50 protein-coding genes and 1 pseudogene (2 of these 51 running past the window's edge) are annotated in these 55,642 nt (G+C 67.8%); 32 read left to right on the top strand and 19 right to left on the bottom strand.

Annotated elements, in window-relative coordinates; all coding sequences use genetic code 11:
- From MRBLMD1_RS08990 to MRBLMD1_RS09040, 11 genes are all read left to right on the top strand, one after another.
- Positions 1–485: the 3' portion of a sigma-70 family RNA polymerase sigma factor gene (locus tag MRBLMD1_RS08990; RefSeq protein WP_364398929.1), read on the top strand. The gene continues 475 nt to the left of window position 1, outside the view; the window shows 485 of its 960 coding nt (coding positions 476–960); its start codon lies off the left edge, out of view; the stop codon is at positions 483–485.
- 129 nt (positions 486–614) lie between these two features.
- Positions 615–1,151, top strand: a complete 537-nt coding sequence (locus MRBLMD1_RS08995; protein WP_224024588.1) for a D-glycero-alpha-D-manno-heptose-1,7-bisphosphate 7-phosphatase — start codon at positions 615–617, stop codon at positions 1,149–1,151.
- Positions 1,151–2,239, top strand: a complete 1,089-nt coding sequence (locus MRBLMD1_RS09000; protein WP_159633790.1) for a glycosyltransferase family 9 protein — start codon at positions 1,151–1,153, stop codon at positions 2,237–2,239. The genes MRBLMD1_RS08995 and MRBLMD1_RS09000 overlap by 1 nt, the downstream gene beginning before the upstream one ends.
- Positions 2,236–3,270: a glycosyltransferase gene (locus tag MRBLMD1_RS09005; protein ID WP_364398932.1), complete on the top strand. Its 1,035-nt coding sequence runs from the start codon at positions 2,236–2,238 to the stop codon at positions 3,268–3,270. The genes MRBLMD1_RS09000 and MRBLMD1_RS09005 overlap by 4 nt, the downstream gene beginning before the upstream one ends.
- Entirely contained in the window at positions 3,267–4,532 is a 1,266-nt protein-coding gene (locus MRBLMD1_RS09010; protein WP_364398934.1) for a glycosyltransferase, read from the top strand. Before MRBLMD1_RS09005 ends, MRBLMD1_RS09010 begins: the two co-directional genes overlap by 4 nt.
- On the top strand, positions 4,529–5,239 hold the full coding sequence (locus MRBLMD1_RS09015; RefSeq protein WP_364398936.1) for a D-sedoheptulose-7-phosphate isomerase: 711 nt from the start codon (positions 4,529–4,531) through the stop codon (positions 5,237–5,239). The genes MRBLMD1_RS09010 and MRBLMD1_RS09015 overlap by 4 nt, the downstream gene beginning before the upstream one ends.
- A complete protein-coding gene (locus MRBLMD1_RS09020; RefSeq protein WP_364398938.1) occupies positions 5,236–6,630 on the top strand; it encodes a PfkB family carbohydrate kinase in 1,395 nt (464 codons plus the stop codon). The genes MRBLMD1_RS09015 and MRBLMD1_RS09020 overlap by 4 nt, the downstream gene beginning before the upstream one ends.
- A 44-nt stretch (positions 6,631–6,674) precedes the next feature.
- Positions 6,675–7,391, top strand: coding sequence for an SDR family oxidoreductase (locus MRBLMD1_RS09025; RefSeq protein ID WP_364398940.1), 717 nt, complete (start codon positions 6,675–6,677; stop codon positions 7,389–7,391).
- A gap of 93 nt (positions 7,392–7,484) precedes the next feature.
- Positions 7,485–8,933 carry an aldehyde dehydrogenase family protein gene (locus MRBLMD1_RS09030; protein ID WP_364398942.1) on the top strand — a complete coding sequence of 483 codons (1,449 nt, stop codon included), beginning with the start codon at positions 7,485–7,487 and terminating at the stop codon, positions 8,931–8,933.
- The gene (gene rfaE2 / locus MRBLMD1_RS09035; RefSeq protein WP_364398944.1) at positions 8,930–10,465 is read left to right on the top strand and encodes a D-glycero-beta-D-manno-heptose 1-phosphate adenylyltransferase; all 1,536 of its coding nucleotides are present in this window, start codon (positions 8,930–8,932) and stop codon (positions 10,463–10,465) included. The genes MRBLMD1_RS09030 and rfaE2 overlap by 4 nt, the downstream gene beginning before the upstream one ends.
- A gap of 60 nt (positions 10,466–10,525) precedes the next feature.
- The gene (locus MRBLMD1_RS09040; protein ID WP_364398946.1) at positions 10,526–11,434 is read left to right on the top strand and encodes a spermidine synthase; all 909 of its coding nucleotides are present in this window, start codon (positions 10,526–10,528) and stop codon (positions 11,432–11,434) included.
- 48 nt (positions 11,435–11,482) lie between these two features.
- Here the strand turns inward: MRBLMD1_RS09040 and MRBLMD1_RS09045 are convergent, their stop codons facing one another.
- Positions 11,483–12,379, bottom strand: coding sequence for a LysR family transcriptional regulator (locus MRBLMD1_RS09045; RefSeq protein ID WP_224024609.1), 897 nt, complete (start codon positions 12,377–12,379; stop codon positions 11,483–11,485).
- Between the two features lie 127 nt (positions 12,380–12,506).
- Between MRBLMD1_RS09045 and MRBLMD1_RS09050 the strand changes: the two genes are divergently transcribed.
- Complete coding sequence (locus MRBLMD1_RS09050; RefSeq protein ID WP_364398949.1) at positions 12,507–13,886, top strand: MFS transporter; 1,380 nt, start codon at positions 12,507–12,509, stop codon at positions 13,884–13,886.
- Positions 13,887–13,961: 75 nt separating this feature from the next.
- Positions 13,962–14,711: a 3-hydroxybutyrate dehydrogenase gene (locus MRBLMD1_RS09055; RefSeq protein ID WP_159633758.1), complete on the top strand. Its 750-nt coding sequence runs from the start codon at positions 13,962–13,964 to the stop codon at positions 14,709–14,711.
- 4 nt (positions 14,712–14,715) lie between these two features.
- On the opposite strand, the gene MRBLMD1_RS09060 is transcribed toward MRBLMD1_RS09055, so the two are convergent.
- Together MRBLMD1_RS09060 and MRBLMD1_RS09065 are read right to left on the bottom strand one after the other, a co-directional pair.
- Positions 14,716–14,979, bottom strand: a complete 264-nt coding sequence (locus MRBLMD1_RS09060; RefSeq protein WP_159633755.1) for a hypothetical protein — start codon at positions 14,977–14,979, stop codon at positions 14,716–14,718.
- Positions 14,980–15,146: 167 nt separating this feature from the next.
- A complete protein-coding gene (locus tag MRBLMD1_RS09065) occupies positions 15,147–15,521 on the bottom strand; it encodes a winged helix-turn-helix transcriptional regulator (protein ID WP_159633752.1) in 375 nt (124 codons plus the stop codon).
- A 121-nt stretch (positions 15,522–15,642) separates the two neighbouring features.
- Here MRBLMD1_RS09065 and MRBLMD1_RS09070 point away from each other — a divergent pair, with 121 nt between their 5' ends.
- On the top strand, positions 15,643–16,506 hold the full coding sequence (locus MRBLMD1_RS09070) for an SDR family oxidoreductase (RefSeq protein ID WP_364398952.1): 864 nt from the start codon (positions 15,643–15,645) through the stop codon (positions 16,504–16,506).
- A 122-nt stretch (positions 16,507–16,628) separates the two neighbouring features.
- Here MRBLMD1_RS09070 and MRBLMD1_RS09075 read toward each other — a convergent pair whose 3' ends face one another.
- From MRBLMD1_RS09075 to MRBLMD1_RS09085, 3 genes are all read right to left on the bottom strand, one after another.
- Positions 16,629–17,705 carry an ABC transporter substrate-binding protein gene (locus tag MRBLMD1_RS09075; RefSeq protein WP_364398954.1) on the bottom strand — a complete coding sequence of 359 codons (1,077 nt, stop codon included), beginning with the start codon at positions 17,703–17,705 and terminating at the stop codon, positions 16,629–16,631.
- 65 nt (positions 17,706–17,770) lie between these two features.
- Entirely contained in the window at positions 17,771–18,637 is an 867-nt protein-coding gene (locus MRBLMD1_RS09080) for an ABC transporter permease (RefSeq protein ID WP_201302472.1), read from the bottom strand.
- Positions 18,634–19,473 carry an ABC transporter ATP-binding protein gene (locus MRBLMD1_RS09085; RefSeq protein WP_364398956.1) on the bottom strand — a complete coding sequence of 280 codons (840 nt, stop codon included), beginning with the start codon at positions 19,471–19,473 and terminating at the stop codon, positions 18,634–18,636. The genes MRBLMD1_RS09080 and MRBLMD1_RS09085 overlap by 4 nt, the downstream gene beginning before the upstream one ends.
- A gap of 231 nt (positions 19,474–19,704) precedes the next feature.
- Here MRBLMD1_RS09085 and MRBLMD1_RS09090 point away from each other — a divergent pair, with 231 nt between their 5' ends.
- From MRBLMD1_RS09090 to MRBLMD1_RS09100, 3 genes are all read left to right on the top strand, one after another.
- The gene (locus tag MRBLMD1_RS09090) at positions 19,705–20,478 is read left to right on the top strand and encodes an IclR family transcriptional regulator (RefSeq protein WP_364398958.1); all 774 of its coding nucleotides are present in this window, start codon (positions 19,705–19,707) and stop codon (positions 20,476–20,478) included.
- A 139-nt stretch (positions 20,479–20,617) separates the two neighbouring features.
- Complete coding sequence (locus MRBLMD1_RS09095) at positions 20,618–21,943, top strand: CaiB/BaiF CoA transferase family protein (protein ID WP_364398960.1); 1,326 nt, start codon at positions 20,618–20,620, stop codon at positions 21,941–21,943.
- Positions 21,943–22,872 (top strand): hydroxymethylglutaryl-CoA lyase, encoded by a 930-nt coding sequence (locus MRBLMD1_RS09100; RefSeq protein WP_364398962.1) that lies wholly within the window; start codon positions 21,943–21,945, stop codon positions 22,870–22,872. Before MRBLMD1_RS09095 ends, MRBLMD1_RS09100 begins: the two co-directional genes overlap by 1 nt.
- Before the next feature lie 55 nt (positions 22,873–22,927).
- Here the strand turns inward: MRBLMD1_RS09100 and MRBLMD1_RS09105 are convergent, their stop codons facing one another.
- The gene (locus MRBLMD1_RS09105) at positions 22,928–24,436 is read right to left on the bottom strand and encodes an amino acid permease (protein ID WP_364398964.1); all 1,509 of its coding nucleotides are present in this window, start codon (positions 24,434–24,436) and stop codon (positions 22,928–22,930) included.
- A gap of 229 nt (positions 24,437–24,665) precedes the next feature.
- Between MRBLMD1_RS09105 and MRBLMD1_RS21990 the strand changes: the two are divergent.
- From MRBLMD1_RS21990 to MRBLMD1_RS09135, 5 genes and pseudogenes are all read left to right on the top strand, one after another.
- Positions 24,666–26,304, top strand: a pseudogene (locus MRBLMD1_RS21990) (DUF222 domain-containing protein).
- A 348-nt stretch (positions 26,305–26,652) separates the two neighbouring features.
- Positions 26,653–27,435, top strand: coding sequence for an IclR family transcriptional regulator (locus MRBLMD1_RS09120; protein WP_159635876.1), 783 nt, complete (start codon positions 26,653–26,655; stop codon positions 27,433–27,435).
- A gap of 157 nt (positions 27,436–27,592) precedes the next feature.
- Positions 27,593–29,290 (top strand): urocanate hydratase, encoded by a 1,698-nt coding sequence (gene hutU, locus MRBLMD1_RS09125; protein WP_307487692.1) that lies wholly within the window; start codon positions 27,593–27,595, stop codon positions 29,288–29,290.
- A 99-nt stretch (positions 29,291–29,389) separates the two neighbouring features.
- Entirely contained in the window at positions 29,390–30,982 is a 1,593-nt protein-coding gene (gene hutH / locus MRBLMD1_RS09130) for a histidine ammonia-lyase (protein WP_364398971.1), read from the top strand.
- A gap of 162 nt (positions 30,983–31,144) precedes the next feature.
- Entirely contained in the window at positions 31,145–31,390 is a 246-nt protein-coding gene (locus tag MRBLMD1_RS09135) for a hypothetical protein (RefSeq protein ID WP_159633722.1), read from the top strand.
- A 76-nt stretch (positions 31,391–31,466) separates the two neighbouring features.
- Here the strand turns inward: MRBLMD1_RS09135 and MRBLMD1_RS09140 are convergent, their stop codons facing one another.
- The gene (locus MRBLMD1_RS09140) at positions 31,467–31,724 is read right to left on the bottom strand and encodes a hypothetical protein (RefSeq protein WP_159633719.1); all 258 of its coding nucleotides are present in this window, start codon (positions 31,722–31,724) and stop codon (positions 31,467–31,469) included.
- A gap of 205 nt (positions 31,725–31,929) precedes the next feature.
- Between MRBLMD1_RS09140 and MRBLMD1_RS09145 the strand changes: the two genes are divergently transcribed.
- Positions 31,930–32,811, top strand: coding sequence for a fumarylacetoacetate hydrolase family protein (locus MRBLMD1_RS09145; protein ID WP_159633716.1), 882 nt, complete (start codon positions 31,930–31,932; stop codon positions 32,809–32,811).
- Here the strand turns inward: MRBLMD1_RS09145 and MRBLMD1_RS09150 are convergent.
- The 4 genes from MRBLMD1_RS09150 to MRBLMD1_RS09165 form a co-directional block, all read right to left on the bottom strand.
- Positions 32,808–33,200: a universal stress protein gene (locus tag MRBLMD1_RS09150; RefSeq protein ID WP_159633713.1), complete on the bottom strand. Its 393-nt coding sequence runs from the start codon at positions 33,198–33,200 to the stop codon at positions 32,808–32,810. The genes MRBLMD1_RS09145 and MRBLMD1_RS09150 overlap by 4 nt on opposite strands.
- Before the next feature lie 68 nt (positions 33,201–33,268).
- Positions 33,269–34,807: a tripartite tricarboxylate transporter permease gene (locus MRBLMD1_RS09155; protein WP_159633710.1), complete on the bottom strand. Its 1,539-nt coding sequence runs from the start codon at positions 34,805–34,807 to the stop codon at positions 33,269–33,271.
- Complete coding sequence (locus MRBLMD1_RS09160; protein WP_224024641.1) at positions 34,808–35,311, bottom strand: tripartite tricarboxylate transporter TctB family protein; 504 nt, start codon at positions 35,309–35,311, stop codon at positions 34,808–34,810.
- Positions 35,308–36,318, bottom strand: a complete 1,011-nt coding sequence (locus MRBLMD1_RS09165) for a Bug family tripartite tricarboxylate transporter substrate binding protein (RefSeq protein ID WP_307487702.1) — start codon at positions 36,316–36,318, stop codon at positions 35,308–35,310. Before MRBLMD1_RS09165 ends, MRBLMD1_RS09160 begins: the two co-directional genes overlap by 4 nt.
- Positions 36,319–36,629: 311 nt before the next feature.
- Here MRBLMD1_RS09165 and MRBLMD1_RS09170 point away from each other — a divergent pair, with 311 nt between their 5' ends.
- On the top strand, positions 36,630–38,210 hold the full coding sequence (locus tag MRBLMD1_RS09170) for a sensor histidine kinase (RefSeq protein ID WP_364399323.1): 1,581 nt from the start codon (positions 36,630–36,632) through the stop codon (positions 38,208–38,210).
- Positions 38,207–38,872, top strand: coding sequence for a response regulator (locus MRBLMD1_RS09175; protein ID WP_224024643.1), 666 nt, complete (start codon positions 38,207–38,209; stop codon positions 38,870–38,872). Before MRBLMD1_RS09170 ends, MRBLMD1_RS09175 begins: the two co-directional genes overlap by 4 nt.
- Before the next feature lie 54 nt (positions 38,873–38,926).
- On the opposite strand, the gene hutG is transcribed toward MRBLMD1_RS09175, so the two are convergent.
- The gene (gene hutG / locus MRBLMD1_RS09180) at positions 38,927–39,880 is read right to left on the bottom strand and encodes a formimidoylglutamase (RefSeq protein ID WP_364398976.1); all 954 of its coding nucleotides are present in this window, start codon (positions 39,878–39,880) and stop codon (positions 38,927–38,929) included.
- 196 nt (positions 39,881–40,076) lie between these two features.
- On the opposite strand from hutG, the gene MRBLMD1_RS09185 reads away from it, so the two are divergent.
- Positions 40,077–41,381 carry a cation:proton antiporter gene (locus tag MRBLMD1_RS09185; protein ID WP_364398978.1) on the top strand — a complete coding sequence of 435 codons (1,305 nt, stop codon included), beginning with the start codon at positions 40,077–40,079 and terminating at the stop codon, positions 41,379–41,381.
- 81 nt (positions 41,382–41,462) lie between these two features.
- Here MRBLMD1_RS09185 and MRBLMD1_RS09190 read toward each other — a convergent pair whose 3' ends face one another.
- Positions 41,463–42,905: an NCS2 family permease gene (locus MRBLMD1_RS09190; protein WP_159633691.1), complete on the bottom strand. Its 1,443-nt coding sequence runs from the start codon at positions 42,903–42,905 to the stop codon at positions 41,463–41,465.
- A gap of 111 nt (positions 42,906–43,016) precedes the next feature.
- Here MRBLMD1_RS09190 and MRBLMD1_RS09195 point away from each other — a divergent pair, with 111 nt between their 5' ends.
- The gene (locus MRBLMD1_RS09195; RefSeq protein ID WP_307487710.1) at positions 43,017–43,670 is read left to right on the top strand and encodes a copper resistance CopC family protein; all 654 of its coding nucleotides are present in this window, start codon (positions 43,017–43,019) and stop codon (positions 43,668–43,670) included.
- Between the two features lie 55 nt (positions 43,671–43,725).
- Here MRBLMD1_RS09195 and MRBLMD1_RS09200 read toward each other — a convergent pair whose 3' ends face one another.
- Positions 43,726–44,361 carry an NAD(P)-binding protein gene (locus MRBLMD1_RS09200; protein WP_364399325.1) on the bottom strand — a complete coding sequence of 212 codons (636 nt, stop codon included), beginning with the start codon at positions 44,359–44,361 and terminating at the stop codon, positions 43,726–43,728.
- A gap of 425 nt (positions 44,362–44,786) precedes the next feature.
- Here MRBLMD1_RS09200 and MRBLMD1_RS09205 point away from each other — a divergent pair, with 425 nt between their 5' ends.
- The 5 genes from MRBLMD1_RS09205 (at position 44,787) to MRBLMD1_RS09225 (ending at position 51,875) form a co-directional block, all read left to right on the top strand.
- Entirely contained in the window at positions 44,787–45,827 is a 1,041-nt protein-coding gene (locus tag MRBLMD1_RS09205; RefSeq protein WP_159633685.1) for a universal stress protein, read from the top strand.
- Positions 45,828–45,865: 38 nt separating this feature from the next.
- Positions 45,866–48,730 (top strand): PEP/pyruvate-binding domain-containing protein, encoded by a 2,865-nt coding sequence (locus MRBLMD1_RS09210; protein ID WP_414703677.1) that lies wholly within the window; start codon positions 45,866–45,868, stop codon positions 48,728–48,730.
- Positions 48,731–48,814: 84 nt separating this feature from the next.
- On the top strand, positions 48,815–49,966 hold the full coding sequence (locus MRBLMD1_RS09215; RefSeq protein ID WP_364398981.1) for a LolA family protein: 1,152 nt from the start codon (positions 48,815–48,817) through the stop codon (positions 49,964–49,966).
- Between the two features lie 45 nt (positions 49,967–50,011).
- Positions 50,012–51,001, top strand: a complete 990-nt coding sequence (locus tag MRBLMD1_RS09220; RefSeq protein WP_364398983.1) for an ABC transporter ATP-binding protein — start codon at positions 50,012–50,014, stop codon at positions 50,999–51,001.
- Positions 50,991–51,875 carry an ABC transporter permease gene (locus MRBLMD1_RS09225; protein WP_364398985.1) on the top strand — a complete coding sequence of 295 codons (885 nt, stop codon included), beginning with the start codon at positions 50,991–50,993 and terminating at the stop codon, positions 51,873–51,875. The genes MRBLMD1_RS09220 and MRBLMD1_RS09225 overlap by 11 nt, the downstream gene beginning before the upstream one ends.
- Before the next feature lie 46 nt (positions 51,876–51,921).
- On the opposite strand, the gene MRBLMD1_RS09230 is transcribed toward MRBLMD1_RS09225, so the two are convergent.
- From MRBLMD1_RS09230 to MRBLMD1_RS09245, 4 genes are all read right to left on the bottom strand, one after another.
- Positions 51,922–53,412: a C40 family peptidase gene (locus MRBLMD1_RS09230; RefSeq protein ID WP_364398987.1), complete on the bottom strand. Its 1,491-nt coding sequence runs from the start codon at positions 53,410–53,412 to the stop codon at positions 51,922–51,924.
- A 183-nt stretch (positions 53,413–53,595) separates the two neighbouring features.
- Positions 53,596–54,516, bottom strand: a complete 921-nt coding sequence (locus MRBLMD1_RS09235) for a cation diffusion facilitator family transporter (protein WP_275181015.1) — start codon at positions 54,514–54,516, stop codon at positions 53,596–53,598.
- A gap of 10 nt (positions 54,517–54,526) precedes the next feature.
- Complete coding sequence (locus MRBLMD1_RS09240) at positions 54,527–54,955, bottom strand: metallopeptidase family protein (protein ID WP_275181014.1); 429 nt, start codon at positions 54,953–54,955, stop codon at positions 54,527–54,529.
- A gap of 9 nt (positions 54,956–54,964) precedes the next feature.
- Positions 54,965–55,642, bottom strand: the 3' portion of a protein-coding gene (locus MRBLMD1_RS09245; RefSeq protein ID WP_364398990.1) for a DMT family transporter. It continues 294 nt past the right edge of the window; only the last 678 of its 972 coding nucleotides appear in the window; the start codon falls outside the window, past its right edge; it ends in the stop codon at positions 54,965–54,967.

The following is a 55,642-nucleotide window of genomic DNA, read 5'->3' on the forward strand; positions in this document are numbered from 1 at the left end:
AGGAGGCCATTTCGGCGTCCAGCAGCATGCACCCCGATTCCCTCGACGCCGTGAACCCGAACTCGGATGCACCCTCCATCGGCGAGGTGCTGGCATGCCCGGAAACTCCGCTGGAACGGCTTGAAGAGCTTGCCTGCCTCCGTGAGGCGATGCAGGACCTGGACGATTCCGACCGCGAACTTCTGTACCGGCGCTACTTCTGCGAGGAAACCCAGGTGCAGTTGGGAAAGCGGCTGGGAATGTCGCAGATGCAGGTCTCCCGCCGCCTGGCCAAGGTGCTGGTGGAACTGCAGCGCAGGCTGGAGGAAAGCACGCAATCCGGGAGCCCGGAGGCCACAGCCGGCAACGGAACGCCAGGCCGCGCCGTACGGCCAGGCCACCCGGCCGGCCCCGTTGCACCGTTCCACCGGACCGGGAGGGCCGGGCATGCCGGCGCTCCCGTCAAGCGCGTGGACCGGCGCCACGGCGGTACCGGGACCCGGTAGCAGCCCTGCTGCGCGGCACTGCACAAACCCTACATCTTGCCTGCTCAACTGCGTCTTCGTACGCCGCTGCCGCAGCCGGAAAGCCCGCGGCCTTGTTTAGGAGCAACAGCAGGAGGGAACTGGTTGGTTATGGGAAGCTCTGAAATGTCCAAGCTCCGGGCTGTCCTGTTCGACCGGGACGGGACCCTGGTGATCGATGTGCCTTACAACGGTGACCCCGGCAAGGTACGGCCCGTAGCAGGCGCCAAATCAGTGCTTGACGGCCTGCGGGCGGACGGAATTGCCACCGGGGTGATCAGCAACCAGTCGGGTATTGCCCGCGGCCTGATTACGGCCGACGACGTGGCAAAGGTCAATGCCCGGGTGGAAGAACTCCTGGGACCGTTCGATGTGTGGGAGGTCTGCCCCCACGCGGAGCATGACGGCTGCTCCTGCCGCAAACCCGCTCCGGGCATGGTCCACAGCGCCTGCCGCAAGCTGGGAATCCACGAATCGGAGGCAGCCCTCATCGGGGACATCGGTGCCGACGTCGGGGCAGCAGAGGCTGCCGGCGCCATCGGGGTCCTGGTCCCCACGCCCGTAACCCGTGCCGAGGAGGTGGCCGCGGCGCGGCTGGTCGCTTCCGATCTGGCGTCCGCCGTAAGCCTGCTGCAGGAGACGCCCTGATGGGGCGCGTCCTGGTGGCCCGGCTGGACAGCATGGGCGATGTCCTTCTGGCCGGCCCCGCGGTCCGCGCGGTGGCCAACGGCCGCGCCCAGCACGGCGGCAGCACCAACCATGTGGTGATGCTGTGCGGCCGGCAGGGTGAAGCGGCCGCTGCCATGCTTCCCGGCGTCGCCGAGGTCTACAGCTGGGACAGCCCCTGGATCATGAATCCGGCACCCCGGATGACCGGCCCGCACGCGGACCGGCTGATCGAATACGTCCGAAATTCCCGCATCACCGAAGCCGTTATCCTCACCTCCTTCCACCAATCACCCCTGCCGTTGGCCCTGTTGCTGCGCCTGGCGGGCGTGGAGCGCATCACCGGTGCCTCCACCGATTACGCCGGCTCGCTGCTTGACGTGCGCCTGAAACCGGGGGAGGACTTTCCCGAAGACCAGCCCGAAGCGGAACGGGCGCTGGGCATCGCCGAGGCCGCAGGCTTCCGGCTCCCTCCGGGCGATGACGGAAAGCTGCGCGTCAACTCCGTGACCGAAGTGGCAGCGCTCGTGGGTACGGAGCCCTATGTCGTGGTCCACCCCGGAGCGGCAGTTCCTGCCAGGGCGTGGCCTCCTCTGCACCATGCGGCCGCCGTCGAGCTCCTCCAGGGTGCCGGCTACCGCGTCGTGGTGACCGGCGGTCCCGGCGAGACGTCGCTGACGGCCACGGTGGCGGGCCCCTCCGCCCTGGACCTCGGCGGACGGACCGACCTTGCCACCATGGCAGGCGTCATGGCCGGCGCCGATGCCGTCATCAGTGGCAACACCGGCCCGGCCCACCTGGCAGCCGCGGTGGGCACACCCGTGGCGTGCCTGTTTTCACCCGTGGTCCCGGCCATCCGCTGGGCGCCCTACGGCGTGCCCCTGGAACTCCTTGGGGACCAGAACGCACCCTGCCGCATGTCCCGCGCCCGGGTATGCCCGGTTCCCGGCCATCCGTGCCTCGACTCTGTCTCGCCCGAGGAAGTCGTGGCGGCCGTGGAACGCCTGATCAGCGGAGTGAGCTCCTTCAGCACCCACGTCAGCACCCGTAGAAAGGCCCGCAACAGATGAGAATCCTGCTCTGGCATGTCCACGGTTCCTGGACGGACGCTTTTGTCCGCGGCCGTCACGAATACCTGCTTCCCGTCCTGCCCGAAGGCGGGGCCTGGGGACTGGGCCGCGCCGGCAGGGACTGGCCGGAATCAGTGCGGGAGGTGGACCTGGCGGCCCTCGACGGCGACGCCGTGGACGCCGTCGTCCTCCAACGGCCCGAAGAAATCGACGAAGTGGCCCGGGCCCTGGGCCGGATCCCCGGCGTCGACCTGCCGGCCGTGTTCGTGGAACACAACACGCCCAAAGGCAACTTCCCAAACATCAGCCATCCGCTCGCCGACCAGACCGTGATCCCGGTGGTCCACGTGACCCATTTCAACCGGTTGGCGTGGGACAACGGCGCCGCCCCCACCACGGTAATCGAGCACGGGATCCCGGACCCTGGACAGCTGTATACGGGCGAGCTGCCCGAGCTGGGCGTCGTGGTCAATGAGCCCGTGCGGCGCGGGCGGGTCACAGGGACGGACCTCCTGCCCGCCTTTGCCTCCGTGGCGCCCCTGCAGGTGTTCGGCATGAAGACCGACGGGCTCGCGGCAGCCACCGGAATCGGGGACGCCCGGCTGACGTCCCGCGGCGACCTCAAAACGCGGGACCTGCACCGCGAGCTTGCGCGCTGCCGGGTCTACGTCCACCCGATGCGCTGGACCTCGCTGGGGCTGTCCCTGTTGGAGGCCATGCACCTGGGAATGCCCGTGGTGGTGCTTGCCGCCACGGAAGCCCCCAGGGCAGTGCCGCAGGAAGCCGGCGTGGTCTCGGCAGACATGGATGAGCTGCTCCGGTGCGCCGGGCGCCTGGTCGCCAATCCGGATGAAGCCCGACGGCGGGGACTCGCCGCCCGGGAGGCGGCGCTGGAGCGTTATGGCCTGGGCAAGTTCCAGGACCGCTGGGATGAGCTCCTGGCGGACCTGCGCAGCCGGCCCCGGCACTCCGTCAACGAGCGGCCGGACGAGCGGATCCTCGTCCCGGCGCGGGAGAGGAAGACCCCATGAAAATCGCGATGATTTCCGAACACGCCAGTCCGTTGGCGGCACTGGGCGGGGTGGACGCCGGCGGCCAGAACGTTCACGTGGCCGCGCTGTCCGAGGCCCTTGCCAAGCGGGGCCACCACGTCACCGTCTATACCCGCAGGGACGCAACGGAGCTCCCCGAACGGGTCCGGGTAGGACGCGGCCTCGAGGTGGTCCACGTTGACGCCGGGCCCGCCCGCCACGTGCCCAAGGACGACCTGCTGCCCTACATGGGGGAACTCGCGGACGGGGTGGCCAGGGACTGGGGGCAGCGGCCGCCGGATGTGGTTCACGGCCACTTCTGGATGTCCGGCCTGGCTGCACTGGACGCCGCCAGGCGGTCCGAGACCGGATACCGCGTCCCCATGCTCCAGACCTTCCACGCCCTGGGTACCGTCAAACGCAGGCACCAGGGCGCCGAAGACACCAGCCCCGAGGAACGCCGCTGGCTGGAACCGGGAGTGGGACGTTCCGCGGACCGGATCATCGCCACCTGTTCCGACGAAGTCTTCGAGCTAAAGGCCATGGGCATCGCCACCGGAAAAATCTCGATCGCGCCCTGCGGCGTGGACCTGAACTTCTTTTCGCCGGAGGGGCAGGTGGCCGCAAGGAAGCGCCGCTACCGCATCCTGTCGGTAGGGCGGCTGGTGCGGCGCAAGGGCGTCGACCTGGTGATCCGCTCGCTCCCGTACCTCAAAGCGGCGGGATTCGAGGACGTCGAACTCCTGATCGTGGGCGGCGGCGGGGACTCCACCGTGATGCACAAGGACCCGGAAATCCGCCGCCTGCTGGACCTTGCCGCCGAGCTCGGGGTATCCGGACACGTGACGCTGCAGGGACAGGTGCCGCGGGCCGAAATGCCGGGCATCTTCCGCAGCGCCGACGCCGTGGTGTGCGCGCCCTGGTACGAGCCCTTCGGCATCGTGCCGCTGGAGGCCATGGCGTGCGGCGTTCCGGTGGTGGCTGCTGCAGTGGGCGGCCTGCGGGACACCGTGGTGGACCACGCCACCGGCCTGCACGTGCCACCCCGGGATCCCGAAGCCATTGCATCGGCCCTGTCGCTGCTCCTGGAAAACCCCACCCTCAGGGCAAAGCTGGGCCAGGCCGGAGAGCGGCGTGCCCGCACCCGCTACTCCTGGGACCGGGTGGCCGCGGAAACGGAAAAGGCCTACCAGCTTGCCGTGGCCGGGGCGCCGGCCAGCGCTTCAGCCGGAATCGTACCGATGGAAGGAGCCGCACTGTGACCGCTGAATCAACCCTGCGCGAAGCAGACCTGCGCACCCTGACCGCAGCCCCGGCACTGCCTGCGGTGCTCCCCGGCGCCACGTTCGTTGATCCCGCCAGCGCCGACGCGGTCCGCCTGCACCTGGACAACGTGCTTCCGGCGCTGGACTCGCTGCGCAGCCAGTCCGGCCGGCTCGCCGCCTGGGGCGTGGAGCTGGCACAGCGCCTGCTGCGCGGCCAAAGGCTCCTGGCTGCCGGCAACGGCGGATCTGCCGCCGAGGCGCAGCACCTGACCGCGGAACTGGTGGGCCGGTTCGACAGCGAACGCGTCCCCTTCTCCGCCATCTCCCTGCACGCCGAGTCGTCAGCTGTGACCGCCATCGCCAATGACTACGGCTACGACGACGTCTTTGCCCGGCAGATCCGCGCGCACGGCCGCTCCGGCGACGTGCTGATACTGCTGTCCACCAGTGGGAAGAGCCCCAACCTGCTGCGGGCCGCGGACGTGGCCGCCCGGCTCAACATGACCACCTGGGCGCTGACCGGCGCCGGTCCCAACCCGTTGGCGGACGCCTGCGATGAGGCAGTCATGATCGACGCCCTGAACGCCAACGCCCAGGAAGGGCACCTGATCGCCCTGCACGCCGTCTGCCGCGCCTTCGACCTCGAGGTTGCCCGGCACACGCCGGCCCCCTTCCCCGGGATGGCAAACGGGGGCAGGCCATGAGGATCGTCGTCGTGGGTGACGTCATGCTCGACGTCGACCTCTCCGGTGAAGCCACCAGGCTCAGCCCGGACGCACCCGTCCCCGTCGTGGACATTTCCGGCGTCCGCCGCCGTGCCGGCGGCGCAGGACTGGTGGCGCGCATGCTGGCCCAGGACGGCTGGCCCGTCACCCTGGTGACAGTGCTGGGGGATGACGACGCCGGCAGCCAGTTGCGCACGCAACTCGCTGGAGTGCAGCTCGTGGCAGGAACCAGCGGCTACCCGTCGCCGGTCAAGACCCGGGTGCGGGCAGGCTCCCATCCGGTGGTCCGCTTTGACCAGGGCTGCGAACGGACTCCCATCCCCGACGTCAGCCCGGCCATGCTGCGCGCAGTGGAAGAAGCCGGTATGGTCATCGTGGCCGACTATGGCAGGGGACTGGCGGCCAACCCGCAGCTGCGCGGGCTGCTGGGCCGCCTGGCCGGTTCGGTGCCCATCGTGTGGGACCCGCACCCCTCAGGCCCGGAACCGGTACCGGGGGTTGCCGTAGTGACACCGAACATTTCCGAAGCGACCAAGGCGGTCCAGGCCGCCGGCAACGTCCCCACCTCGGTGGAGGGTGTTGCGCAGGTCCTGCTGGAGCGGTGGCGCAGCCAGGCCGTCCTGGTGACCAAGGGCGAGGAAGGGGCGATCCTGCTGCAGCAGGGGGATGCCTCTTCCCGCGCCGTTCCCGCCCCAAGGGTGGAAGCCGGGGACCCCTGCGGAGCCGGCGACCGCCTGGCGGCCGGCCTGGCAGTGCACCTCCTGGCCGGCCGAGGGCTGCCCGAAGCGGCGGCCCTCGCCGTCCACGATGCCGCCGACTTCCTGGCGGCCGGAGGCGTGTCGGCGCTGCCCGATACCCAGGGGCAGGATGCGGACCCGGACCACCAACGTGGTGCACCGGGCCGCGGCCGGCGCACCACCGAACCGCTGCTGCTGGCCCGCTCCGTGCGCGAAAACGGTGGGAAGGTAGTGGCCACCGGCGGCTGCTTCGACCTGATCCACGCCGGCCACATCAGGTCCCTCGCCGCCGCCAGGGAACTGGGGGACTGCCTCATCGTGTGCCTCAACTCGGATGATTCGGTGCGGCGGCTCAAGGGCCCGCAGCGGCCCATCATCGGCCAGCACGACAGGGCCGAACTGCTCCTGGCGATGGAATGCGTGGACGCGGTGATGGTCTTCGACGAGGACACCCCCGAAGCCGCCCTGGACCGGCTCCGCCCCGACATCTGGGTCAAGGGCGGCGACTACAAGGGAGCCCGCCTGCCCGAGGCCGACCTGGTGGAAAGGTGGGGCGGCCGCTGCCTCACCGTTCCCTTCCACCCCGCCCGCTCCACCACAGGCCTGGCGGACGCACTCGCCAAGGTCAGCTGAACTTCTCTTCGCATTGTCTTGTTTTCCCCATTGAAAGGAACACCATGACCGCAGAATCAACCGCAACTGCCGCCACCACGCCCGGACGCGTCCTTGTCACCGGAGGTGCCTCCGGACTGGGGGCCGCCGTCGTCGAGGCCGTCCTTCGCTCCGGCGGGACGCCGGTGGTCCTGGACCGCGAAATCAGCACCGTCTCGGGGGTGAAGGCGTTCGAAGTGGACGTCGCGGACCGCGCGGCCGTGGAGCACGCGGTCCGGGAAGCCGCCGAAACCCTGGGAGGCTTGGACGCGGTGGTCACTGCTGCCGGGATCGACCGCTGCGGCAAGCTCGCCGACGTCGAAGCCACCGAGTGGGAAAAGGTCATCGGGGTCAACCTGATGGGCACCGTTTCCGTGGTGCGTGCGGCCCTGCCCTACCTCAAGGAAACCCACGGCCGCGTGGTCACCGTGGCATCCACCCTGGGCAAGCGCGCCGTGGCCGATGCCACCGCGTACTGCGCCTCCAAGTTCGGCGTGGTGGGGTTCAGCCATGCACTGGCCGCGGAAACCGGCGGCGAAATCGGCGTCACCACCATGATCCCGGGCGGCATGAAGACCCGGTTCTTCGATGACCGGACCGAGCAGTACAAGCCGCAGGACGATTCCCGGCTCAACGACCCCGCCAACACGGCGCAGGCCATCCTGTTCGCCTTGAACCAGCCCACCGGCTGCGAGGTCAGGGAAATGCTGATCTGCCACGAGGAAGAAGGCTCCTGGCCCTAAGCCGGGTACCGGCCGCCACCCGCGCCACAGCAGGACCACCAGCACCCACATGCCAGCAGCGACATACCCACACCGAAAGGCGGGAGGAACACCATGCCCACCACAGCCACTGAAACAACCGCAGGCAAGGAAACAGTCGGGGACGCCGGCATCACCATCCAGGACCCGCGGACCGGTGAAGTGCTATGGACGGTGCCCCAGGCGGGCCCGGATGCAGTGAATGATGCCGTGGACGTGGCCCGCAGGGCTGCGCCCGGATGGGCAGCGACAGCGCCGGCCGAGCGTGGTGCCGCCCTCCGCGCCGCCGCCAAGGCGCTTGATGCGGCCGCCCAGGAGCTTGCCGGGCTGAATGCCAGCGAAACCGGGCGGCCGGAAGCGGAGGCCCTGGCGGGCATCGCCGCCGCCGTGTCCACCCTGGAACAATATGCCGAACTGGGCCCGGTGCACCGCGGCCACAGCCTCCGCGGCAGCCGGCTCGCCTCCGACTACACCGTTGCCGAGCCGCGCGGCGTGGCCGTATTGCTGACCCCCTGGAATGATCCGGTGGCAGTGGCCTGCGGCCTGATCGGGGCCGCCTTGGTGACGGGCAACGCGGTCATCCACAAGCCCAGCGAGCGCTGCCCCCGGCTGGGCGAGGCGCTGGGCGAAGTCCTGGCACCGGCCTTCCCTGCCGGCGTCTTCCTGACCCTCTCCGGCGGCGCGGACGTGGGGGCAGCCCTGTCACAGGCGGAGGTGGACGTGATCGCCCACGTGGGTTCCAGCGCCTCCGGCGCCCGGATCGCAGAAGCGGGGGCCCGCACCGGCGCACACGTCATCCGGGAAAACGGCGGCAATGATCCCCTGCTGGTGGACCGCGACGTGGACCCGGCGTGGGCTGCGGAGCAGGCTGCCATCGGTGCGTTCGCCAACAGTGGGCAGATCTGCACTTCCGTGGAACGCATCTACGTCCATAAAGACATCGCTGCCGCGTTCTGCAGCGCCCTGGAGGCCGAGGCCGCACTGCGGAACAGCAACGGATCCGTGGCGCCGCTGGTGGACCTCCGGATGCGGGACGCCGTCCACGGTCACGTCGCCGAGGCCCTGGGCCAGGGCGCCCGCGCCGTTGAAGGCGGTTCGCTGCCGGACGGGCCCGGCTCGTTCTACCCGGCCACCGTGCTCCTCGGCTGCACCGAAGGAATGCAGGTCATGACCGAGGAGACGTTCGGACCGGTGGCCCCGGTCCAGGTGGTGGACACGTTCGACGACGGCCTGCGCCTGGCATGCAGCGGCAAGTACGGACTGGCCGCCACCGTCCTGAGCAGCAACATCGCGCACATCCAGCAGGCAGTGGCCGCGCTGCCGGTGGGAACAGTCAAGGTCAACGCGGTCTTCGGCGGCGCTCCAGGCGGCGCGGCCCAGCCCCGCGGCGAGAGCGGCGCCGGGTTCGGCTACGGACCCGAGCTGCTGGACGAATTCAGCCAGGTCAAGGTGGTCCATATCGCAGTGCCCCCGGCGCCGGAGCCTGGCGCCGGACCCGTCATCGATGAACAGGACCTGCCATGAGCACGTCCCCGGACTCCAGTGACCTCTCCACCCAGCGGGCATTGACCGACCGGCTGCCCGGCAGGCTGGCAGCGGAACAGCCATCGATCCTGGTGATCGGCGACGTCATGCTCGATGGCTGGTGGAGCGGCAGCATCGAACGGCTGTGCCGCGAAGCCCCCGCACCCGTGGTGGACATCCAAACCCGCGAATCGGTCCCCGGCGGGGCGGCCAATACCGCCATGAACCTGGCGGCCCTGGGGGCGAAGGTGGCGGTGGCCGGCATCATCGGCACGGACGACGCCGGTGAGGACCTGCGCGGGCAGCTTGCCGCGGCGGGCATCGACGTCCAGCACCTGCAGTCCCATCCGGACATGGTCACCACCACCAAGATCCGCATCAGCAGCGGCGGCCAGGTGATGCTGCGCCTCGACGACGCGGCCAGGGCTGTCCCGGCCGACGCCCTGGACGCGCTCGCCGCCTCGGTGCGTGCCGCCGTCGGACACCGGGACGCTGTCCTGGTGTGCGACTACGGGACCGGGGTGGTGGCGGACCCCGTCCGCACGGTCCTGGCCGATGTCCTGGGGACCGGCACTGCCGGAAAGGACCGGCCGCTGGTGGTGGTCGATGCCCACGACCCGCGGGCATGGGCCGCGCTGCAGCCTGACCTGGTGACCCCGAACGCACAGGAAACGGCGCGGCTGCTGGACCGGAAGCTCCCGGAGGGACAGGCGCGGGTGGAAGCCGTGGCTGCCGAGGCGGGGGCGCTGCTCCAGGGCACCGGCTCACGCGCCGTGGTGGTCACTTTGGACCGGGACGGAACCGTCCTGCTGACTCCCGACGGCGTCCGGCACCGGACGTGGGCGCGGCCGGCTGCGGAGAAACAGGCATCCGGAGCGGGCGACACGTTTGTCGCTGCCCTGACGCTGGCCCGCGCGGCCGGCCTGCCGCTGACCGCCAGCCTGGACCTGGCCCAGTCGGCGGCCGACGTGGTGGTCCACCAGCCGGGCACCTCAGTGTGCAGCACCGCCCAGCTCAGCCGGTACCTGGAAGCCTTCGCCGATACTGCCCTGAGCGCGGACGAACTGGAGCGGCAGATGGAGCTTCACCGCGCCCAGGGCCAGCGGATCGTGCTGACCAACGGGTGCTTCGACGTCCTGCACAGCGGCCATACCCGGTACCTCAACCAGGCCAAACAGCTGGGCGACATCCTGGTGGTGGCGCTGAACAGCGACGATTCCGTCCGCCGGCTCAAGGGGGCCGGCCGGCCCATCAACAACATGGCGGACCGGGCAGCGGTGGTGGCCGCGCTGAGCTGCGTGGACTACGTGACGGTGTTCGATACCCCCACGGCCGCGCCGCTGATCCGCAGGCTCCGGCCCGAGGTGTACGCCAAGGGCGGGGACTACACCCCCGAGATGCTGGCGGAAACCCCCGCGGTGGAGGAGTACGGCGGCCGCGTGGCCATCCTGGACTATGTGGCGGAACGGTCCACCACCGCCGTGGTGAACCGGATCCGGGACGGCCAGGGGGCTGCCAGCCCTGCCACCTAGGCCCCGCCAGCCAGGGCCTGTCACATAGGGTTGAAGCATGACTGAAGCGGATCACGGGTAATGGGCAAACGCGGAAAGTCAGGAGGCAGGGCCGGCCGCCCGGCAGCCGGTGTGGTCGAGGTGCCCAAAGGATCAGTGGTGAACGGTCCGGTGGAGGGCGTCTACTACATCGACACCGGCGATTGCGAGCTGATCGCCGACCAGGACAACTCCACCGGCTGGCTCCTGAAGATCAACGGCGTCATGAGCTCGCACATCGACCTCGCCGACCCCCTGTTCCTGGACTTCGAGTACATGCGGTGGATGGCGGCGCTCATCGAGTCCCGCTGGCCGCCGTCGGCCGCGCACAAACTGCGCGGGCTGCACCTGGGCGGCGGCGCCTGCTCCATGGCCCGCTACTTTTCCGCCGCCTACCCGGACGCACGCCAGGTGGTGGTGGAGCTGGACGGGAAGCTCGCCGAGTACGTGCGCGGCTGGTTCGACCTCCCCAAGGCGCCCCTGCTGCGGATCCGCGTGGGGGAGGCCCGCGCCGTCACGGAAACCCTCACTGCCCAGACCAGGGACTTCATCATCCGCGACGTCTTTGCCGGCGCATTCACCCCCCGTCCGCTGACCACCGCCGAATTCACCGCGCATGCCAAGCGGGTTCTGGCCCCCGGCGGGCTCTATGTCGCCAATTCCGGCGACGCACCGGACCTGAAAAACGCCCGGGAGGACGCCGCCACCATCGCGGCGGCCTTCAAACACACCGTGATCATCGCCGATCCCGCCATGCTGAAGGGCCGGCGGTACGGAAACATGGTGATGGCCGGCAGCGACGCGCCCTTCGGCGACGATCCGAAGCTGCGCCGCCGGCTCCTCGGCGGGGCAGTCCCGGCACACCTGTGGGACGACGCCCAGGTGCGGGCATTCGCGGCGGGAGCGCCGGTCCGCCACGACCCACCCCCACCGCCATCGATTGCTGAGTAACTGCCGTTTTCGGCGGTCAAAACGGCAATTACTCAGCAATCGACGGGCTTAACCCTTGCCCAACAGCGCGCCGCGGTGCTCGGCCATCCGTTCGCGGAGTGCCTGCACGACGGCGGCCACCGCGGGGCGGCGCAGCGAATCCGGGCGCAGGACCATCCAGTAGGGGAGCAGTTCGCCTATCTTGTCAGGCAGCAGGCGGACCAGGTCATCGTGGAGGTCGGCCATGAAGCACGGCAGGAACCCGACGCCCGCGCCGGCCCGGGTCGCCTCCACGTGGACGAACACGTTGGTGGAGGTCAGCCCGTCCTTCATGGCGGGAACCAGCCGCCTTGGCGCATCCAGGTCGTCCACCTGCAGCATTGAGTCCACGAAGTAGACCAGCGGGTGCCCGTTCAGTTCTGCCACGGTGGCCGGTGTCCCATGCTCCGCAAGGTAGGCGCGGGAGGCGTACATGCCCAGGCGGTATTCGCCCAGCCGGATGGCCTCCGCGCGGTGCACCTGCGGCTCGCCCACCACCACCTCGATGTCCAGCCCGGACCGCTGCTGCAGTGCCCGGCGGGTCATGGTGACTACCTCCACGCTCAGGCCCGGGTGGTCCCGGCGCAGCCGCGCCACGGCCGGGGCGGCAATGTAGGCGCTGAAGCCATCGGTCGCGGTCATGCGCACGACGCCGGCAACCGGGTCGGGTGCCTGGCCGGCCGGTCCCAGCGTGCCCAGCACCGCCTCCACCTGTTCGGCCGCCCGCACGGCCCGTTCGCCGAGCTCCGTCAGCTCCCAGCCACCCGCGGCGCGGGACAGCACCCGGCCGCCCAGCGACTTCTCCAGCGCGGCGATCCTGCGCGAGACCGTGGTGTGGTTCAAGCCCAGGGCCTGGGCCGCCGTCGTGAATCTGGCGGAGCGGGACACCGCCAGAAGGACCAGCAGGTCATCAGGGTTCGCATTCATATCTGCAATTGTGCACACGTTGACTGCCTCTTTGGCCATTGAAGTGCATCCTTTGTGCAGCAATACTCATCTGAGTCACTTGTGCTGGAGATCACAGCGCGTGTCAATGTGGACACTAGGAGAAACAATGAGCGTAGAGCAGCGCCCGGCCAACAACGCCGGGCATGCACCCGAAGGATCAGGACTGAAGAGGATTGTTGCCGCCTCCATGGTGGGCACCGTTGTGGAATGGTACGAGTTCTTCCTCTACGCCACCGCTGCCACCCTGGTCTTCGGCAAGTACTTCTTTCCGTCAACGGGCAACGACCTGGACGGAATCATCCAGGCCTTCCTCACCTACGCCGTCGGCTTCATCGCCCGTCCCCTGGGCGGCATCGTGTTCGGCCAGATCGGTGACAAGCTGGGCCGCAAACCCACCCTGCAGCTCACCATCGTGATCATCGGCATCTCCACGTTCCTGATGGGCTGCCTGCCCGGCTTCGCCGACATCGGATACCTGGCCCCCGCGCTGCTGGTGGCCCTGCGCTTCATCCAGGGCTTCGCCCTGGGCGGCGAGTGGGGCGGTGCCGTGCTCCTGGTGGCCGAACACAGCCCCAACAAGACGCGCGCCTTCTGGTCCAGCTGGCCCCAGGCCGCCGTCCCGGTGGGCAACCTCCTGGCCACCCTGGTGCTGTACATCATGTCCACCACCCTCAGCAGCGAGGCGTTCCTCGGCTGGGGCTGGCGCGTGGCGTTCTGGCTCTCCGCCGTGATCGTCTTCGTGGGCTACTACATCCGCACCAACGTCAGCGAGTCGCCTATCTTCCTCGAAGCCAAGGAGCTGGTGGAGAAGGAACAGGCCGTCAGCTACGGCGTCTTCGAGGTCCTGCGCAAGTACCCCAAGGGCATCTTCCAGGCCATGGGCCTGCGGTTCGCGGAAAACATCATGTACTACCTGGTGGTCAGCTTCGCGATTGTCTACCTCAAGAGCGTGCACAAGTACGACACTTCCTCGCTCCTGCTGGCGCTGCTGATCGCCCACGTCATCCACTTCGCCATCATTCCGCAGTACGGCCGGCTGGCGGACCGGATCGGCCGCAAGCCCGTCTACCTCGCGGGCGCCATCCTGGGTGCCACCTGGCCGTTCTTCGCCTTCCCGATGTTCGATACCCGGAACGCAGTGGTCATCGTCCTGGCCGTCACCATCGGTCTGTGCCTGCACGGCCTGATGTACGCGGGACAGCCGGCCATCATGGCCGAGATGTTCCCCACCCGCATGCGGTACTCGGGCGCATCCCTCGGCTCGCAGGTGACGTCCATCTTCGCCGGATCCCTGGCGCCGCTGCTGGCCACCCAGTGGCTGAAGGACACCGGTTCGTGGGTGCCCACCGCCATTTACCTGGTGGTGGCCTGTGCCATCACCACCGTGGCCGTGCTAAGCCTGAAGGAAACCAGGGGCATTGCCCTGGAGGATGTGGACAAGGAAGACGCGGCCCGCGAAGGTCTGCTGACCGCTGCACGGCGTTGACCTGGCTGGTGGGCTGACCGGGGCGTTTGACCGGTTGGGCGCACAAGTCGTTGGCTGTACACAAGGAGAACTGCAATGGACAACACATTGAATGGACGCAAGGCGCTGGTCACCGGCGGAGCCAGCGGAATCGGGGCCGCGTGCGTGCGCGCACTGGCGGCGCGGGGAGCCAAAGTGGTGGTGGCCGACGTCGACGCCGCCGCTGCTGCGGCCCTCGCCGATGAGGTGGGCGGGAGTGCCTGGGAAGTGGACCTGCTGGATGTCGACGCCCTGGCCGCACTGAGCCTGGACTGCGACATCCTGGTCAACAACGCCGGCATCCAGCGCATCAACCCCATCGAGGAGTTCGATCCCGCGGACTTCCGCCGGATCATCAGCCTGATGCTGGAGGCCCCGTTCCTGCTCATCCGGGCCGCGTTGCCGCACATGTACGCCAACAACTTCGGCCGCGTCATCAACCTGTCCTCGGTTCACGGCCTCCGCGCATCTCCGTTCAAAAGTGCGTATGTCTCCGCCAAGCACGGTCTCGAAGGACTCAGCAAGGTGACGGCGCTTGAAGGGGGCCCGCACGGTGTTACATCGAACTGCGTCAACCCCGGATACGTGCGCACGCCCCTGGTGGAGAAGCAGCTCGCGGACCAGGCCAAGATGCACGGCATCCCGGAGTCGGAGGTCCTCGCGAAGGTGTTGCTCACCGAAGCCGCCATCAAGCGCCTGGTGGAACCGGACGAGGTAGCCTCCCTGGTGGCCTGGCTGGCGTCCCCGGATGCCGGCATGGTCACTGGTGCCAGCTACACCATGGACGGCGGCTGGTCAGCCCGTTAGTACATCAGTCCAGGGGCTTGACCAGCCGGTGGTCAAAGAAGAAGACGCCGTACGGGGTCTTCACTCCCACTGACCGGCGGTCCTGCCACACGACGACCCCTTCGCGCCTGCCGCTGAAGGGGTCGTCGCCTATGACCGTGTCCCCTACCCGGTAAGGGCAGCGGGGGCTGAAAACCGTCAACGTCCGGCCCCATGCCCCCGAAAGGGCAGCCCCGAGGCTGACGGGCCGGCCCATGCCGGCAAGATCCTGTACGTAGTCCTTGGCCATGCGACCAACTCCTCCGAGCGGCAGCCCGCCGCCTGCTAACGGTGCTGGTTGGCGGAACGCTCCCAGCAGAGGATGGTCCTCCCATTCCGGCCGCCACCGTACGCCCACGCTATGCGCTATTCACACCAGCCACACCAGTAACAGGTACTCGAGTTTGGGTGCCGGTACTACTTGGCCTTCCCGGTCCCGTTGATGATCTCGTCGGCGTTGTCGAACGCCCAGGCCACCAGCGGCACCAGCAGCGCGCTCAACTCGTAGCCCCGCTCGGTGAGGCTGTAGTCAACCCGTGGAGGGATGACCGGCTGCGCGTCCCTGCTGACCAGGCCGTCGCGTTCCAGCGTCTTCAACGTCTGTGCCAGCATTTTCTCGCTGATGCCCTCGGCCCGCCGTCGTAAGTCACTCCACCGCTGCTCACCCTCGGACAGGGCCACCAGGATCAGGACACCCCATTTGCTGGTGACGTGGTCCAGTACGGTCCGGCTGGGGCACCCGGCCGCGAACACGCCGTCGGCAAATGCGGGAGGCAGGGGAGCTGCTTTCATGGGCCCAGCTTACCTGGAGGTCAGTACCTTACTTCAAAGTGCGTACTCTCTTTCGGGAAGTTATCTGCCGCCGGCCCGGTTGTGCCCACTGACAGAGCAAAAAATCCCGAAAGGAATCATTGTGAGCATCGTTGTTACAGGCGCCACCGGCCAGCTTGGCCGCCACGTTCTTGAAGCCCTCCTGGAACGCGGCGTGCCGGCCGGAGAAATCGTCGCAGCAGGCCGGTCCGTTGAAAAGCTCGCTGACTTCGCTGCCCGCGGGGTTCAAGTGAAGGCGATGGATTACGCCGACGCCGGTTCAGTTGCTGCTGCCCTGAAGGGTGCCAAGCGCGTGCTGCTGATCTCCGGCAGCGAAGTGGGACAGCGGGTTGACCAGCACCGCACCGTCATCGAAGCCGCCAGGGCCGAGGGCGTGGAACTGCTTGCCTATACCAGCATCGCCAACGCTGACACCACCGCCATGTTGCTGGCCAACGAGCACAAGGCCACCGAAGCCCTGCTGCGTGAATCGGGTGTCCCCTTCGTGCTGCTGCGCAACGGCTGGTACCTGGAAAACTACACCCAACAGCTTCCCGGGATCCTCGCGCAGGGAGCCGTCGCAGGAAGCGCCGGTGACGGCAAGGTCAGCGGTGCCTCACGGGCCGACTACGCCCACGCAGCCGCCGCGGTCCTGGTGGCCGACGACCAGGCCGGCAAAGTCTACGAACTGGGCGGCGACGACGCGTTCAGCATGGCCGACCTCGCATCGGAGATCAGCGCTGCCACCGGAAAGTCCATCAGCTACAACGACCTGCCCGCGGGGGAGTACGCAGGCCTGCTCGCATCCGTGGGCGTGCCGGAGGCTTTCGCTGAAATCCTTGCGGACTCCGACCTTGGCATTGCGCGCGGCGATCTCCTGGTCAGCACCGGCGACCTCCGCCGGCTGATCGGGCGCCCGACGACGTCCCTTGGCCAGGCGGTCAGGGCCGCCGCTGCTGCCGCTTAGGACGGCGGAACGCCAAAGGTGCCCGGCCCCATGAGGGGCCGGGCACCTTTTTTGTTGTGCTTGCCGGGGCGCGGCGTTATTCGCTGGTTAGTCGCCGCCCGCGGTCAGGACATAGCGTGGCATCACTTCACGAGGTCGTTGGTGTACGTATCGGCCAGCTTGATCTCCTTGTTTCCGACGTCCGGGTTGGCTACCTGCTGGGTCTTCAGGACTGCCTGGACGCCGTCGTCGGTGAATGTGCCGTCCTTGCTCAGGGTCTTCTTGAGGTCCTCGATCACCTTGGCATAGAGGTCCTTGTCTCCGCCGGCGAAGCTTTCCGGCATCTTGGCCGCGATTTCGGCGCCCGAATGCCCGTTGATGTACTCCAGGGTCCGCTTGATGGCCTTGGCCAGCTTGGCGGCGGTGTCCTTGTTCTGGTTCAGCCACTCGGTCTTGGCGTAAAGGCAGGCGGAAGGCCAGGAATCGGTGGCGAACACTTCCTTCAGGCCCTCCGACGTCCGGACATCCTCCAGCACTACGGGATTGTGGCCGATGCGCTTGGTGAGGACTGACACGTCCGGTTCGAGCATGACGGCTGCATCCACCTGGCCCTGCTCGACAGCGGCAACGGCGGAAGACCCGGCGCCGATGGCGGACACGGCTGCATCAGTTTGTTGCATGTTGTTCTTCGCCAGCAGGAACTTCACGAACATGTCCGTGGAGGAGCCCGGGGCGGTGACGCCGACGTTCTTGCCCTTCAGGTCGGCAATGGATTTGATCTGGCCTTCGTTCTTCGGGGCCACCAGCAGCGCAAGGCCCGAGGACTGGCCCATGTCCACGAACGCCTTGATCTGCTGGTTCTTGGCCTGCATCTGGATCGTGTGCTCGTAGTAGCCGCTGGTCACGTTGGTGCTGCCGCCAATCATGGCGGTCAGGGCCTTGGAGCCGCCTTGGAGGTCCTGAAGCTCAACGTCCACGCCCTCATCCTTGTAGTACCCAAGTTGCTGGGCCAGGGTGGTCGGCAGGTAGGTCAGGAGGGTCTGTCCGCCGACGCCGATGACCACCTTGCCGCCCCCGCCGCCGGCAGCGGCGGATCCGCTTTGTCCGGGAGGGGCGGCCGCGGGGGCGCCACAGGCGGAGAGTGCCAGGGCAACCGAGGCAACCAGGGTCAGTGGCCGGAGGAGGACCCGGCCACGGCGCCGGGTTGCTTTCTGTGTCATGAGTGTCCCTTTCAGGCGGGTTGTTGAGTTTCTGCGCCGGTAAAGCAGCTGTTGGCCGGTCGGGGTCAGGAAGACCGGACCGGGCGCCACCTGAGCAGGTGCCGTTCCAGGCGGTTGACGAGGAGGTCGATGATCAGCACGACGATCATGAGGATGAACATCCCCGCGAACACGCCCTTGGTATCGAATACGCCCTGCGCCTGCGCGATGGCGTATCCCACGCCGCCCGAAGCGCCCAGGTACTCACCCACCACTGCGCCGGTAATGGCGAAGCCGACGCTGATATGCAGGCTGGAGAAGATCCAGGTCAGTGCACTCGGAATGAAGACGTGGCGCAGGAGCTGCTTTTCGCTGGCCCCCAGCATCCTGGCGTTGTCCACCAGGACCCGGTCCACGCTCTTGACGCCTTCCAGGGTGTTGAAGAAGACGATGAAAAACACCAGGGTGAAGCCGAATGCGACCTTGGACCAGATGCCAAGGCCGAACCACAGCAGGAAGATCGGAGCCAGGACCACGCGGGGGAGCGCGTTGAACATCTGGAGGAAGGGGTCCAGCAACCGTTCAAGGAAGCGGACGCGGGCGAGGATGAAGCCCAGGAGGAGTCCGACGGCGGCCCCGACCAGGAAGGCGAGGATGGCTTCCTGCATGGTCACCCAGAGATGGGGGAACACGAACCCTGAGGACACCCAGAGCCACACGGTCTGGAAGATGTCCGAGGGAAGGGGGAAGAAGAATTCGTCAATCACCCCGGCCCGGCCCAGGACCTCCCACGCTCCCAGGACGAGAACCGTGAGGAGGAGTTGGATGCTCCGCATGGCCAGGGGCGACATTTCTCCCCGGCGGGCGGGGCGGCTGACCGGGCTGCGGTCATGGGTGCTGCCGGGTGAGCCGTTCCCGCGGGAACCCGGCCTCCGTGAACCAAGGATGGTCATGCTGCCTCACCTTCCTCCGCCATGGCGCTTTCGTAGGTCTTTGAGACTTCGATTTTCAGGCGGCCCCAGATCTCCCGGTGCAGGGCAACGAAGCGTGGGTCATCCCGGATGTCCAGCAGGTCGCGGGGGCGGGGAATGTCGATCTGGTAGCTTCCCACCACGGTGCTCCCGGGGCCTGCGCCCAGGATGACCACTTCGTCGGACAAGGCAATCGCTTCGTCGAGGTCGTGGGTAATGAAGACCACCGCCTTGCCGGATTCCTGCCAAAGCTGCAGGAGTTCGTTTTCCATGATTTGGCGCGTCTGGACGTCGAGCGCAGAGAAGGGTTCGTCCATGAGGAGGATGTCCGGGTTCACAATCCAGGCCTGTGCGATGGCGGTGCGCTTGCGCATGCCGCCGCTGAGCTGGTGCGGATAGCGGTCCGCAAAGTTCTTGAGGCCCACCTTTTCGAGCCAGCGCCGGGATTCCGAGTGGGCCTCGGCCTTGGAGACGCCGGCCATGGTCAGGCCCAGGCTGACGTTGTCGATGACGGTTTTCCACGGCAGCAGGGCGTCTTGCTGGAACATGTAGGACGCCCGGCGGTTCACTCCCGACACCGATTCGCCGAAGCTCTTGACCTCGCCAAAGCTGGGTGTCAGGAGGCCTGCAGCCATGTTCAGGATGGTGGACTTTCCTGATCCGGTCGGGCCAACGATCGAGACGAAGCGGCCGGGTTCAACCTTTAGGTCGATGTCGCGGACTGCGAAGTAGGTCTCGCCTCCGGAGGTTGGAAATTGTTTGGTGCACCCGGTGAGCTCCACGGCATATCCGGACGTGGCTGGCTGTGCAGCTGGCATCTTTGCCTCTTCCCGGCCAACTCCGGCCGCTTGTTTCCCCCTGCTGGTTCACGCTCTCGGAACGATGGTGGTGCATCGGTCCGCGTCCGGAGTCCCGTGTACGGACTCCGTTTGTACTACTCATCAGCAGGACTGGCCCGCCACATCGTGGGTTCTCCATCATGATGTGGACCTGATGCTAACAGTTACTTCGGTCACACTCAACGCCCCCATGGCTCATACACTTTCCCCATGAGCTCCAGCGAAACGTCGGCGACCCCCCTGTTGGTCCTGCGAAAGATCACTGCCATCCTCGATGCCTTTTCCCTCGTCCGGCCCGAATTGTCGCTGGCTGAGATCCGTTCCAGTACGGGGGTGCCGCACTCCACGGTGCAGCGCCTGGTGGCGAACATGGTGCAGGAAGGGATCCTGGACCGGCACGGGGACCGCTACCGGGTAGGGGTGCGGATGGCCCACTGGGCTGCGCCGGCAACCCAGGGCCTGGATTTCCTGGAACTGCTGACTCCCGTGCTGCGGAGGCTTCGTGACGAACTGGGTGAGACGGCCTGCATCTTCCGCGAATCCCAGGGAAAGCGCGTCTGCATTGCCTTGGCCGAGACCCGCCGCATGCTCCGGCGGGCGGTGAGCGTGGGTGAAATCATGCCGCTGCACGTGGGTGCGGCGGGCCGGGTCCTGCTGGCCTGGAACCCGGAAGTTGCGAATGAGGTGTACCGGTCGGGCCTGGCGTCCCTGACCGACCAGACCATTACCGATGCCGCGAGCCTGGAGGAATCGGTTGCGAAAGTCCGGGCAGATGGTTTCGCCATCACTACCGGTGAGCGCGTGTCCGGCGCCAGCGGAATCTCAGCTCCGATCTTCGGGCCGCAGGGTGAACTCTTCGGGGCCCTGACGGTGATGGGTCCCGCGCTGAGGATGCCCTTTGACGTCTGTGCGTCCTGGGTGGAACAGGTACTGGCGGCCGCTGAGGAGGGCACCCGGATGATCGGCGGCACCATCCCCCAGTAGGACCGGTTCTCAGATCCCTCTATCCACATTGTGAATTTGGGTCCACAATATGAGTTATCGCCAACAATGCATCGCGATCCACGGCAGGCCGGGCAACGCGGCCCGGGCACCGGCTGCCGGCAGAACAGGAGTCCCAAAGATGGTGGAAACTTCACAGAGCGCGCCCACTGGCGGCGTGCGCCGTGGTCAGCACACAGACTTCGGACCTGGCGCCCGGGAGTGGGCCGGCCCCGGCGCTGCACCTGCCCTCGGTGGCGTGGGAACGGCGGGCGGGCCGCTCGCCGGCGTGCGGGTCCTGGAGCTCGGCTCACTGATCGCGGGCCCGTTTGCAGGACGGCAGCTCGCAGACTTCGGTGCGGAGGTTATCAAGATCGAGTCCCCTGACCGTCCCGACCCCATGCGTGAATGGGGCCGGGCCCGGATCGACGGCCACACCCTGTGGTGGTCGGTGCAGTCCAGGGGGAAGAAATGCGTGACTCTGGACCTCAAGTCGGCCCGCGGACGTGATCTGTTCCTGGAGCTCTGCAGGGAAGCCGACGTCATCCTGGAGAACTTCCGCCCTGGAACACTCGAGAAACTCGGGCTCGCCCCCGAGGTGCTGTGGCAAAGCAACCCGGGCCTGGTCATCGCCAGGGTTTCCGGCTACGGCCAGACCGGACCGGATGCGAATAAGCCGGGCTACGCTTCCGTGGCCGAGGCCCGCGGCGGCCTGCGCCACCTCAATGGATATCCGGACCAGGCACCGCCACGGACGGGCATCTCGCTGGGGGACAGCCTGGCGTCGCTCTACGCACTGCAGGGAATCCTGCTTGCCCTGTACTGGCGGGACGCCAAGGGAGGAACCGGGCAGGTCGTTGACGTGTCCCTCGTTGAAGCATGCTTCTCCCTCCTGGAAAGTGCCGTGCCCGACTACGCGGCTGCAGGCATTGTGCCGGGCCCCAGCGGTTCCGGGCTGAAGGGGATAGCGCCGTCGAATATCTTCCGCTCCAGCGACGGAAAATGGGTGGTGATCGCTGCCAACCAGGACTCGGTGTTCGTGCGGCTGGCTGCCGCAATGGGCAGCCCGGAGCTGGCCTCCGACCCCCTCTACAGCAACCACGCATCCCGGGGCGTCAACCAGGAGGCGTTGGAACAACTGATCGCCGACTGGGCCGCCGGCTTCGACCACTCGGAACTGGTGGCGTGCCTTGATCGGCACGCTGTTCCCAACAGCACTGTGAGTACCATCGAGGACATCTTCGAAGACCCCCAGCTTCGGGCGCGCGGGATGCTGGTGGAAGTTGCCGACGAACAGTTGGGAACGGTGGTCCAGCCGGGCGTCATCCCCAAGCTGTCCCGGACCAGCGGCGGTATTGCATGGAACGGGCCGCTGGCGCCCGGCTCCCACAACAGCGACGTCTACGGGGGTCTGCTCAACATGAATGTCGAAGAACTGCAGCATGCCAAGGACGAGGGTGCCATCTGATGAACGGAATGACGGGAACCGGTACTCCCGGGGGAGCAGTCTCAATCGTGGACGTCAGTCCCCGGGACGGGCTGCAGAATGAAAAAGTTCCGGTCAGCACCCGCGACAAGCTGCGCCTTATCAACGATCTGATTGCCCTGGGCGCCAGGCGGATTGAGGCGGTGAGCTTCGTAAACCCCAAAAAGGTTCCGCAAATGGCCGATGCCGATGCCGTCATGGCGGGGGTGCCGCGGGACGCCGGTGCCAACTACATCGGCCTGGTGCTGAACACCCGGGGCGCGCACAGGGCCGTGGACGCGGGCGTGGACGAGATCAACTATGTCCTGCCGGTGACCGATGCCTTTGCAGCGGCCAACCAGAACACGACGGTCGCCGCCGCCCTTGATGCCCTGGAGGAAGTATCCGGAATCGCTGCCTCTGCCGGCATCCCTGTCACGGTCACGGCCGCCGTCGCCTTTGGCTGCCCGTACCAGGGCGACGTGCCCGGGGAACAAGCTCTTTCGGTCGTCCGCAGCGCACTGCAACGAGGCCAGCTGGCCGAGGTTGCCTTGGCGGACACCATCGGCTGCGCCGTCCCCTGGCAGGTCAACGGGGTCTTTGCCGCCCTGGCGTCTGAAACGGATGTGCCGCTGCGGGCCCACCTGCACGAGACGCGCCACACTGCGTTGGCGAATACCTATGCCGCCATGGCGGCCGGGGTCAAGGTCTTCGACAGTGCCGTGGGAGGCCTGGGCGGTTGCCCCTTTGCCCCCGGCGCGGCCGGCAATGTTTCCACGGAGGACCTGGCATGGATGCTGGAGCGGGCAGGGTTTTCCACCTCGATTGATCCGCTGGCTGCCACCGAGCTGGGCCGCTGGATCTGCGCCAAAGTGGAGACCGCGCCGCGCTCGGGGCTCGCCGGCGCAGGAGTGTTCCCCAAGGCTGCGTAGGCCCAGGGGAACACTCCGCACCGAACTCCCGAACGGCGGCTATCGGCGTCTTTTCCTAGCCCCGGCTGCTCCGGGCGGCAGCCTCCATCCCGCCGTCCCTGCCGACCACCGGCAGCGGCGACGTCTCGTCCTCAAGGTGGGCCCGCCGTCGTCCGTCACCCTTGATCCACAGCCGGTACGCCAGGACCAGCAGCCCCAGCCACACGGCGCCCACGTACAGTGCGATCCGGGTGTCCTCGAACGCGCCCAGTACGGCAATCACCAGCGCCATGAACGCGATGGTGAGGACAGAGGCGGCAGGCCACCATGGGGACGGGAATTCCGACGCCGGCAGACCCTTCCGCGCGATTTCCCGCTTCATGGCCACGTGGGACGCCAGAATCATGACCCACACCCAGACGGTGGCGAAGGTGGCGATGGACGCAATAACGAGGAACACGTCTTCCGGGATGACGGCGTTGAGGACCACGCCCACCAGCAGGATCCCGGCCATCATGACCACGGTCATCCAGGGGACGCCGTGCCGCGAGACCTTCCCGAAGGCTGCGGGCGCGTGGAGCTGATTGGAGAGTCCAAAGAGGATGCGCCCGGCGCCGAAGATGTCGCTGTTGATCGCAGAGAGGGCGGCCGTGATGACCACCGCGTTGAGGATGTGCGGTGCGGCCGGGATGCCGAGGCTGCTGAAGATCTGGACGAACGGGCTGCCGCTGGTGCCCACCTGGTCCCACGGGAAGAGACTCATCAGGACTCCCAGGGTCAGGACGTAGAACAGCAGCACCCGCACCGGCACCGTGTTGACGGCCTTGGGGATGACCTTCTTGGGATCTGCTGCCTCGCCGGCTGTGATGCCCAGCGTCTCGATCCCGCCGAAGGCGAACATCACCACGGCGAAGGATGCCAGCAGGCCCTCGAAGCCGTTCGGGAACAGGCCGCCATGCTCAACGAGGTTGCCCAGGCCGGGCGCCACGGTGGAGTCCGCGGCCTGGAAGCCGAACACGATGATGGCGGCGCCGCCGGCGATCATGGCAATAATGGCCGCCACCTTGATCAGCGAGAACCAGAACTCCAGTTCGCCGAAGACCTTGACGCTGAGCAGGTTCAAGGCCGCCAGGAAGCAGATGACGGCCAGGATCCAGATCCAGCGGTCCACCTGCGGGAACCAGAACCCCATATAGATGCTGAACGCTGTGACGTCGGCGATGGCGACGATCGCCATCTCGAACACGTACGTCCAGCCGGTCACGAAGCCGGCCAGGGGGCCAAGATAACGGCTCGCATACTGGCTGAAGGAGCCCGACACCGGGTGCCGCACCGCCATCTCGCCCAGGGCCCGCATCACCATGAACACCGCGGCGCCGCCGATGATGTAGGCCAGCAGGACGGCCGGCCCTGCTTTCTGGATCGCGGAGGCGGAGCCGTAGAAGAGGCCCGTGCCGATGGCCGAGCCCAAGGCCATGAAGCGGATGTGCCGGACATTGAGGCCCCTGTTGAGGACCTGCCCGACGACGGCTGCCGGCTGTTGCGTTTCCACCGGACGTTGGGTCCGGGTTGGGGTGGGTTGCATAGAGTTACCTTCTCGTCTTTGGGAGGGGAGCCGCTAACCAGCAGACTATTTCCGGCCCGTTCGTGATGAGGCTCACGGAGGCTTGGTGTCTTCGGTTCCAGACTGTGGGCAGTGAGATGCGTTCGACGGCGGCACGCGGATTGACGCGCTGAGGCACCATTCGCTGCAGAGGGCCTGGCGGCCGGCAGCCCCCGGCGTGAATGTCAGTGGGTCGATGGATGATGTGGTTATGGGAATCAGCGGTGGTCTTGGGGCGGTGTTGGAGGGTGTCCGCGCCTCTGTTGCTGCCCTTGATGCGCTGGAGAAAGAGGACGCTTTCCTGGCTTCCGGGGCTCATGGTGGTGCCGGTGTGGATATTGGTGCGGGGACGGATGTTTTGCAGCGGCGGTATGGGATCCGGCTGGAACGGCTGGAGCTTATGGCACGGCTGGAGGCGCAACTGGCTGCGGTGAAAGCGGAGACCGCTGCTGAGGCAGTGGAGTTCCAGCAGGCGATGACGTCGCCGGACGCCTCGGTCGAGGACCGCACTTATGCTGACATGTCGGTGGTGGAGGAGATCGCCGGGGTGCTGACCATCAGCTCCGCGGCCGCGGGCGCCCTTGTGGAGCAGTCACGGCGGATCTGTTCCCTGCCGCCGGTGTTCGATGCACTGTCCGCCGGGGACATGTCCTGGCAGCACGCCCGCATCGTTGCGGACGAAACCGAGAGCCTCGACTGGACTGGTGCTGCTGCGCTGGTGGCGCATTTCTTCGACCCTGACGCACCCCAGCCCGCCCGCGGCGCCGCCCCCGGCGAGCTCGTCCCGTCCCGGTTCCGGGCCAAGGTCCGTGGGTGGAGGGAACGCCATCATCCCGGACTCCATCGAGAAGCGGCACGCCAAGGGTGCGGCGGACCGGCGGATGGAATATGTCCCCGACCGGGACGGCATGGCCTGGATCTCGCTGTACCTGCCCGGGGACACCGCGTGCGCCATCTGGAACCGGACCACCGCCACCGCCCGCGGCCTCCAAGGGCCCACCGAAGAGCGCACCCTCACCCAACTCCGCCCCGACATCGCAGCCTCGCTGCTCCTCGGTACCGGGCAGGTTGCGGGTGAACGTTCCTCTGGCACCACCGCGGCCACCGCAAGCACGACCGCGATGGGAAAGGTGCCCACCCCGCGGGCCGACGTCCTGGTCACCGTTCCCGTGTTCGCCCTCCTCGGAGCCACCGATGAACCCGCCGTACTGGACGGCTTCGGACCAATCCCGGCATCCATGGCCCGCAAACTCGTCGCCGACGGGGCGGACTCCTTCTACCGGGTCCTGGTCGACCCCCGCGACGGGGCACCGCTGGAGATCGGAAGGAAGAACTACCGGCTCACCGAAACCATCAAACGCTGGATCAGGCTGCGCGATGCCAAGTGCACCTTCCCCGGCTGCACCAACCGCACCCCTGACAACGAAACCGACCACCTCCAAGCGTGGCAACACGGCGGCACCACCAACGTCAGCAACCTGGCCCAGCTCTGCCCCAAACATCACCGGCTCAAACACCACACCAGATGGACACCGGACCCGGCCAACAAGAATGAACCACCCGGCTGGACCTCACCAACAGGCAGGCACTACAACCCAGAACACCCCGACCCCGAACCAACCCACTGGCCACAACGGCTCCTGGCGTTGTTCGGCGACGCCTCGGAACGGGAGACTTCAGCCGGGGCACTGGAGTGGCCGGACGGGTACGTGCCCGAACACTTCGGCTTGCTTGAGGAGCTAAGCGTCCCCGACGATCCCGGTCCCAGGGACGACCAGCTTCCGGCTGATCCTTTTCCGGAGTGGAACTTGTTTTTGGACTTCGACGAACTGCAGGCAATGGCTTATTGAGGCCGCCCGTCGGCAACCCAAGCCACGGGCCGGGCTGAGGACCGCGGCCAACGTTGTCGGCCCATGGAGGGGATCCGTGTGCAATGTCTGGTATTCCAGACATTGCACCCCTACTATGAGTCGAAATGGTGAACGCCGAGGGCGCAAGCTTGAGTACGGGATACCGGACAGAGCTACCCAGAAAGACCCTTTTCGCCCATGAGCACCGCACTAAGCGCCGCATCACGAAACACCGCATCACGAACCACCGAAACACCCGGTACTGCAGCACCGGGTGCCGAACCGCGAGCCGCGCAAGCCCGAGCAGCGGAAGCTCGAGCCACCGAAGCCCGGGCCCCCCGTCCCGCGGTGAAGGCGTCCTCCAAGGTTCCCGCCGCAGAAAACACCCTGCGCATCCTCAAGTTGCTGGCTTCCAGGCGGGGGCCGATGGCGGCATCCCAGATTGCCTCCAGCCTGGACCTGCCCCGGTCCAGCGTCTACCACCTGCTGGGGGTGATGGAGGCGAATGGCTTCGTCCTTCATCTCCACGAGGAGCAGCGGTACGGCCTTGGCATCAGCGCCTTCGAACTCAGCTCCGCCTACTCCCGGCAGGAACCGCTGTCCAGGCTGGGCCGTCCCCTGCTCGCAAGCCTGGTGGATGCTATCGGCGAGAGCGCCCACCTTGCCGTGCTCCATGGCCGGGACGTGCTGTACATCGTCGAGGAACGGGCCAAGAACCGCCCGTCACTGGTGACCGACGTCGGCGTCCGCCTTCCCAGCCACCTCACGGCCAGCGGCCGCGCCATCCTTGCCGCCCTGCCCAAGTCCCAGGTCCGGGCGCTCTACCCCAACGCCGCCGCCTTCAGCGCGCGGCACGAGGTGGCGGGCGCCATCATGAAGTACTCGGCGCTTTCCTCGCACCTGGACCAGGTCAGGCAACGCGGGTATGCCACCGAGCACGGCGAGGTGACCCCGGGCTTCGGTTCCATCGCCGCCGCCGTCACCGACCACCTGGGCTGGCCCACTGCCGCTGTCGCGGTCACATTCCTGGAAGACAAGCTGGCCCCGGAGGAATGGCCGGCGCTGGCCGCCCGGGTCCAGAAGGTGGCTGATGAGCTCTCTGTCCGGATCCATGGACGCCCCACCAAGTAAAAGCTGTCAACCATAACCCCTTGGCAGCAGGCCTCGGGCGCGTCTGGCATCCCGGACAGCACCCATGCAAAAGCCCTGTGAAGCCCTTCCTGGAGGGGCTTTAGTGGATACAGAACTTCTTTCCTCCGTCAGACACACCACCCAGAAGGAGCCCACCATGGCACCCGCCGATTTCACCACCGGTGCCCGCCCGGTCAAAGCAGCCCGCGGCACCGAGCTCACCGCCAAGTCCTGGCAGACCGAAGCGCCCCTGCGCATGCTGATGAACAACCTGGACCCCGAAGTGGCAGAACGCCCCGACGACCTGGTGGTCTACGGCGGCACCGGTCGCGCCGTCCGCTCCTGGGCCGCCTTCGATGCCATCACCCGCACCCTGCAGACCATGGAAAAGGACGAAACCCTCCTGGTTCAGTCCGGCAAGCCCGTGGGCGTGTTCCGCACCAACGAATGGGCACCCCGCGTGCTGCTGGCCAACTCCAACCTTGTCGGCGACTGGGCCACCTGGCCCGAATTCCGCCGGCTCGAGGCCGAAGGTCTCATGATGTACGGCCAGATGACCGCCGGCTCCTGGATCTACATCGGCACCCAGGGCATCCTGCAGGGCACGTTTGAGACCTTCGCCGCGATCGCCCGCAAGCTCACGGGGGACGAGAACGGCACCCTCGCCGGCACCCTGACCCTGACCGGCGGCTGCGGCGGCATGGGCGGGGCCCAGCCGCTCGCGGTCACCCTGAACGAAGGCGCCTGCCTGATCGTCGACGTCGACGAATCCCGCCTGCGCCGCCGCGCCGGCAAGCGCTACCTGGACGAGGTGGAAACCGACCTCGACGCCGCCATCGCCAAGGTGCTCAAGGCCAAGGAAGAGCGCCGCGGCTGGTCCGTGGGCTACGTGGGCAACGCCGCCGAAGTCTTCCCCGAAATCCTGCGCCGCCACAAGGCCGGCGAGCTCACCGTGGACATCGTCACCGACCAGACCTCGGCACACGATCCGCTGTCATACCTGCCCGAGGGCATCACCGTGGACGAGTGGCACCGCGAGGCTGCAGCGGATCCGGAAGGCTTCACCAAGAAAGCCCAGGCCTCCATGGCCCGCCACGTGCAGGCCATGGTGGAATTCCAGGATGCCGGCGCCGAGGTCTTCGACTACGGCAACTCCATCCGCGACGAGGCCCGCAAGGGCGGCTACGAGCGAGCCTTCGAGTTCCCCGGCTTCGTTCCCGCCTACATCCGGCCGCTCTTCTGCGAAGGCCTGGGCCCGTTCCGCTGGGTGGCCCTCTCCGGCGACCCCGAGGACATCCGTGTCACGGACGAGGCCATCAAGGAGCTGTTCCCCGAGAACAAGCACCTGCACCGTTGGATCGACGCAGCCCAGGAACGGGTGGAGTTCGAAGGCCTGCCGGCCCGCATCTGCTGGCTGGGCTACGGCGAACGCGCCAAGGCCGGCCTGCTGTTCAACCAGCTGGTCAAGGAGGGCAAGGTCAAGGCCCCCATCGTCATCGGCCGCGACCACCTGGACTCCGGTTCCGTCGCCTCCCCGTACCGTGAAACCGAAGCCATGGCGGACGGTTCGGACGCCATCGCCGACTGGCCCATGCTGAATGCCCTGCTCAACACCGCCTCCGGTGCCACCTGGGTGTCCCTGCACCACGGCGGCGGCGTGGGCATCGGCCGTTCCATCCACGCCGGCCAGGTCTCCGTCGCCGACGGCACCGACCTCGCCGCCGAAAAGCTCGAACGCCTCCTCACCAACGACCCCGGTATGGGCGTCATCCGCCACGCCGACGCCGGCTACGAGCGGGCCCTCGACGTCGCCAAGGAACGCGGTGTCCGCATCCCCATGCAGGAATCCCGCTAACCGAGCCCCAATTCCACATCGATTGCTCCGTAGGTGCCGTTATGACCCCTCAAAAGGGCCCTTACGGAGCAGTCGATGAAACAACACAAGGAACTTAAATTGACCACGATTACCCACGAACCGCTCACTGTCACCCTCGGGTCCGTCGGCGTCACGCCCCAGGATGTTCTCGCCGTCGCGCGCCACGATGCCAAAATCACCATCGCCCCGGAAGCCCTCGAAACGGTGGCGAAAGTCCGCGCCCACATCGACAGCCTGGCCTCCAGCGACACCCCTGCCTACGGCATCTCCACCGGCTTCGGCGCCCTGGCCAACCGCCACATCCCCAACGAGCTGCGCACCCAGCTGCAGAAGTCGCTGATCCGCAGCCACGCGGCAGGCATGGGTCCGGCAGTTGAGCGGGAAGTGGTCCGCGGCATCATGTTCCTGCGCGCCAAGACCCTTGCCTCGGGCCGCACGGGCGTCCGTCCGGTGGTCCTGCAGACCATGGTGGATGTCCTCAACGCGGGCATCACCCCGGTGGTCCGCGAGTTCGGCTCCCTGGGCTGCTCCGGCGACCTCGCGCCGCTGTCGCACTGCGCCCTGGTCCTGATGGGCGAGGGGGAAGCGGAAGGGCCCGACGGCGTCACGTACGGCGGCCGGGGCGAGCGGACCGTCGCCGAGCTGCTTGCAGAGCACGGCATCGAGCCCGTCACCCTCGCTGAAAAGGAAGGGCTTGCGCTGGTGAACGGCACCGAGGGCATGCTGGGCATGCTCCTCATGGCCATCGCGGACCTGCGCCAGCTGCTGGCGACGGCGGACATCACCGCCGCGCTGAGCGTCGAGGCGCTGCTGGGCACCGACCAGGTGTTCCTGCCCGAGCTGCACGCCGCACTGCGGCCGCACCCGGGCCAGGCGGCCAGCGCGGACAACATGCTGCGCGTGCTCTCGGATTCGCCCATTGTGGCCTCCCACAAGGTGGGCGACTCGCGGGTCCAGGACGCCTACTCCCTGCGCTGCGCCCCACAGGTGGCCGGTGCCGTCCGCGACACCGTGGACCACGCCGAACTGGTGGCAACCCGGGAACTGGCGGCAGCCATCGACAACCCCGTGGTGCTTCCCGACGGCCGCGTCAGCTCCAACGGCAACTTCCACGGAGCACCCGTGGCGTACGTCCTGGACTACCTGGCCATCGCCGTCGCCGACCTCAGCTCCATCGCCGAACGCCGCACGGACCGCATGCTTGACCCTGCCCGTTCGCACGGCCTCCCGGCCTTCCTCGCTGCCGACCCTGGGGTGGACTCCGGCCTGATGATCGCCCAGTACACCCAGGCCGGCCTGGTCTCGGACAACAAGCGGCTGGCCGTTCCGGCGTCCGTGGACTCCATTCCGAGCTCCGCCATGCAGGAGGACCACGTGTCCATGGGCTGGCACGCGGCGCGGAAGCTGCGCAAAGCCGTGGAGAACCTCCGCCGCGTCCTGGCCATCGAACTGGTGACCTCCGCCCGGGCACTGGACATCCGCACGCAGCTCTCGGGCGGCGTCCTCACTCCCGGACCTGCGGGCACCGCAGTGGTGGCAGCGCTCCGCGGCGTGGTGGAAGGTCCCGGAACGGACCGTTTCCTGTCCCCGGAACTGGAAGCGGCTGACCGGCTGGTCGCCTCAGGTGCCGTGCTCCGGGCAGCCGAATCCGCCGTCGGGCCGCTCGCCTGACACCGAAGGATCTTCAGGGCCTGCTGCGCTTCCGTCCGAAGTGCGGAATATCCGGCGCCACGGCCCTCCCTGGCGCCGGGAGTGTAGTAGAACTGAAGGTGTAGTGAAAGTCACATCAAAGAGGCTGTGGCGGCAGAACGATACAAAGGGGTAGAAGTTCACATGAAAGCACGTGGGGCAGTCCTGTCGCGGCGCAATGCCCATTCCGCCGCGGTGTCCAACTGGAAGTCACTCCAGGCCGGGGACCGCGTCGAGATCATCAAGCATGCACATGTAGTGGCAGCCGGGGAGGTGGAAGAGGTGTCGCAGAGCGGCAACGTCCTCTGGCTGGTGCCGGCGGGCCCGTCAGGTCCGGCGGAGAAGGAGCTTTTCCTGAAGTCCGACGGCGTGCAGGTCCGCCGCGGCTAGCAGCCCACCGGCAGCGCCGGCACTAAAAAGTCCCCGCACGCCTTAACGGTGTGCGGGGACTTTTTTGTGGTTTTGGTCAGGCGGCGATGGATTCGTACGTTTCGCCAAACGGTACCGATTCGTCCAGGGCTACGGTGTAGCTTCCCGGGTGCAGCCTGGTAACCAGGATGCCGCAGGCGGCTTCCTGTGCTGCAACCTCAATCAGTTCGGCCACCGCCTCTTCCAGTCCGGCGTGGACCTCGCTGGCGCTGGAGAACTCCAGGCTGATGGACCGCGGGGCGGGCCCTTCGGGGGTCTGGGCGGCGGGGACGCGCTCCAGGGTGGCTGTAGTCATGTACTGAACTTTCTGTGTTTCGTGCCAGGATGGCTCCATCATTCTACCGACTGCTTCCGTTATATGTCAGATGACTGTCCTTTGGAAGCCCCTGGGATGCGGTCACAAAGCGTTCCGTTCCCGGCCGCTCAGCAAAATCCGGGAGCATGGAAGCGGGTGCCCAGAGGGCCTGAAACCTGTCGGAACAGCTTGAGGAGAATTCGGTATGAAAATCATGCGCCTGGGCGAAAGTGGCAGCGAGCAGCCTGCCGTCGTGGTCCCCTCCACGGACGGTGTTGACCGGTATTTCAGCCTGCTGCCCATCACCGATGACGTGAACGGCGCGTTCCTTGCCGCCGGCGGCCTGGACAAAATCCGGAAAGCGCTGGAGGCGGGGGAGCTGCCGGTCCTGGAAGGTGCCGCCGCGCTCCGCGTTGGTTCCCCCGTGGCCCGGCCTGGCTGCGTGGTGGGCATCGGGATGAACTACGCCGCCCACGCCGCGGAATCGGGGGCGGAGCCGCCCACCATTCCCGTGGTCTTCCTCAAGCCCAGCAACACGGTCACCGGCCCGTTCGACCCCGCCCCGCTTCCACCCCGCTCCACGCAATACGACTGGGAGGTGGAGCTGGGCATCGTGATCGGCAAGGAAGCCAGCTACCTCGGTTCCACCGAGGAGGCCGCCGCCTGCATTGCCGGCTACGTCACCGCCAATGACTTTTCCGAACGGGAGTACCAGCTGCCCGGAGCCGCCGGCCAGTGGACCAAGGGAAAGTCCCTTCCCGGGTCAACGCCCCTGGGTCCGTGGCTGGTCCCTGCAGGGGAGACCGACGGCGGCAACCTGCGGCTGCGCAGCTGGGTGAACGGTGAGCCCCGGCAGGATTCGACGTCAGCAGAGCTGATTTTCGATGCGCCCACCCTGGTCCACCACTGCAGCCAGTACATGCGGCTGGAGCCGGGCGATGTGATCCTCACCGGAACGCCGCAGGGGGTGGCCTTAAGCGGCCGTTTCCCCTACCTCCAGCCCGGGGACGTGGTGGAGGTAGAGGTGGAGGGCCTGGGCCGCCAGCGCCAGGAGCTGTACCGGACGCCGGCGGCCACTGCGGTCTAGCCCGCTTTTACCGCCAGGACCGGGCAGTCCGCTTCAAGCAGGATGCGCTGTGACGTGCTGCCCATGATCAGCTTGCCCACCGGGGTGCGGCGGCGCAGGCCGATCACGATCAGGTCGGCTTTGTGCTCCTCGGCGGCGTCCAGCACCTCGGCGGCGGCGTCATGGCCGCGGACGGGCCGCTTGACCAGGTACTGGATGCCCTGGCTGGCCAGCCGCTGCTCAATGTCGTGGATGTCGCCTTCCTGGGCGAAACGGTTGTCCACGGTTGCCTCGCCCTTGGAGGAGTTGATCAGCACCAGGGTGGTGTTGCTCTTCCGCGCTTCGGCGATGGCCTGGGTGAGGGCAGCTTCGCCCTCGGGGGTCGGGACGTATCCCACAACAACGGTCATGGTTGCTCCTGTTCTGCGGAGTGGATGGGGCGCTGTTCAGTTACTGGTCGGGTCAGATCCTGGCCGGTTCAGTCACTGTAGTCCGCAGCGCCGGAATTGGCGGGAACCAGCGGTTTGCGCTCCGGACGGTTTCGGCGGATCAGCTTGTAGGCAAAGGGCCAGGCCAGGATGAGGGCAATGATGACATAGATGCCGACGGCGATCGGCTCACCCAGGAGCCCCGCCGGGTCGCCCGCGCTCAGCTGCAGGGTCTTGCGGAGCTGCCCTTCGATCCGCGGACCCAGGATCACGCCGAGGATCAGCGGCAGCACGGGAAGGCCGAAGCGCCGCATCATGAACCCGAGTGCGCCCAGGATCAGCAGGATCACCAGGTCGAACGCCTGCAGGTTCACCGAGTAGGCGCCCAGGGTGGCGAAGAACAGGATGCCGGCGTACAGGTACGGCCGGGGCAACTGCAGCAACTTGGCCCACAGCGGTGCCAGGGGCAGGTTGATGATCAGGAGCAGCAGGTTGCCGATGAACAGGCTGGCGATCAGGGCCCACACCAGGGGCCCCTGGCTTTCGAAGAGCTGCGGACCCGGCTGGATCCCGTAGCTGGTGAAAGCGGCGAGCATCACGGCTGCGGTGGCATTCGTGGGCAGGCCCAGCGCCAGCATGGGGGTCAGGGTACCGGCGGCCGCAGCGTTGTTGGCTGCTTCCGGACCGGCCACGCCTTCGATGGCGCCCTTGCCGAACTCTTCGGGGTGCTTGCTGAGGCGTTTTTCCGTCACGTAGGACAGGAACGTGGGGATCTCTGCGCCACCGGCCGGCAGGGCACCGAACGGGAAGCCGAAGGCGGTACCGCGCAGCCACGGCTTCCAGGACCGCTTCCAGTCGGACTTGCCCATCCAGGGCTGGCCCACCGGGATGGCGTGCAGGGGAGTGCGGCGCAGGTGTGCCGCCACCCAGAGTGCCTCGCCCACGGCGAAGATGGCAACGGCCACCACCACGATGTCCAGGCCGTCCGCCAGGAGCGGCTGGCCGAACGTCAGGCGGCGCTGGCCGGTGACGGAATCCATTCCCACCAGGCCGATGGCCAGGCCGAGGCCCAGGGAGGCGAAACCGCGCAGCCGCGACGAGCCGAGCACGGCCGTGACGGCCAGCAGTGCCAGCACCATGATGGCGAAGTAGCTGGGTGCGCCCAGGCTGACGGCGAACTTCACCACGATCGGTGCGCAGACGGCCAGCAGCGCCGTGCCAATGGTGCCGGCAACGAACGAGCCGATGGCCGCCGTCGCAAGCGCCTGCGCCGCCCGGCCCGCCTTGGCCATCTTGTTGCCTTCGATGGCGGTGACCACCGAAGACGATTCACCAGGGGTGTTGAGCAGGATCGAGGTGGTGGAGCCGCCGTACATGCCGCCGTAGTAGATGCCGGCGAACATGATGAAGGCGCTGGTGGGTTCCAGCGCGTAGGTGACGGGAAGCAGCAGGGCGACGGTCATGGCCGGGCCCAGGCCGGGGAGGACGCCGACGGCGGTGCCCAGGATGACGCCGATCACGGCGTACAGGAAATTCATGGGGGTGAGGGCGGTGGCGAAACCGTCCATCAGGGAGGACCAGACGTCCATTTAGAGGATTCCTTCCAGGAGGCCGGCCGGCAGTGCGATGCCAAGGCCGAGGTAGAAGCCGTAGAAGGTCAACAGGGACAGGGCCACGGAGATCAACCCGTCCCGGACAAAGTGGCGGCTGCCCAGGGCCAGGACGCTGCCCCAGAACAGGACCGTTCCGGAGATCACCCAGCCCGCCCAGTCGATGAGCAGGATGTTCAGGATGAAGGCACCCGCCAGCGGCAGGACGGTCTTCCAGTCGGCGGGGTGCGCCAGGTCGACGTCCTCGCCGCCCTCGGCCTCACCCTTGCCGCCGCGCAGGACGTTGACGGCCAGCAGGATTGCGCAGACCACCAGCATCCCGGCCACGATGAACGGGACGGTCTTGGGCCCAACCGGATCAGACTTCGAATACGGGGTTACCAGGCCGTTGGCGTCAAGGAAGACCAGGACGCCGGCCGCCCCGAGCAGGAGTGCAACTCCCAGCTCGGAGCGGCCTTTGAGACCTGTGGTCAGGGATGTCACGCCAACCCAAGCTTGGTGAGGACGTCCGCCACCCGCTTGTCCTGCTCGCTGAGGAAGGTCTTGAACTGGTCGCCGGTGATGAAGGCATCGGTCCAGCTGTGCGTCTTCAGCGCTTCCTTCCAGCCCTCAGTGCCGTGCATCTTCTCCAGGGCTGCGATCAGTGCCGCCTTGTCCTTGTCGCTGATTCCCGGAGGGGCCACCACGCCACGCCAGTTGGTGAACACCAGGTCGATGTTGGATTCCTTGAGCGTGGGTGCGTCCACGCCGTCAAGGCGCTTCTCGCCACTGGTGGCCAGGACCCGGACCTCGCCGGATTCAATCTGCTTCAGGTATTCGCCGGCGCCGGAGGCGGCGAAGCCGAGCTTGTTGCCCAGGATCGCGGGAAGAAGGTCGCCGCCGCCGTCGTAGGAGACGAAGTTGACCTTGGTGGCGTCGATGCCCACGGCACCCGCAAGCTGCATGGGCAGCAGGTGGTCCGGACCGCCGGGGGAGGAGCCGCCGCCTACGGCGATGGAGCCGGGATCGGCCTTCCAGGCCTTTACCAGGTCATCGATGGTCTTGTAAGGCGAATCCTTGCTGACCATGATGGCGCCGGGCTCTTCGATGAGGCGGGCCAGCGGGGTGGTGTCCGTCAGCTTGGACTCGGACTTGTTGGTGTAGCTGGCACCCACAACGCCCAGGCCCATCAGCATGGCAAGGTCGCCGTTGCCCTTTTCGTTGACTATCCGGGCCAGGCCCACGGTGCCGCCGGCACCGGCCAGGTTGAAGACCTCGGTGTTGGTGGAGATCTTCTCGTCATCGAGGACCTTGGCAGCGGCGCGGGCGGTGGTGTCGTAGCCGCCGCCGGGCGTGTTCGGGACCATGATCTGCAGGCCGGTGATGGGTCCGGCGGCAGCGCCGGAGCTTTCCGAGCCCGTGGAGCTCTTGCTGGTGGCACCGCAGCCGGTGGCCATCAGGGCGATGCCGGCAGCAACGGCGGCAACGCGCAATGCGCGGATCTGGCGCATGTGTTCCTCTTCTCTCAAAAACAAATCTGGCCAGCACCGGCTGCCTGGTGGCTCCGGTGCCTTGTGGTTCCGATGCTAGGGGCGGCAGTGACGGCGATCACTCTTGTGTACGCAGAGAAAGTTGTGTTCATTGCGTTCACGTTTCCGAATCCCCACAACGGCCCTGCTGCGGGCTTTGGGATATAGTTCCCGGTACCACCTCAGGCCCCCGCGCCCGTATTCCTGCGCGCACCACGGCCTCCCACACGCGCCGGACAACTTCTTGCCCTGCCCGCAACCCCAGGAAGACCATTGTGACTCGACGACGAGGAATGTCCCTCGCGGGCCAGTACCTTCTGCTGCAGTTGCTCATTGTCCTGGCCGTCCTGGTGGGCGTCGTCGCCATCTCCCTGGCGCAGTCCGCTGCGGCGTTCGAACGGATCGAGGGCCGGCGCGCCCTCTCGGCAGCGGAAGCCCTGGGCGGCAACCCCGTGGTGCGTGAGCTCCTCCCGGAGACGGAACCGCGCGGCGGGGCAGTGTTGCCCGCGGTGGCCGAGTCCGTGCGGATCGTCTCCGGCTCATCCCGGGTGGCGCTGGCGCGCATCGACCGTACGGTGGTGGCGTCCTCGGATCCCAGCCTCCTGGGCCTCCCGCTGGAGCTGGGTGCAAGCAGGGTGATGGAGGGCCGTGCCTGGACGGGCGTGGTGGGCGGAACCCCTGCGCCGCTCCTGTCGGCTCACGTTCCGGTCCTGGATGACACCGGGCGCATGATCGGGATCGCCTCCATCAGCCGGAACTATCCAACGGTGCTCGAACGCCTGGGCGACGCCGTCCCCAACCTCCTCACCTACCTGGGGGTGGCGAGTGTCCTGGGCATCGCCGGGTCGCTGCTGCTCTCGCGCCGCGTCAAGCGGCAGACCCTTGGCATGGAGCCCAGCGAAATCACCAGCCTGGTGGAAAACCGCGAGGCCATGCTGCACGGCCTCAAGGAAGGCGTCGTGGCACTGGACCTGCACGAACGGATCACGGTGGCCAACCACAGCGCGCGTGCCCTGCTGGGCCTCCCGCCCGACTGTGTGGGCAAGCGCGTGGCGGCCCTCGCCGTCGAACCCGCCCTCAAGGAAGTCCTCACCCGGGAGCAGCCGGGGCCCGACCAGCTGGTCCTGGTGGGAGACCGGCTGGTGGTGATGAACCGGGTGCCGTTCCAGTCCCGCGGCAGGGTCATCGGCTCGGTGACCACCCTGCGCGACCGGACAGAGCTCTCGGAACTGGAACACGAACTCGGCACCACCCGCACCGCCACGGACACCCTTCGCGCGCAGGCGCACGAGTTCGCCAACCAGCTCCACGTCATCTCCGGCCTGATCCAGATCGGCGAGTACGATTCCGTGGTCCAGTTCGTCAACGGCGCCACCGTGGACCGGACCCGGCTCAACGACGAGGTCACCGCCCGCATCAAGGACCCCGCGCTCGCCGCCCTGCTGATCGCCAAATCGAGCCTGGCCACCGAACGGGGCGCGGCACTGCAGCTGGACCCGGAATCCGTGCTGGACACCGTCGATGACGGGCTGTCCCGGGACCTCACCACCGTGGTGGGGAACCTGGTGGACAACGCGTTCGACGCCGTCACCGGGCTTCCCCAGGCAGCCGTCCGGGTGCGGGTTGACGGCGCAGCCGGGGGAGACGTGGTGGTCACCGTCCTGGATAACGGTCCCGGCGTCCCCAGCGGCTCCACCGACCACATCTTCCGCCAGGGCTTCACCACCAAGGAACCCGGGCCGGCCGGCAGCCGCGGTTTCGGCTTGGCGCTGTCCCGGGTGGTGTGCCGCCGGACTGGCGGAAACCTTGAGGTGGCCAACGATAATGGGGCTGTCTTTACCGCTGTGCTGAAACGAGGGAGTACCCAGCCATGATCAAGGTCCTGATCGTCGATGACGACTTCATGGTGGCCAAGGTGCATGCCGGCTTCATCCAGCGCACGCCGGGCTTCACCGTGGTGGGCGCGGCGCACACAGGCGCCCAGGCGGTCGCCGAAACCGAACGCCTGCAGCCGGACCTGGTGCTGCTGGACATCCACCTGCCGGACATCAACGGCCTGGACCTGATGCAACGCCTGCGCGCTGTTGCTCCCGAACTGGACGTGCTGGTCATCAGTGCAGCACGGGAGGTTGAAACGGTCCGGAAGGCGCTGCGCGGCGGCATTGTCCATTACCTGATCAAGCCCTTTTCCCAGACAGACCTCCAGGAGCGGCTGGAGCACTACCGCAGCGCCTACCAAAGCCTGGATGCGTCCAAGGATGTGGCCGAACAGTCGGACGTCAACCGGGTGTTCGGCCTGGACCGCGCCGAACGGCCCCTGCCCAAAGGCTGCAGCATCGAGACGCTGAAGCTGGTGGAGGCGGCACTGAACGCTTCAGCCGGTGACGTCTCGGCGGCCGAGATGGCCGAGGAGCTGGGCACGTCCAGGGTCAGCGCCCGCCGCTACCTCGAGTACCTGCACGACGAAGGAACGCTGGACGTGCGGCTCAAGTACGGGGTGGGACGGCCCGAGCGGCGGTACGTGCTCAAGGCCTGACGGGACCCGCGCCCGGGGGCGCCGCCCCGCAGGCCCGCCGCCGCGGGCCAGCCCTCAGCGCAGCAGCGTGTTAATCAGCCGGGCCGCTGTCCTGGCGGTCCGGCCGTCAATGTCGAACGCCGGATTCAGTTCCGCCACGTCCAGGTGCAGCAGCTTCCCGCTTCGGGCCACCTGCCGGCACACCGCCGAAATGACCGGAAGCGGCACGCCATAGGCTGCCGGCGCGCTGACGCCGGGGGCCACCGCGGCGGGCAGTACGTCCAGGTCGATGGTCAGGTACAGGACGTCGATCTCCGCCAGGAACCCTGCAACGAAGTCCTGGACCCGGTTGGGTTCGCAGTCCTCATCCAGCAGGTAGCGGACCCCCAGTTTGTCCGCGGTGTCGAACAGGGCCCGGGTGTTGTTCGGCTCCGAGATCCCGGCGACGGCGTACCGGAATTCGCGTCCAGCGTCCGCTTCCGCGCAAGCCATCTGCAGGAACGGCGTGCCGGAGCTGGCCACCGGCTCGTCGCGGAGGTCGAAGTGGGCATCAAGGTTCAAGACGCCCAGGCGCTGCCCGGTTTGAACCGCGGCTGATGCGCTGACGCCAAGGTAGCTGGCGTAGGCGGTTTCGTGCCCGCCGCCCAGCACCACAGTCTGGTGGCCGGCGTCGAGCAGGGCTGCCAGCACCCGGCCAAGCCGTTCCTGGCCGGCCTCCAGGTCTTCCCCGGAGACCACCACGTCACCAGCGTCGGCCACCGGTCGGTCCAGGTGGAAGGCCAGCGGGCCAAGCGCTTTCCGCAGCGCCGCCGGGGCTGCGGCTGCCCCGGTCCGGCCCTGGTTGCGGCGGACCCCCTCGTCGCTGGAAAATCCCAGCACGGCGGCGGGCTTGCGTCCGGGCGCAGCGGCCCGCAATTCATCGGAGGCGGTGACCGCCTGCCACCAGCGGCGGTGGCCGGGACCATCGCCGTCGAACCTGCCGGTCCAGGGCCGGGGCGGGACGTCGACGGCGGGAAGCTTGAGGAACATGCCTCAAGCTCACCGCATGCCGGGCACGAAAACCAGCGCCGGCGCCGTCGTCCTGTCCGGAATCCAAGAACCCGCGCAACGGGCAGGCCGGACATCGGGTGCCTGGTGCAGGGGTTAAGGTGAGAGCAGCCCACCGGTCCAGGGATGACCTGGCCGCTCCGGATCCACGCACCATTCCAGGCTGGAGAGCCGCTCCATGTTCGAAGCCCCAGATATACTCTTTGCCGCGGCCGGACTGGCCGTGTTCGTCGCTGCGGTCCTGCCCAAGCTGCTGCGTGACATGCCGCTGTCCATGCCCATGGTCTTCCTGGGTGCAGGGATGGCAGCCTTCGCGTTGATTCCATCGCTGCCCAACCCCAACCCGGTGGAACACAGCGACTTTGTCATGCACCTTGCGGAGGTCTGCGTGATCATTTCCCTGATGGGCGCGGGGCTGGCCCTGGACCGGCCCGTGGGACGCCGGCGCTGGTCCACCACGTGGCGGCTCCTGGGCATCGCCATGCCGCTCTGCATCGTGGGGCTGACCCTGCTGGGCATGTGGTTCCTGGGCCTGGGGCTCGGTGCGGCCCTGCTGGTGGCGGCCAGCCTGGCGCCCACGGACCCCGTCCTGGCCTCGGAAGTGCAGGTGGGCGAGCCTGCCGACCAGGATGAATCCACGGACAAGGAGGACGAGGTCCGTTTCGGCCTGACATCGGAAGCCGGGCTCAACGACGGGCTGGCGTTCCCGTTCGTCTACCTTGCCATTGCCATCAGCGTTGCCGGAGCGGACCCCTCCGCCTGGTTCGGCGAGTGGTTCGGGCTGGACGTGGTGTGGCGGCTGGCCGTCGGGCTCGTGGTGGGGTTCCTCACCGGAAAGCTGCTCGCCAGGCTGTTCTTCTCGGCCCGTGCCGACAGCCTGCGGCTCTCCAACCACTCGGAGGGCTTTGTGGCCCTGGCGGCGACGTTCCTGGCGTACGGGCTGACGCAGATGGTGGAGGGCTACGGGTTCATAGCGGTGTTCGTCTGTGCCGTGACCATCCGGGCCGCCGAACGGACGCACGGCTACCACCGGGTGCTGCACTCCTACGTGGAGCAGCTGGAACGGCTGCTGACCGTGGTGATCCTGGTCCTCCTTGGCGGTGCCATCGCCCGCGGGCTGCTGGCCGGGATCGGGCTTCCGGAACTGCTGGTGGCGCTTGCTTTCCTGCTGGTGGTGCGGCCGCTGGCGGGCTGGCTGGGCCTGCTGGGTGGCAAGACCGGTCCGCGGGAACGCGTGGCACTGTCCTTCTTTGGCATCCGCGGCATCGGTTCCCTGTACTACCTGGCCTTTGCCCTGGGGGAAGGCCACTTTACGGAGCAGGCGCACTGGCTCTGGTCCTTCATCGGGCTGGTGGTGGCGCTGTCCATCGTGATCCACGGCGCCACCACCTCGCCCCTGATGAACCGGCTGGACAGGCTGCGCCAGAAGAAGGCACTGGCAGTCTCCGGCGACGAGGGACTCGCCCCCAACACCCCCGTCTAGGCCCCCGGCCAGGGAAACCCCGGTGTCAACAAAAAGGGCTGGTACGGCAGACGCCGCACCAGCCCTTTCCCTGCGCAGGTGTTACTTCATCCCCAGGGCCGCCTCGATGGGGCCGATGGCGAAGAACAGCGCGAACGCCGCGGCCACAGCCCACATCAGCGGGTGGATGTCCTTGACCCTGCCCTGGACCGTACGGATCAGGACGTAGGCGATGAAGCCCGCACCCAGGCCGTTGGCGATGGAGTAGGTGAAAGGCATCAGGGTGAAGGTGAGGAACGCGGGGATGGCGATGCCCCAGTCCTGCCAGTCGATCTTGCCCACCTGGGAGACCATCATGAAGCCCACCACCACCAGTGCCGGGGCCACGGCCTCGAACGGCACCAGGTTGATCAGCGGCGTGAAGAACATGGCCACCAGGAACAGCACGCCGGTGACGATGGAGGCCACGCCCGTGCGGGCGCCTTCGCCGATGCCGGCACCGGCTTCGACGTAGATCTGGTTGGAGGAGACGGAGGCGCCGCCGCCGATGATGGCACCGAGTGCGTCCACCTGGAGCACACGGTCGACGTCGGGAATGTTGCCGTGTTCATCCACCGTGCCGGCCTCGTTGGCCAGGCCCACCATGGTGCCCATGGCGTCAAAGAAGATGCTGAGCAGGATGACGAAGGCCAGCAGCGTGGCGGCCACGAAGCCGAGGTGCTCGAAGGCACCGAACGGGTTGGCCTTGCCGATCAGGGAGAGGTCGGGCGCGGCCCAGCCGGAGAACGCCGGGGCCACCAGGGACCAGCCCTGCGGGTTGAAGTTCTTGCCGTCGAAGCTGGGGCCGATGTGCAGGGTCGTCTCAAGGATGACGGACAGCACCGTGGAGGTGATGATGCCGATCAGGATGGCGCCCTTGACCTTGCGCACCACCAGGGCGATGGTCAGGATCAGGCCGAACACGAACACGGCGGTGGGCCAGCCCAGGAGCTTGCCTTCGAAGCCCAGGCCAACGGGCACGGTGGTGCCTGCGACATCCGGGATGCGGCGCACGAACCCGGCGTTGACCAGGCCGATCAGGGCAATGAACAGGCCGATGCCCACCACGATGGCCGTCTTGAGTCCGTCCGGCACCGCCTTGAACACGGCGGTACGGAAACCGGTGAGGACCAGGATCAGCATGGTGACGCCGGAGAGGACCACCAGGCCCATCATGTCCGGCCAGGTGAGCCCGGGATTGGTGGCCACGGTGACAGCCACGAAGGCGTTGACGCCCAGGCCGGTGGCCAGGGCGAAGGGGTGCCGGCCCCACGCGCCCATGAGGATGGTGAGGATGCCTGCCACCAGCGCGGTCACGGCGGCCACGGCGGGGAAGCCCAGCGTGGTGCCGTTGGAGTCGGGCCCGGACAGGATCAGGGGGTTCAGCACCACGATGTAGCTCATGGCGAAGAACGTGGCGAACCCGCCGCGGATCTCGCGGGAAAGGTTGGAACCGCGCTCGGTGACCCTGAAATACCGGTCCAGGGCAGAGCCTTGCTTAAGCATTAGTCCTCCGGGGAAGTGTGTGGGGATACCTGCATCCTAAGGGAGCGGCGGGGAGTGGGCCGGCAAATTCGCCTAGTCTGTAAGGAAGCCAACACGAGGAGCAGCCCACCCATGCGCCAGGTCCGCCGCCAGTTGCTGAGCCTTGTGCTCGGCTTGTTTGTCCTTGCAGCCGCCGCGCTGGGCCTCGCTGGCCCCGCCTCCGCCCATGACGCTGCCGAGTCCACCAGCCCGGCGCAGGGGGCTGCGCTGGCTGTCCCGCCCGCCGAGGTCTCGGTGACCTTCAGCAACAAACCGCTGGGCATCGGTTCGTCCTTCTCCATCAAGGATGCCGGCGGCACCGAATGGGCTGATGGCTCCGTGCAGATCGTGGACAACGTGGCCACCCAGAAGCTCCGCCCGGGCGGTCCGGCGGGCACGTACACAGTGGCGTGGCGCGTGGTCAGCTCGGACTCACATCCCATCGAGGGGACGTTCACCTTCACCGCGGCCTCCGGTGCCCCGGGTGCCGCCTCGTCCGGGACACCCACGGCGGGAAGTTCGACGGCGGCGGGTGCGGTCCCTGGCATGGGCACCGCCCAGCCCGGGGTCACGGAAGAGGCCTCGGAGCCGGCCGGCGCGGGCGAGCCGTTCCAGTGGAGCATTGTTATTTTTGCGGTAGTGGCCGTGGGGCTGCTGGTGGCGCTGGGCGTCCTTGCCCGCCGCCGGCTCACCGGCGACGGGGACACCGAAGATGACGGGGAGGCCGGGGACAGGGCCGCGGAGTAGCACCCGCCGGCAGGGCCGGTTCCGTCCAGCCCTGCAGCGCGTACCGGCGCCGCAGTCAGCAGCCCAGGGCAGCAAAGCTTCCCGTTGCCGGGAAGACGCCGGTGGACGGAAGGGCGCCGTCCGGGTTGACCTTGGCGGAGATTGCCTGGCCCACCGTCTTGGCCTGGCGCAGCACTTCTTTGGGCGATGGCGTGATCAGTTCGCCCACTCCCACCAGGTAGATGCCAATGGCCCGCATGGCTGCCGCCACGTTCCGGCCCACGGCAATGCCGAAGTCGTTGAGCATGCGCCGCAACTGGCTGTGGGCGCAACGGGTGAGCACGATGTGGTCCGCCACCAGGATGCCCGTGGGGGTGTGCACCTGCCACTGCGGCGCGGCCTGGTCCGGTGCTTCGAGCATGGTCAGCTGCACCGCCCGGGTGGTGTTCCGCACGTCCACGCTGTGGCTTGCCGCGTAATTGCGCAGGTGGCGCAGGATCTCATTCCGTTCGCGGAGGGTGCCGCTGTCCGCCGCATCGCAGCGCTGCAATGACGTGGTGTTCGCGGGCTGGGCCTGGCCCAGGATGTCGAGGCCGTCCACCACGATGGAGTCCACCCCATGGCGGCGCAGCTCAGCGGCCACGGCCAGTCCGGACAGGCCCGTGCCAATGACGACAGCGGTGGTCTGTTCGGTCCCGGCAATCCCAGGCATGCTTGACACTACAGTTTCCCTCCTATGGAGCTTCGGCAGGTGCCGGCATCCTCGCCGGCTCGCGTCCCGTTACCCCCAAGCACGGCCGCAGCGCATGGCCGGGACCGTCCTGACAGGAAGAATCAGTTGGCGTCCCGGACCAACAATGTCCTGAAGACTACAGAACAAATGCGGCCGTGGATAGCCCGTGAACGAAATCGTTTCCGTGGCGAGAAGGCGCTTTCCGGAACCCGGCAAAAAGCCTGTGGATAACAGGGCCCATCAGCCCCTGAACAGGCTTGCTAAGCCCTGGGGGACAGAGAATAGTGGGAATCGGGAGCGGTCCTTTTCCTGCCGGTGCCACCGCTGGGCCGGGTGCGCGGGGAGCGGTCCGTTTTCTGGCAGAATAGCCGCAACATCAGGCGTATCGCGAGGAGGCGGCCCCCATGGGCTCACGAGAGTTGCATCCGGACCCGGCCCGGGACGGTGGGGGTGGCGCAACCGCTCCCCACGGCATCGTGGTGGGCGTCGACGGTTCGGACCACGGCCAGTGCGCCCTGGTGTGGGCCGCGCGGGAAGCCCAGCGCCGTCGTCGTCCGCTTCATATCGTCACCGCCTACTCCGTGCCGATCTTCGCCGCGTCCGGCCTGGACGGGGGCTACGCCACCGTGGATGATTCCGTCATCCGCGAAGGCGCCGAAGCCATTGCCCGGCAGGCCCTGGAAAAGGTGGCCGCCTACGACGTGGACGTCAGCTCCTCCGTGGAGAACGGCGACGCCGCCGGCGTCCTGCTGGACATCTCCGAAACCGCGGAACTCCTGGTGGTCGGCACCCGCGGCCGCGGCGGCTTTGTGGGCCGGCTCCTCGGATCAGTCAGCAGTGCCCTGCCCGCCCACGCGAAATGCCCCACGGTGACGGTTCCGTTGTTCTGCTCGGACCGGCTCGGTGAGTCCACGGAGGACCGCCGCGTCAAGGCCGAGCAGGCCAGGTCCGGGCACCGGCCGGTGGAGAACGTGGTGGTGGTTGGCGTGGATGGCTCCGAGCAGGCCCGCGTTGCCGTCCTTGAAGCAGCCGACCAGGCCGAACGCCTTGGCGCGTCCCTCCGCGTGGTCTGCGCCGTTCCCCAGTACAGCGGCTCGCTGGCCTGGGTTCCGGCGCCCATGGACCGGAAGGCACTGTTCGATGACATCCGGGTCACCCTGGAGGCCGGCATGGCCTGGCTCCGCAGCCACTACCCCAACCTGCAGGCCGGCTACGAGCTGAAGGACGGCTCGCCGGTGGACGTGCTCGTCGAGGAAAGCCGGCACGTTGAACTGGTGGTGGTGGGCACCCGCGGACGCGGCGGGTTCACCGGAATGCTCCTGGGCTCAACATCAGACGGGGTGCTCCACCACGCCAAGGGCCCGGTCATGGTGGTCCCGGACCGGGAGGACCCCCGCCTGGCCGACCGCGGGCGGTTCGGACCCATCCTGGGCGACGCCGCCTAGACCGCGCTTTTCCGGGCAGCCGGCGGGGGACCGCGGACATGACGCAGCAGATGACAGCCGGTGAGGGGCCCGACGGGCTGGTGCGCGGCCTGGGCAGCCTGCACTCAGGGATGCTGGCGCTGGTGGGCGGCAAGGCAGCCAACCTAGGGGAGTTGTTGTCCGCCGGGTTGCCGGTTCCGGACGGCTTTTGCCTCACCACCGCCGCGTACCGGCAGGCCATCGGCGCCCCGGATGCCCTGCTTCCCGCGTTGGCAGCGGTTTACGCCACCCTGGAGGAGCCGGCCGGGGCCTCCGCTGGGGACCTTCCCGATGTAGCCGGACTGGCCGCAACGGCACGGGCAGCAATCCTTGCGGCTCCGGTACCGGCAGCCGTAGCCCGCGCCGTGGAGAAGGCCTATACGGCACTGGGTCCCGGCGTCGCGGTGGCAGTGAGGTCCTCGGCCACCGCTGAAGACCTTCCCTTCGCCAGCTTCGCCGGCCAGCAGGACACCTTCCTGAACGTCGTGGGAGTGCCCGCGGTGCTGGACGCCGTCCGGAGGTGCTGGGCGTCGCTGTGGACGGAGCGGGCAACCGCGTACCGGGCAAGCCTCGGAATCGACCCGGCAGCCGTGTCGCTCGCGGTGGTGGTCCAGCGGATGGTGGACGCCCAGACCGCGGGCGTGATGTTCACGGCGAATCCCCTCACCGGCAGCCGCCGGCAGGTGGTCATCGACGCCAGCCCCGGCCTTGGCGAGGCCGTGGTCTCCGGCGCCGTCAATCCGGACCACTTCGTGGTGGACGCCCTGACCGGCAGGGTGCTGGAACGGAAACCCGGCGATAAGGGCGTGGAGATACGGCCGGTTGCCGGCGGCGGGACCGAAATCCGCCACGTGCAGGCCGCCCAGGGCACCGCGTGCCTTCCGGACAGCCAGGTGGCTGGCCTGATGCGGTTGGGGCTGCAGGCCCAAGGGCATTTCGGTGCCCCGCAGGACATCGAGTGGGCCGTCGACGGCGCGGATGGGCTGTGGCTCACGCAGTCCAGGCCCATCACCACGCTCTACCCGGTCCCGGAAAGCAACGGTGCTGCCGGCAGGGTTCCGCAGGCAGCGTCCGCCGTTGGGGGGACCAGGGCCTACCTCTGTTTCAGCCTCGCGCAGGGACTGACGCGGCCGCTGACGCCCATGGGCCTGGCTGCAGTGCGCCTCATCGCTTCCTCCGTCGCCACCGCAGCCGGCTTCCCTGTTCCCGATCCACGGGAAGGGCCGTCCCCCTACGCCGAGGCGGGTCAGCGGATTTACGTCGACTTCACCGCTCCCATCCGCAGCACCGTTGGCCGGCGGCTCGTTCCCCGGGTCTTCGACATCATGGAGGCACGGACGGCAACCGTCATGCGGCAGTTGTTCGCGGACCCAGCTTTTTCGGTGACCACCAGGTCGCCCCTCGGGCTGCTGCGCCACGTCGGACCCGCGGCAATCCGCACAGAGGTTCCCACCACCTTCCTCCGTGCGCTGGTCCGCCCCGCTGCCGCCCTCCGCCGGCTGGACCGCTTCACCCGGACGTTCGAGGCGTCCCTGGCTCCCGGCGGCGCAGCCGGCGCCCTGGCCCGCCTGGACCACGCCGAGTCCCTCGTGGGATCGCGCCTGTTCCCCATTGTTCCGGCCATCCTCCCCCTTCCCGCCCTGGGCTTCGCGATGCTCGGCGTTGCCGGAAAGCTCGTGGGCGGCAATGCGTGGGACGGGCTGCAGCCGGTGATCCGCGGCCTGCCCAACAACGTCACCACGGAAATGGACCTGGAATTGTGGCACCTGGCGCAGGCGATCCAGGAAGACGCCGAATCACGCACCGCACTGATGGCCCGCGATCCCGCCGCCCTCGCAGCCGCTTTCCAGGCCGGCGAGCTGCCGGCGCGCCTGGACGCGGGCCTCGCCAGGTTCCTGGACAGATACGGCCACCGGGCGGTCGGCGAGATCGACGTCGGACTGCCCCGGTGGTCGGAGGAACCGGAACACATCCTGGGCATCCTCGCCAACTACCTCCGGCTGGACGAACCCGCCCTGGCACCGGACGCCCAGTTCAGCAAAGCCGCCGAGGACGCAGAAGCGCAGGTTGACCGGCTCGTGGCCCGGGCCGCTGCCCGCAGCAGGATCCGGGGACGGCTGGTGCGTGCCGCACTCCGGCGGGCGCGCATGTTCGCCGGCCTGCGGGAGCTGCCGAAGTACCAGCTGGTGCTTGGCCTTGGGGAAGTCCGCCGGCAGCTGCTCCTGGTGGGTACCGAACTGGAACAGGCAGGCACGGTGGAACGGCGGGACGACGTGTTCTTCCTCGATTTCGCGGAGGTCCGCCAGGCATTGACCCGAACAACCGCGGGCAACCCGGCGCCTGCCCCTGACCTGAAGGCACTCGTGGCGGCCCGGCGCCAGGACTACGCCCTGGAGCTCAGGCGCCGGCACATCCCCCGGGTGCTGCTTTCGGACGGCACCGAACCCGAGGCGGCGCGGGCCGCCGGAACCGCCGCGAACGGAATCGGGCCCAACGGAAACCTGGCCAACGGGACCCTGGCCGGCAGCCCGGCCTCGGCCGGGACGGTGACCGCGGCGGCGCGGGTCATCCTGGATCCCGTCGGAGCGCGCCTGGAGCCGGGCGAGATCCTGGTTGCACCGTCCACGGACCCTGGCTGGACTCCGCTGTTCCTGACGGCAGGAGGACTGGTGATGGAGATGGGCGGACCCAACTCCCATGGCGCCGTCGTGGCCAGGGAATACGGCATCCCCGCAGTTGTTGGCGTGGCGGACGCCACCGCCCTGATCAGCACGGGCCAAAAGATAACGGTCGACGGCGGCGCGGGAACCGTCGTGCCGGAACGCACCGGTACGCCGCAAAACGGGAAAGTTCCCAAGGGCACGGACCCACCTGCACGGGCGTAGTCTTGATCCATGGGCTCCAACAGGCTGGATTCCAGCGGACCGTTCCAACACGTACGGGTGCAACGAAACAGCACAAGGCGCAGGATGTGGCTGCGGTGGCTGCCCGCCGTCGCGGCTCCGGTGGCCATTGCCTCCGGTGCCCTGATCGGGTCTCTTCCGGCCGGCGCCAGCAACCCACTGCCGACCAAGACACCTGCCGAGGTCCTGGAACTGGCGGCCAGCCACCAGGTGCGCACGTTCTCCGGGACAGTTGAGCAGTCCGCTGAACTGGGACTGCCGGAACTCCCGGCTGCCGGCAAGCCGTCCGGGTCTGCGTCCGGACCTGCCTCGGCCGGCAGCGTGGCGTCGGTGATCGAGCTGTTGTCAGGCAAGCACACCGCGCGCATCTACGTGGACGGCAAGGACAACGCCCGTGTGCAGGTGATGGACCAACTGGCCGAACGGGACGTGGTCCGCCACGGCAGCGACGTCTGGCTCTACTCCTCAAAGGACAACTCGGCAGCCCACCTGTCCCTGCCCGCGCACACCCAGGACCCTGCCCACACAGAGGATCCCGCGCTTCCGAACGACGCGCACGGCGCACCCGGGATGCACACTCCCGCTGAACTGGCCCAACAGTTCCTGTCGAAGGTGGACCCCAGCACCGCCGTTTCCGTGGGCCCGGACGTTTCCGTTGCAGGGCGCGCCGCCTACAACCTGCTGATCGAGCCCCGCACGGACGCAACATTGGTAGGCAAGGTGGCCATCGCCGTCGACGGTGCCAGCGGGATGCCGTTGTCAGTCCAGGTGACCGCGCGCGGCGCGGATAAGCCTGCCTTCGCGTCCGGGTTCACCAGCTTCTCGCTGGACGCGCCGGACCCGTCAGTCTTCGCCTTCACCCCTCCGCCGGGCAGCACCGTCAAGGAACTCCCGGTACCGGACAAATCCCACGATCCCGCCAAATCCCATGACTCCGCCGATGCCCATGGCCCGGGCGCCATGCACGGTGGTGCCAAGGGGAATGTCTCCATAACCGGCACCGGCTGGGAGACGGTGGTGGGCACGGCGGCTGGATCCGCTGCGGCGGCCGCACCACTGCTCCAGGACCCGCTGTTGTCCCAGGCCGCCGTCGCCGTACCCGGTGGCCGGCTGCTGTCCACGGCCCTGCTCAACATCCTGATCACCGACGATGGCCGGATCTTCGCGGGAATGGTGCCGCCGGAGAGGCTGCAGGCCGCAGCAGCAGCGGCCCGGTAGGCCTTGGACGGGCGGGGGAGTGGCAACCGGGCCGGCCCTGGCGGGGTGACTGACGGCCTGGCGATTGAGACGCGGGGCCTCACCAAGCACTTTGGCCAGCAGGCCGCCGTCGACAACGTGGGCCTGGCCGTCCCGCACGGGACGGTCTTCGGGTTCCTGGGCCCCAACGGCTCCGGCAAGACCACCACCATCCGCATGCTGCTGGGATTGGCAGCGGCGTCCGCAGGAACGGTGAACTTGCTGGGCCGGGAGATGCCGCATAGGCTCCACGAGGTGTTGCCGCGTGTGGGCGCGTTGGTGGAAGGGCCGGCCTTCTACCCTTTTCTGTCCGGCGCCGCCAACCTCCACCGGCTGGACTCCGCCAGCCCGCATTCAGTGCCCGGCACGCGCAAAGCCCGCGTGCAACAGGCACTGGAGCGCGTAGGCCTGGAGCACGCGGCGGGGAAACGCGTGCACGCATACTCCCTGGGAATGAAGCAGCGGCTGGGCATAGCCAATGCCCTGCTCTCACCCCGGGACCTGCTGGTGCTGGACGAGCCCACCAATGGGCTGGATCCGCAGGGCACCCGCGAAGTGCGCAACCTGGTGCGGTCCCTGGCACACCAGGGCACCACTGTTTTTGTGTCCAGCCATCTGCTGGCCGAGGTGGACCAGATGTGCACCTACGCTGCCGTCATGAGTGCGGGAAAGCTCGTGGCACAGGGTCCCTTGGCCGAACTGCGGCAGGCCGGAAGCACCCGCCTGCGGTTGGTAACGCCCGACGGCGGCGCGGCGCGGCAGGTCCTGGCAGGGCTGGGGCTGGCACCCGGTCCGGGGGACCAGGAGGCGCAGGCTTCCCAGCGCGCACAGCTGGATGGGGAGACCATTGTTGCGGCGATGGGTGCCGCCGCCGGGCAGCCTGCCGTGCTCCCGGAGGATGTTGTGGCGCACCTGGTGCAGGCCGGCGTCCGCGTCCGGGGCTTCGCCGTCGAGCGTGAAAGCCTTGAAGACCGCTTCGTTGCCCTGACGGGGGAAGGATTCGACGTTGCCCAGTAGCGTTCCCGCGGACATACCGGAAACCGCCAAAGCCACCCGGACGGCCGCCGCGCCGCGCGGCCCGGGACTGTCCCTTCTGGGGTCTGAGCTTGAGGTGCTGTTCGGGCGCCGGCGGACCTGGGCGCTGCTCCTGGCGCTCGCTGCCATCCCGGTCCTCATTGCCGTGGCCGTGAAGGTTTCCTCTGCGGTCCCACCGGGGCGGGGTCCTGCGTTCCTCGACCGGATCACCCAGAACGGGCTGTTTGTGGCCTTCACCGCCATGCTGGTGTCCGTCCCGTTGTTCATGCCGCTCGCCGTGGGGGTGGTGGCGGGGGACACGATCGCCGGGGAGGCCAGCCTGGGGACCCTCCGGTACCTGCTGGTGGCGCCGGCCGGGCGGGTGCGGCTCCTGTTGGTCAAGTATGCGGGGGCGCTGGCCTTCTGCATCGTGGCTCCGCTCACCGTTGGATTGGCGGGCGCGGCGATTGGTGCGGCGCTGTTCCCGGTGGGCCCGGTGACACTGATCTCCGGCGGGGTGGTCCAGCCCGCCGAGGCTGCCCTGCGGATAGTGCTCATCGCCGCCTACCTGGCGGTGTCGCTGGCCGGGCTGTCGGCGATCGGACTGTTCCTGTCCACCATGACGGTGGTTCCCGTTGGTGCGATGGCCGCAACGGTGGTGGTCTCGGTGGTTTCGCAGGTCGCGGACCAGCTTCCGCAGTTGGACTGGCTGCACCCGTGGCTCTTCAGCCACTACTGGCTTGGTTTCGCCGACATGCTCCGCCAGCCCGTGGTGTGGGATTCCTTCCTGGACAATGCCCTGCTCCAGGCCGGCTACGTGGCAGTGTTCGGCGCGCTCGCCTATGGCCGCTTCGTCACCAAGGACATCCTGAGCTGACGACGGCGGCGGGAGCCTTCCGGTTCCGCCGCGCCCAGTCCGCTGGTCAGTAGCGGGCGGCGTACGGATACAGGTCCATGCCCACCATTGAGCTGATGCTGGAAACCATGATGCCTTCCTGCGGGTTCAGCGCCTGCACCACCTGGCCGTTCCCCAGATAGATGGCCACATGGTAGAAGTTCGGCGCAGAACCCCAGACCAGCAGGTCGCCGCGGCGGGCCTGGGAGATGGGAACGTGGACCGGGGCGGCGGCATACTGCTGGGATGCGGTGCGGGGAAGGTACGTTCCGGCCGCAGCGAAGGCATTCTGCACCAGGCCCGAGCAGTCAAAGCCGTACACGCCCGTGCCGCCCCACTGGTAGAAGTACGGCGCGCCCACCTTCCCCAGAGCAACCGAAATGGCTGCCTCATACGTGCCCGAGCCAGTGGGAGGCGCGGGAGCCGGAGCCGGAGCTGGAGCCGGGGGCGGGGCGGGCGCCGGTGCCGGTGCCGGAGCAGGGGCTGGCGCGGCGGGTGCAGGTGCCGGGGCTGCCGGAGCAGGAGCCGGCGCCACTGGGGCCGGAGCCGGAGCAGCAGGCGCTGGACCGGCCGGTGCCGGGGCCGGCGCTGCAGGGGCCGTGTCCTGGCCGCCGCCGTTCCGTGCGGCGGGCCGGTTTTGGGCGGCGTTGTCCTGAGCTGACTTCTCCTGGGCTGCCTTTTCCTGCTCTGCCTTCTCCCGGGCGGCCTGGTCCGCGGCGGCGGACAAGGCAGCAAGGCGTGCCTCTTCGCGTTGCCGCTCAAGGGCATCCACCCTTGCCGATTCGAGCGCCACAGTCGTGTTGCGGAGCTGGGCCAACTGGTCCACCAGGATGGTCCGCTGTGCCTTGGCATCGGCAACGGCTTTGACCTGCGCGGCGTTGGCCTGTTCCGCCTGGGACTTCCGTTGCTCGGCCGTCTTTGCAGCGTCATCGGCGGCTTTGGTGGCGTCCTCTGCGGCGGCGGTCAGGGAACGGTAGGCCGTGGCAGCAGCGTCCGCAGCCTCAAAGGCCCGGCTGCGGCTGGCAGAAAGCGCCTCAAGCGTGGCGGCCTGCTGCAGGCTTTCGCTGCCGCTGGCCAGCGTTCCCAGGGTGGGGTTCAGGCCGCCATTGCGGTACAGGTCACCGGCGAGCTGTCCCACCTGCTTCCGGGTTTTGTCCTGCAGGTCGCGCGCGGAAGAGGCCTTGGCAGCCGCAACTGACGCCGCTTCGGTCCGCTGCTGCAGCTCCACGAGCGCCTCGCTGTAGGAGTTGTTGGCCTGCATGGCCACCGCGAAGGCTGCCTGTTGGGCTGTGGAGGCATCCGCCAGAATGCGCTCAATCGCGGTGACCTGGTCCGCCGTCGCGGCTTCACTTGCTTTCGCTGCTGCGATATCGTCCGGCGAGGGAATCGCTGGCGACGCCGGAAAGGCCACGGGGGCCGATGGCGCCGGCACCGCCAGCGCGGGTGTTGCCACGGATGCAAAGAGTACGACGGCGGCGCACAGCGCAGCGGTCCTGCGGCCGGATCCGGGTAAAGCCATCTGCAGAGACCTCGCAACGGTAAGACTGGGAGTGAGGTTCTGGATGCGGCACGACCGTGCCCCTCAGCTGCTCGCCAGCAGTCCGAGGCTACGTGACCTTTTGCACATTGGCAACAACAGTCACATCAATAACATAAACCACAAGCGTGTCATTTGCCCGTGAATTCCACGGGTGTGTCGGGGTCAGGCGTGTTGATGTTCCTCGTGCTCTGAGTGGCTGGCAGGCTCCAGCTGGAAGGTGCAGTGGTCGGTATCGAAATGGGAACCCAGGCACGTGATCAGCTTGTCCAGCAACTGGTCGGCGCCCCGTGCGTTGAGCACGCCGTCCTCCACCACCACATGGGCCGAGAAGACGGGGACACCGGACGTGATGGTCCAGATGTGGATGTCATGGACATCGGTCACGCCGGCAACCGAGAGGATGTGCTCGCGGATCATTTGCACCTCCACGCCCTTCGGACTGGCCTCCAGCAGGACATCCACCACGTCGCGCAGCAGGCTCCAGGCCCGCGGCAGGATCATCAGCGCGATAAGGACGGAAGCGATGGTGTCCGCTGCCTGGAAACCTGTGGCCATGATGACGACGGCGGCAATGATGACGGCCACCGAACCCAGGAGGTCGCCCAGTACCTCCAGGTAGGCGCCACGGATGTTCAGGCTTTCATCCTGCGCCCCACGCAGGATCAGCAGCGATACCAGGTTGGCCACGGCGCCGAGGATGGCCGCAAACAGCATGATGTCCGTCTGCACTTCCGGGGGCGCCCCGAACCGGCGGATGGCCTCCGTGAAAATCACAACGGAGATCACGATCAGGATCAGTGCATTCGCCAACGCCGCGAGCACCTCTGCCCGCTGGTAGCCGTAGGTCCGCTGGTCGCTCGCCGGGCGGCCGGCGATCCAGGCGGCAAGCAGTGCGATGGTGACGCCGGCCGCGTCGGAGAGCATATGGCCGGCGTCCGCGAGCAGGGACAGCGAACCGGACAGCACCGCTCCCACGATCTGGATGAGGACGACGCCAAGCGTGATGCCCAGGACGGCCACCAGGCGTTTCCGGTGCCGCCCGGTGGCGGTGATCCCGTGGCTGTGGCTGTGGTCGTGTCCCATGCTTACAAGGCTAGCCCCAGCCCAGCTCGTGCAGCCGGACATCGGAAATGCCGAAGTGGTGCGCGATTTCATGGACCACCGTGACGGCCACTTCGTGGATCACGTCCTCCCGGGAGGAGCAGATCTCCAGGATGGGTTCGCGGAAAATGGTGATCCGGTCGGGAAGGGAACCGGCGTCCCACCATGAATCGCGTTCGGTCAGCGGGACGCCTTCGTACAGCCCCAGCAGGACGGTGTCCGGATCTTCCCCCGGACCGGGCACGTAGTCGTCGTCGATGAAGACTGCCACGTTGTCCATGGCACGGGCCAGCCGGTCCGGGATGCTGGCCAGGGCATCCTCGACGGCCGCCTCGAATTCGTCAGGAGACATGGTGAACCCGGACGGTTCGTGCGGGCCGTCGGGAAGGATAGGCAGTCCCGGCGGGAGGCTGGCTGGCATACTCCGACTCTAGCGCCCGGGCCGCTGCCCGGGTGCCCGCGTCCTGCGCCGGGTCAGCCCTACGCCCACCAGGCACACCAGCCCGCCCACCAGTCCCCAGGCGGTAGGGATTTCACCGAGCAGCAGCCAAGAGATGAGCACCGTGGTCCCGGGCACCAGGTAGGTGGTGGCGGCAAGCTTCCCGGCGTCCACCAGGGACAGGGCGTAAGCCCAGGTGGTAAAGGCAATGGCCGTGGGGAAGACACCGAGGTACACCAGCGCCCAGGTGGCCTCCGGGGGAGCGGCCTGCACTTCGGACGCCAACTGCCCGGCGAACGGCAGGCAGCACAGTGCTCCCACCACGATGCCGAACCAGGTGGCCTGCGCCGCCGGGAACTTCCGCACCACCGGCTTCTGGATGATGACGCTGACTGCGGCGAGCACCGCCGCAAGGAGGCAAAGCGCCACGCCTGCCAGGTCCGCCGTCGAACTTTCCCCGGGGCCGCGCGGCTGTCCGGAACCCAGGGCGATCAGTGCAACACCCGCGAAGGCCACCGTGCTGCCGATGAGCAGCCAGCGGGGAAAGCCCTCCTTGAGGAAGATGCCGGCCATGATGGCCACCAGGATCGGGTTGACGTTGATCAGCAGGGCGCTGGTGCCGGCATCAAGGATGTGTTCGGCGGCGTTCAGGGCAACGTTGTAGCCGCC

The sequence above is a fragment of the Pseudarthrobacter sp. LMD1-1-1.1 genome (genome assembly GCF_040676255.1).
Classification (GTDB): domain Bacteria; phylum Actinomycetota; class Actinomycetes; order Actinomycetales; family Micrococcaceae; genus Arthrobacter.

Excerpts from the sequence above, each read along its gene's own strand:
- MRBLMD1_RS09105 (WP_364398964.1), bottom strand. The coding sequence starts at position 24,436 with ATGCAACCCACCCCAACCCGGACCCAACGTCCGGTGGAAACGCAACAG.
- MRBLMD1_RS09210 (WP_414703677.1), top strand. The coding sequence starts at position 45,866 with ATGACGCAGCAGATGACAGCCGGTGAGGGGCCCGACGGGCTGGTGCGC.
- MRBLMD1_RS09175 (WP_224024643.1), top strand. The coding sequence starts at position 38,207 with ATGATCAAGGTCCTGATCGTCGATGACGACTTCATGGTGGCCAAGGTG.
- MRBLMD1_RS09050 (WP_364398949.1), top strand. The coding sequence starts at position 12,507 with ATGAGCGTAGAGCAGCGCCCGGCCAACAACGCCGGGCATGCACCCGAA.
- MRBLMD1_RS09025 (WP_364398940.1), top strand. The coding sequence starts at position 6,675 with ATGACCGCAGAATCAACCGCAACTGCCGCCACCACGCCCGGACGCGTC.
- MRBLMD1_RS09145 (WP_159633716.1), top strand. The coding sequence starts at position 31,930 with ATGAAAATCATGCGCCTGGGCGAAAGTGGCAGCGAGCAGCCTGCCGTC.
- MRBLMD1_RS09005 (WP_364398932.1), top strand. The coding sequence starts at position 2,236 with ATGAGAATCCTGCTCTGGCATGTCCACGGTTCCTGGACGGACGCTTTT.
- MRBLMD1_RS09100 (WP_364398962.1), top strand. The coding sequence starts at position 21,943 with ATGAACGGAATGACGGGAACCGGTACTCCCGGGGGAGCAGTCTCAATC.
- MRBLMD1_RS09195 (WP_307487710.1), top strand. The coding sequence starts at position 43,017 with ATGCGCCAGGTCCGCCGCCAGTTGCTGAGCCTTGTGCTCGGCTTGTTT.
- MRBLMD1_RS09205 (WP_159633685.1), top strand. The coding sequence starts at position 44,787 with ATGGGCTCACGAGAGTTGCATCCGGACCCGGCCCGGGACGGTGGGGGT.
- MRBLMD1_RS09030 (WP_364398942.1), top strand. The coding sequence starts at position 7,485 with ATGCCCACCACAGCCACTGAAACAACCGCAGGCAAGGAAACAGTCGGG.
- MRBLMD1_RS09230 (WP_364398987.1), bottom strand. The coding sequence starts at position 53,412 with ATGGCTTTACCCGGATCCGGCCGCAGGACCGCTGCGCTGTGCGCCGCC.
- MRBLMD1_RS09075 (WP_364398954.1), bottom strand. The coding sequence starts at position 17,705 with ATGACACAGAAAGCAACCCGGCGCCGTGGCCGGGTCCTCCTCCGGCCA.
- MRBLMD1_RS08995 (WP_224024588.1), top strand. The coding sequence starts at position 615 with ATGGGAAGCTCTGAAATGTCCAAGCTCCGGGCTGTCCTGTTCGACCGG.
- MRBLMD1_RS09150 (WP_159633713.1), bottom strand. The coding sequence starts at position 33,200 with ATGACCGTTGTTGTGGGATACGTCCCGACCCCCGAGGGCGAAGCTGCC.
- MRBLMD1_RS09215 (WP_364398981.1), top strand. The coding sequence starts at position 48,815 with ATGTGGCTGCGGTGGCTGCCCGCCGTCGCGGCTCCGGTGGCCATTGCC.
- MRBLMD1_RS09170 (WP_364399323.1), top strand. The coding sequence starts at position 36,630 with ATGTCCCTCGCGGGCCAGTACCTTCTGCTGCAGTTGCTCATTGTCCTG.
- MRBLMD1_RS09090 (WP_364398958.1), top strand. The coding sequence starts at position 19,705 with ATGAGCTCCAGCGAAACGTCGGCGACCCCCCTGTTGGTCCTGCGAAAG.
- MRBLMD1_RS09085 (WP_364398956.1), bottom strand. The coding sequence starts at position 19,473 with ATGCCAGCTGCACAGCCAGCCACGTCCGGATATGCCGTGGAGCTCACC.
- MRBLMD1_RS09045 (WP_224024609.1), bottom strand. The coding sequence starts at position 12,379 with ATGAATGCGAACCCTGATGACCTGCTGGTCCTTCTGGCGGTGTCCCGC.
- hutG (WP_364398976.1), bottom strand. The coding sequence starts at position 39,880 with ATGTTCCTCAAGCTTCCCGCCGTCGACGTCCCGCCCCGGCCCTGGACC.
- MRBLMD1_RS09235 (WP_275181015.1), bottom strand. The coding sequence starts at position 54,516 with ATGGGACACGACCACAGCCACAGCCACGGGATCACCGCCACCGGGCGG.
- MRBLMD1_RS09240 (WP_275181014.1), bottom strand. The coding sequence starts at position 54,955 with ATGCCAGCCAGCCTCCCGCCGGGACTGCCTATCCTTCCCGACGGCCCG.
- MRBLMD1_RS09165 (WP_307487702.1), bottom strand. The coding sequence starts at position 36,318 with ATGCGCCAGATCCGCGCATTGCGCGTTGCCGCCGTTGCTGCCGGCATC.
- MRBLMD1_RS09010 (WP_364398934.1), top strand. The coding sequence starts at position 3,267 with ATGAAAATCGCGATGATTTCCGAACACGCCAGTCCGTTGGCGGCACTG.
- hutU (WP_307487692.1), top strand. The coding sequence starts at position 27,593 with ATGGCACCCGCCGATTTCACCACCGGTGCCCGCCCGGTCAAAGCAGCC.
- MRBLMD1_RS09065 (WP_159633752.1), bottom strand. The coding sequence starts at position 15,521 with ATGAAAGCAGCTCCCCTGCCTCCCGCATTTGCCGACGGCGTGTTCGCG.
- MRBLMD1_RS09095 (WP_364398960.1), top strand. The coding sequence starts at position 20,618 with ATGGTGGAAACTTCACAGAGCGCGCCCACTGGCGGCGTGCGCCGTGGT.
- MRBLMD1_RS09135 (WP_159633722.1), top strand. The coding sequence starts at position 31,145 with ATGAAAGCACGTGGGGCAGTCCTGTCGCGGCGCAATGCCCATTCCGCC.
- MRBLMD1_RS09155 (WP_159633710.1), bottom strand. The coding sequence starts at position 34,807 with ATGGACGTCTGGTCCTCCCTGATGGACGGTTTCGCCACCGCCCTCACC.
- MRBLMD1_RS09020 (WP_364398938.1), top strand. The coding sequence starts at position 5,236 with ATGAGGATCGTCGTCGTGGGTGACGTCATGCTCGACGTCGACCTCTCC.
- MRBLMD1_RS09060 (WP_159633755.1), bottom strand. The coding sequence starts at position 14,979 with ATGGCCAAGGACTACGTACAGGATCTTGCCGGCATGGGCCGGCCCGTC.
- MRBLMD1_RS09140 (WP_159633719.1), bottom strand. The coding sequence starts at position 31,724 with ATGACTACAGCCACCCTGGAGCGCGTCCCCGCCGCCCAGACCCCCGAA.
- MRBLMD1_RS09055 (WP_159633758.1), top strand. The coding sequence starts at position 13,962 with ATGGACAACACATTGAATGGACGCAAGGCGCTGGTCACCGGCGGAGCC.
- MRBLMD1_RS09000 (WP_159633790.1), top strand. The coding sequence starts at position 1,151 with ATGGGGCGCGTCCTGGTGGCCCGGCTGGACAGCATGGGCGATGTCCTT.
- MRBLMD1_RS09200 (WP_364399325.1), bottom strand. The coding sequence starts at position 44,361 with ATGCCTGGGATTGCCGGGACCGAACAGACCACCGCTGTCGTCATTGGC.
- rfaE2 (WP_364398944.1), top strand. The coding sequence starts at position 8,930 with ATGAGCACGTCCCCGGACTCCAGTGACCTCTCCACCCAGCGGGCATTG.
- MRBLMD1_RS09185 (WP_364398978.1), top strand. The coding sequence starts at position 40,077 with ATGTTCGAAGCCCCAGATATACTCTTTGCCGCGGCCGGACTGGCCGTG.
- MRBLMD1_RS09190 (WP_159633691.1), bottom strand. The coding sequence starts at position 42,905 with ATGCTTAAGCAAGGCTCTGCCCTGGACCGGTATTTCAGGGTCACCGAG.
- MRBLMD1_RS09080 (WP_201302472.1), bottom strand. The coding sequence starts at position 18,637 with ATGACCATCCTTGGTTCACGGAGGCCGGGTTCCCGCGGGAACGGCTCA.
- MRBLMD1_RS09040 (WP_364398946.1), top strand. The coding sequence starts at position 10,526 with ATGGGCAAACGCGGAAAGTCAGGAGGCAGGGCCGGCCGCCCGGCAGCC.